This is a genomic window from Dielma fastidiosa, assembly GCF_000313565.1.
Classification (GTDB): Bacteria; Bacillota_I; Bacilli_A; order Erysipelotrichales; family Erysipelotrichaceae; genus Dielma; species Dielma fastidiosa.
This window is the reverse complement of the sequence record NZ_HE578930.1, coordinates 57,672-113,794: the sequence shown is the minus strand read 5'-3', so window position 1 is coordinate 113,794 and position 56,123 is coordinate 57,672. Positions and strand designations below refer to the sequence as shown.

At 39.9% G+C, this 56,123-nt stretch carries 65 protein-coding genes and 2 pseudogenes (1 of these 67 only partly in view); 41 read left to right on the top strand and 26 right to left on the bottom strand.

What is annotated here, in order from left to right; translation table 11 throughout:
• The 9 genes from DAHG_RS15350 to DAHG_RS15310 all read left to right on the top strand — a co-directional run.
• On the top strand, window positions 1-250 hold the end of the coding sequence (locus DAHG_RS15350; protein ID WP_022939232.1) for an MATE family efflux transporter. It extends 1,094 nt beyond the left edge of the window; the window shows 250 of its 1,344 coding nt (coding positions 1,095-1,344); its start codon lies beyond the left edge, outside the window; the stop codon is at window positions 248-250.
• A 91-nt stretch (window positions 251-341) separates the two neighbouring features.
• On the top strand, window positions 342-2,348 hold the full coding sequence (locus tag DAHG_RS15345; RefSeq protein ID WP_022939231.1) for a BglG family transcription antiterminator: 2,007 nt from the start codon (window positions 342-344) through the stop codon (window positions 2,346-2,348).
• Window positions 2,349-2,566: 218 nt separating this feature from the next.
• Window positions 2,567-2,974, top strand: coding sequence for a PTS sugar transporter subunit IIA (locus DAHG_RS15340; RefSeq protein WP_022939230.1), 408 nt, complete (start codon window positions 2,567-2,569; stop codon window positions 2,972-2,974).
• Between the two features lie 14 nt (window positions 2,975-2,988).
• Window positions 2,989-3,483: a PTS system mannose/fructose/N-acetylgalactosamine-transporter subunit IIB gene (locus tag DAHG_RS15335; RefSeq protein ID WP_022939229.1), complete on the top strand. Its 495-nt coding sequence runs from the start codon at window positions 2,989-2,991 to the stop codon at window positions 3,481-3,483.
• Between the two features lie 22 nt (window positions 3,484-3,505).
• Complete coding sequence (locus DAHG_RS15330; protein ID WP_022939228.1) at window positions 3,506-4,303, top strand: PTS mannose/fructose/sorbose/N-acetylgalactosamine transporter subunit IIC; 798 nt, start codon at window positions 3,506-3,508, stop codon at window positions 4,301-4,303.
• Window positions 4,303-5,121 (top strand): PTS system mannose/fructose/sorbose family transporter subunit IID, encoded by an 819-nt coding sequence (locus DAHG_RS15325; protein WP_022939227.1) that lies wholly within the window; start codon window positions 4,303-4,305, stop codon window positions 5,119-5,121. The genes DAHG_RS15330 and DAHG_RS15325 overlap by 1 nt, the downstream gene beginning before the upstream one ends.
• Window positions 5,122-5,186: 65 nt before the next feature.
• The gene (locus DAHG_RS15320) at window positions 5,187-5,987 is read left to right on the top strand and encodes a ChbG/HpnK family deacetylase (protein WP_022939226.1); all 801 of its coding nucleotides are present in this window, start codon (window positions 5,187-5,189) and stop codon (window positions 5,985-5,987) included.
• A 1-nt stretch (window position 5,988) separates the two neighbouring features.
• Entirely contained in the window at window positions 5,989-7,170 is a 1,182-nt protein-coding gene (locus DAHG_RS15315; RefSeq protein WP_022939225.1) for an N-acetylglucosamine-6-phosphate deacetylase, read from the top strand.
• Entirely contained in the window at window positions 7,167-7,922 is a 756-nt protein-coding gene (locus DAHG_RS15310) for an HAD-IIB family hydrolase (protein ID WP_022939224.1), read from the top strand. The genes DAHG_RS15315 and DAHG_RS15310 overlap by 4 nt, the downstream gene beginning before the upstream one ends.
• 12 nt (window positions 7,923-7,934) lie before the next feature.
• On the opposite strand, the gene DAHG_RS15305 is transcribed toward DAHG_RS15310, so the two are convergent.
• The 4 genes from DAHG_RS15305 to DAHG_RS15290 form a co-directional block, all read right to left on the bottom strand.
• On the bottom strand, window positions 7,935-8,537 hold the full coding sequence (locus tag DAHG_RS15305) for a hypothetical protein (protein WP_022939223.1): 603 nt from the start codon (window positions 8,535-8,537) through the stop codon (window positions 7,935-7,937).
• An 18-nt stretch (window positions 8,538-8,555) separates the two neighbouring features.
• Window positions 8,556-9,158, bottom strand: coding sequence for a VanZ family protein (locus DAHG_RS15300; protein ID WP_022939222.1), 603 nt, complete (start codon window positions 9,156-9,158; stop codon window positions 8,556-8,558).
• A gap of 76 nt (window positions 9,159-9,234) precedes the next feature.
• Window positions 9,235-10,143, bottom strand: coding sequence for a carbohydrate kinase family protein (locus DAHG_RS19920; RefSeq protein ID WP_022939221.1), 909 nt, complete (start codon window positions 10,141-10,143; stop codon window positions 9,235-9,237).
• 182 nt (window positions 10,144-10,325) lie between these two features.
• Window positions 10,326-10,874 (bottom strand): GNAT family N-acetyltransferase, encoded by a 549-nt coding sequence (locus tag DAHG_RS15290; protein WP_022939220.1) that lies wholly within the window; start codon window positions 10,872-10,874, stop codon window positions 10,326-10,328.
• A 249-nt stretch (window positions 10,875-11,123) separates the two neighbouring features.
• On the opposite strand from DAHG_RS15290, the gene DAHG_RS15285 reads away from it, so the two are divergent.
• Window positions 11,124-12,497: a sodium-dependent transporter gene (locus tag DAHG_RS15285; RefSeq protein WP_022939219.1), complete on the top strand. Its 1,374-nt coding sequence runs from the start codon at window positions 11,124-11,126 to the stop codon at window positions 12,495-12,497.
• A 36-nt stretch (window positions 12,498-12,533) separates the two neighbouring features.
• Here DAHG_RS15285 and DAHG_RS15280 read toward each other — a convergent pair whose 3' ends face one another.
• Complete coding sequence (locus tag DAHG_RS15280) at window positions 12,534-13,274, bottom strand: DeoR/GlpR family DNA-binding transcription regulator (protein WP_022939218.1); 741 nt, start codon at window positions 13,272-13,274, stop codon at window positions 12,534-12,536.
• Between the two features lie 233 nt (window positions 13,275-13,507).
• On the opposite strand from DAHG_RS15280, the gene DAHG_RS15275 reads away from it, so the two are divergent.
• Genes DAHG_RS15275 through DAHG_RS15255 form a run of 5 tightly spaced genes read left to right on the top strand, consistent with a single transcriptional unit; the run spans window position 13,508 to window position 17,480 of the window.
• Window positions 13,508-14,002, top strand: a complete 495-nt coding sequence (locus DAHG_RS15275) for a PTS system mannose/fructose/N-acetylgalactosamine-transporter subunit IIB (protein ID WP_022939217.1) — start codon at window positions 13,508-13,510, stop codon at window positions 14,000-14,002.
• A gap of 29 nt (window positions 14,003-14,031) precedes the next feature.
• A complete protein-coding gene (locus DAHG_RS15270; protein WP_022939216.1) occupies window positions 14,032-14,799 on the top strand; it encodes a PTS mannose/fructose/sorbose/N-acetylgalactosamine transporter subunit IIC in 768 nt (255 codons plus the stop codon).
• On the top strand, window positions 14,792-15,598 hold the full coding sequence (locus DAHG_RS15265) for a PTS system mannose/fructose/sorbose family transporter subunit IID (RefSeq protein WP_022939215.1): 807 nt from the start codon (window positions 14,792-14,794) through the stop codon (window positions 15,596-15,598). The genes DAHG_RS15270 and DAHG_RS15265 overlap by 8 nt, the downstream gene beginning before the upstream one ends.
• 1 nt (window position 15,599) lies before the next feature.
• The gene (locus tag DAHG_RS15260) at window positions 15,600-16,004 is read left to right on the top strand and encodes a PTS sugar transporter subunit IIA (protein WP_022939214.1); all 405 of its coding nucleotides are present in this window, start codon (window positions 15,600-15,602) and stop codon (window positions 16,002-16,004) included.
• 12 nt (window positions 16,005-16,016) lie between these two features.
• Window positions 16,017-17,480 (top strand): sulfatase, encoded by a 1,464-nt coding sequence (locus tag DAHG_RS15255; protein WP_022939213.1) that lies wholly within the window; start codon window positions 16,017-16,019, stop codon window positions 17,478-17,480.
• Window positions 17,481-17,511: 31 nt separating this feature from the next.
• On the opposite strand, the gene DAHG_RS20990 is transcribed toward DAHG_RS15255, so the two are convergent.
• The 3 genes from DAHG_RS20990 to DAHG_RS15240 all read right to left on the bottom strand — a co-directional run bounded on the left by DAHG_RS20990 (window position 17,512) and on the right by DAHG_RS15240 (window position 19,346).
• The gene (locus tag DAHG_RS20990) at window positions 17,512-17,691 is read right to left on the bottom strand and encodes an HTH domain-containing protein (protein ID WP_261797475.1); all 180 of its coding nucleotides are present in this window, start codon (window positions 17,689-17,691) and stop codon (window positions 17,512-17,514) included.
• A gap of 210 nt (window positions 17,692-17,901) precedes the next feature.
• Entirely contained in the window at window positions 17,902-18,099 is a 198-nt protein-coding gene (locus DAHG_RS15245) for a hypothetical protein (RefSeq protein ID WP_022939211.1), read from the bottom strand.
• Window positions 18,100-18,473: 374 nt separating this feature from the next.
• Complete coding sequence (locus DAHG_RS15240; protein WP_022939210.1) at window positions 18,474-19,346, bottom strand: DMT family transporter; 873 nt, start codon at window positions 19,344-19,346, stop codon at window positions 18,474-18,476.
• A 119-nt stretch (window positions 19,347-19,465) separates the two neighbouring features.
• Here DAHG_RS15240 and DAHG_RS15235 point away from each other — a divergent pair, with 119 nt between their 5' ends.
• From DAHG_RS15235 to DAHG_RS15215, 5 genes are read left to right on the top strand one after another with little or no spacing between them, the layout of a single operon-like run.
• Complete coding sequence (locus tag DAHG_RS15235; RefSeq protein ID WP_022939209.1) at window positions 19,466-19,816, top strand: hypothetical protein; 351 nt, start codon at window positions 19,466-19,468, stop codon at window positions 19,814-19,816.
• Window positions 19,788-20,708, top strand: a complete 921-nt coding sequence (locus DAHG_RS15230) for an ABC transporter ATP-binding protein (protein WP_026881019.1) — start codon at window positions 19,788-19,790, stop codon at window positions 20,706-20,708. The genes DAHG_RS15235 and DAHG_RS15230 overlap by 29 nt, the downstream gene beginning before the upstream one ends.
• Window positions 20,692-21,969, top strand: coding sequence for an ABC transporter permease (locus tag DAHG_RS15225; RefSeq protein WP_022939207.1), 1,278 nt, complete (start codon window positions 20,692-20,694; stop codon window positions 21,967-21,969). The genes DAHG_RS15230 and DAHG_RS15225 overlap by 17 nt, the downstream gene beginning before the upstream one ends.
• Entirely contained in the window at window positions 21,966-22,427 is a 462-nt protein-coding gene (locus tag DAHG_RS15220; RefSeq protein ID WP_022939206.1) for a hypothetical protein, read from the top strand. Before DAHG_RS15225 ends, DAHG_RS15220 begins: the two co-directional genes overlap by 4 nt.
• 41 nt (window positions 22,428-22,468) lie before the next feature.
• A complete protein-coding gene (locus DAHG_RS15215) occupies window positions 22,469-22,795 on the top strand; it encodes a hypothetical protein (RefSeq protein ID WP_022939205.1) in 327 nt (108 codons plus the stop codon).
• Between the two features lie 34 nt (window positions 22,796-22,829).
• On the opposite strand, the gene DAHG_RS15210 is transcribed toward DAHG_RS15215, so the two are convergent.
• Genes DAHG_RS15210 through DAHG_RS15165 form a run of 10 tightly spaced genes read right to left on the bottom strand, consistent with a single transcriptional unit; the run spans window position 22,830 to window position 30,211 of the window.
• The gene (locus DAHG_RS15210; protein WP_022939204.1) at window positions 22,830-23,810 is read right to left on the bottom strand and encodes an NAD(P)-dependent oxidoreductase; all 981 of its coding nucleotides are present in this window, start codon (window positions 23,808-23,810) and stop codon (window positions 22,830-22,832) included.
• Window positions 23,810-24,265 (bottom strand): heme-binding protein, encoded by a 456-nt coding sequence (locus DAHG_RS20670; protein ID WP_022939203.1) that lies wholly within the window; start codon window positions 24,263-24,265, stop codon window positions 23,810-23,812. The genes DAHG_RS15210 and DAHG_RS20670 overlap by 1 nt, the downstream gene beginning before the upstream one ends.
• Window positions 24,258-24,866: a YitT family protein gene (locus DAHG_RS15200; protein ID WP_022939202.1), complete on the bottom strand. Its 609-nt coding sequence runs from the start codon at window positions 24,864-24,866 to the stop codon at window positions 24,258-24,260. Before DAHG_RS15200 ends, DAHG_RS20670 begins: the two co-directional genes overlap by 8 nt.
• A 1-nt stretch (window position 24,867) precedes the next feature.
• Entirely contained in the window at window positions 24,868-26,004 is a 1,137-nt protein-coding gene (locus DAHG_RS19905) for an iron-containing alcohol dehydrogenase (RefSeq protein ID WP_022939201.1), read from the bottom strand.
• A 47-nt stretch (window positions 26,005-26,051) separates the two neighbouring features.
• Window positions 26,052-26,828, bottom strand: a complete 777-nt coding sequence (locus tag DAHG_RS15190; protein WP_161650554.1) for an HAD-IIB family hydrolase — start codon at window positions 26,826-26,828, stop codon at window positions 26,052-26,054.
• Entirely contained in the window at window positions 26,821-27,543 is a 723-nt protein-coding gene (locus tag DAHG_RS15185; protein ID WP_022939199.1) for a ribulose-phosphate 3-epimerase, read from the bottom strand. The genes DAHG_RS15190 and DAHG_RS15185 overlap by 8 nt, the downstream gene beginning before the upstream one ends.
• 12 nt (window positions 27,544-27,555) lie before the next feature.
• On the bottom strand, window positions 27,556-27,876 hold the full coding sequence (locus DAHG_RS15180; protein ID WP_022939198.1) for a PTS fructose transporter subunit IIB: 321 nt from the start codon (window positions 27,874-27,876) through the stop codon (window positions 27,556-27,558).
• A gap of 11 nt (window positions 27,877-27,887) precedes the next feature.
• The gene (locus tag DAHG_RS15175; RefSeq protein WP_022939197.1) at window positions 27,888-29,009 is read right to left on the bottom strand and encodes a PTS fructose transporter subunit IIC; all 1,122 of its coding nucleotides are present in this window, start codon (window positions 29,007-29,009) and stop codon (window positions 27,888-27,890) included.
• 2 nt (window positions 29,010-29,011) lie between these two features.
• Window positions 29,012-29,485, bottom strand: a complete 474-nt coding sequence (locus tag DAHG_RS15170) for a PTS sugar transporter subunit IIA (RefSeq protein WP_022939196.1) — start codon at window positions 29,483-29,485, stop codon at window positions 29,012-29,014.
• Window positions 29,486-29,488: 3 nt separating this feature from the next.
• The gene (locus DAHG_RS15165) at window positions 29,489-30,211 is read right to left on the bottom strand and encodes a ribulose-phosphate 3-epimerase (RefSeq protein ID WP_022939195.1); all 723 of its coding nucleotides are present in this window, start codon (window positions 30,209-30,211) and stop codon (window positions 29,489-29,491) included.
• Window positions 30,212-30,347: 136 nt separating this feature from the next.
• Here DAHG_RS15165 and DAHG_RS15160 point away from each other — a divergent pair, with 136 nt between their 5' ends.
• The 11 genes and pseudogenes from DAHG_RS15160 to DAHG_RS15105 all read left to right on the top strand — a co-directional run bounded on the left by DAHG_RS15160 (window position 30,348) and on the right by DAHG_RS15105 (window position 41,205).
• On the top strand, window positions 30,348-31,901 hold the full coding sequence (locus DAHG_RS15160) for a BglG family transcription antiterminator (RefSeq protein ID WP_022939194.1): 1,554 nt from the start codon (window positions 30,348-30,350) through the stop codon (window positions 31,899-31,901).
• An 85-nt stretch (window positions 31,902-31,986) separates the two neighbouring features.
• Window positions 31,987-32,130, top strand: a complete 144-nt coding sequence (locus DAHG_RS20985; RefSeq protein ID WP_110370619.1) for a helix-turn-helix transcriptional regulator — start codon at window positions 31,987-31,989, stop codon at window positions 32,128-32,130.
• Between the two features lie 394 nt (window positions 32,131-32,524).
• Window positions 32,525-33,020: pseudogene (gene dfrF / locus DAHG_RS15150) on the top strand (trimethoprim-resistant dihydrofolate reductase DfrF).
• Window positions 33,021-33,280: 260 nt separating this feature from the next.
• Window positions 33,281-33,937 (top strand): annotated as a pseudogene (locus tag DAHG_RS19900) (phage head-tail adapter protein).
• 181 nt (window positions 33,938-34,118) lie between these two features.
• Entirely contained in the window at window positions 34,119-34,649 is a 531-nt protein-coding gene (locus DAHG_RS15135) for a dihydrofolate reductase family protein (RefSeq protein WP_002303421.1), read from the top strand.
• Between the two features lie 545 nt (window positions 34,650-35,194).
• Window positions 35,195-35,437, top strand: a complete 243-nt coding sequence (locus DAHG_RS15130; RefSeq protein ID WP_002587847.1) for a DUF3781 domain-containing protein — start codon at window positions 35,195-35,197, stop codon at window positions 35,435-35,437.
• Entirely contained in the window at window positions 35,434-35,904 is a 471-nt protein-coding gene (locus DAHG_RS15125) for a GyrI-like domain-containing protein (RefSeq protein WP_002303261.1), read from the top strand. Before DAHG_RS15130 ends, DAHG_RS15125 begins: the two co-directional genes overlap by 4 nt.
• 127 nt (window positions 35,905-36,031) lie before the next feature.
• Window positions 36,032-37,246, top strand: a complete 1,215-nt coding sequence (locus DAHG_RS15120; protein WP_002323151.1) for an XRE family transcriptional regulator — start codon at window positions 36,032-36,034, stop codon at window positions 37,244-37,246.
• Between the two features lie 988 nt (window positions 37,247-38,234).
• On the top strand, window positions 38,235-38,444 hold the full coding sequence (locus DAHG_RS15115) for a hypothetical protein (protein WP_002303258.1): 210 nt from the start codon (window positions 38,235-38,237) through the stop codon (window positions 38,442-38,444).
• A 111-nt stretch (window positions 38,445-38,555) separates the two neighbouring features.
• Window positions 38,556-40,169, top strand: a complete 1,614-nt coding sequence (locus tag DAHG_RS15110) for a recombinase family protein (RefSeq protein WP_002323152.1) — start codon at window positions 38,556-38,558, stop codon at window positions 40,167-40,169.
• Between the two features lie 58 nt (window positions 40,170-40,227).
• A complete protein-coding gene (locus tag DAHG_RS15105; protein ID WP_022939190.1) occupies window positions 40,228-41,205 on the top strand; it encodes a hypothetical protein in 978 nt (325 codons plus the stop codon).
• 24 nt (window positions 41,206-41,229) lie between these two features.
• Here the strand turns inward: DAHG_RS15105 and DAHG_RS15100 are convergent, their stop codons facing one another.
• Together DAHG_RS15100 and DAHG_RS15095 are read right to left on the bottom strand one after the other, a co-directional pair.
• Complete coding sequence (locus tag DAHG_RS15100) at window positions 41,230-42,489, bottom strand: replication-associated recombination protein A (protein WP_022939189.1); 1,260 nt, start codon at window positions 42,487-42,489, stop codon at window positions 41,230-41,232.
• A 20-nt stretch (window positions 42,490-42,509) separates the two neighbouring features.
• Entirely contained in the window at window positions 42,510-43,058 is a 549-nt protein-coding gene (locus DAHG_RS15095; RefSeq protein WP_022939188.1) for a manganese efflux pump MntP, read from the bottom strand.
• Window positions 43,059-43,124: 66 nt separating this feature from the next.
• Between DAHG_RS15095 and dtd the strand changes: the two genes are divergently transcribed.
• The 7 genes from dtd (at window position 43,125) to DAHG_RS15060 (ending at window position 47,862) form a co-directional block, all read left to right on the top strand.
• On the top strand, window positions 43,125-43,577 hold the full coding sequence (gene dtd / locus DAHG_RS15090) for a D-aminoacyl-tRNA deacylase (protein WP_022939187.1): 453 nt from the start codon (window positions 43,125-43,127) through the stop codon (window positions 43,575-43,577).
• 8 nt (window positions 43,578-43,585) lie between these two features.
• Window positions 43,586-44,452, top strand: a complete 867-nt coding sequence (locus DAHG_RS15085) for a bifunctional 5,10-methylenetetrahydrofolate dehydrogenase/5,10-methenyltetrahydrofolate cyclohydrolase (protein WP_022939186.1) — start codon at window positions 43,586-43,588, stop codon at window positions 44,450-44,452.
• Window positions 44,449-45,411 (top strand): nucleoside hydrolase, encoded by a 963-nt coding sequence (locus tag DAHG_RS15080; RefSeq protein ID WP_022939185.1) that lies wholly within the window; start codon window positions 44,449-44,451, stop codon window positions 45,409-45,411. Before DAHG_RS15085 ends, DAHG_RS15080 begins: the two co-directional genes overlap by 4 nt.
• Window positions 45,396-45,593, top strand: coding sequence for a DUF951 domain-containing protein (locus DAHG_RS15075; RefSeq protein WP_022939184.1), 198 nt, complete (start codon window positions 45,396-45,398; stop codon window positions 45,591-45,593). Before DAHG_RS15080 ends, DAHG_RS15075 begins: the two co-directional genes overlap by 16 nt.
• A gap of 61 nt (window positions 45,594-45,654) precedes the next feature.
• Window positions 45,655-46,758, top strand: coding sequence for a redox-regulated ATPase YchF (gene ychF, locus DAHG_RS15070; RefSeq protein WP_022939183.1), 1,104 nt, complete (start codon window positions 45,655-45,657; stop codon window positions 46,756-46,758).
• 47 nt (window positions 46,759-46,805) lie between these two features.
• Complete coding sequence (locus tag DAHG_RS15065) at window positions 46,806-47,264, top strand: hypothetical protein (protein ID WP_022939182.1); 459 nt, start codon at window positions 46,806-46,808, stop codon at window positions 47,262-47,264.
• 166 nt (window positions 47,265-47,430) lie between these two features.
• Window positions 47,431-47,862, top strand: coding sequence for a Dps family protein (locus DAHG_RS15060; protein ID WP_022939181.1), 432 nt, complete (start codon window positions 47,431-47,433; stop codon window positions 47,860-47,862).
• A gap of 38 nt (window positions 47,863-47,900) precedes the next feature.
• Here the strand turns inward: DAHG_RS15060 and DAHG_RS15055 are convergent, their stop codons facing one another.
• The 5 genes from DAHG_RS15055 to DAHG_RS15035 all read right to left on the bottom strand — a co-directional run bounded on the left by DAHG_RS15055 (window position 47,901) and on the right by DAHG_RS15035 (window position 52,671).
• Window positions 47,901-49,337: a TrkH family potassium uptake protein gene (locus DAHG_RS15055; protein WP_022939180.1), complete on the bottom strand. Its 1,437-nt coding sequence runs from the start codon at window positions 49,335-49,337 to the stop codon at window positions 47,901-47,903.
• An 8-nt stretch (window positions 49,338-49,345) separates the two neighbouring features.
• Entirely contained in the window at window positions 49,346-50,701 is a 1,356-nt protein-coding gene (gene trkA / locus DAHG_RS15050) for a Trk system potassium transporter TrkA (protein ID WP_022939179.1), read from the bottom strand.
• 118 nt (window positions 50,702-50,819) lie between these two features.
• The gene (locus DAHG_RS15045) at window positions 50,820-51,452 is read right to left on the bottom strand and encodes an ABC-2 transporter permease (protein ID WP_022939178.1); all 633 of its coding nucleotides are present in this window, start codon (window positions 51,450-51,452) and stop codon (window positions 50,820-50,822) included.
• On the bottom strand, window positions 51,449-52,294 hold the full coding sequence (locus DAHG_RS15040; RefSeq protein WP_022939177.1) for an ABC transporter ATP-binding protein: 846 nt from the start codon (window positions 52,292-52,294) through the stop codon (window positions 51,449-51,451). Before DAHG_RS15040 ends, DAHG_RS15045 begins: the two co-directional genes overlap by 4 nt.
• Complete coding sequence (locus DAHG_RS15035) at window positions 52,294-52,671, bottom strand: GntR family transcriptional regulator (RefSeq protein WP_022939176.1); 378 nt, start codon at window positions 52,669-52,671, stop codon at window positions 52,294-52,296. The genes DAHG_RS15040 and DAHG_RS15035 overlap by 1 nt, the downstream gene beginning before the upstream one ends.
• A 160-nt stretch (window positions 52,672-52,831) precedes the next feature.
• Here DAHG_RS15035 and DAHG_RS15030 point away from each other — a divergent pair, with 160 nt between their 5' ends.
• The 3 genes from DAHG_RS15030 to DAHG_RS15020 all read left to right on the top strand — a co-directional run bounded on the left by DAHG_RS15030 (window position 52,832) and on the right by DAHG_RS15020 (window position 55,243).
• The gene (locus DAHG_RS15030; RefSeq protein WP_022939175.1) at window positions 52,832-53,155 is read left to right on the top strand and encodes a cyclic-di-AMP receptor; all 324 of its coding nucleotides are present in this window, start codon (window positions 52,832-52,834) and stop codon (window positions 53,153-53,155) included.
• A 43-nt stretch (window positions 53,156-53,198) separates the two neighbouring features.
• Window positions 53,199-54,332: a M20/M25/M40 family metallo-hydrolase gene (locus tag DAHG_RS19895; protein ID WP_022939174.1), complete on the top strand. Its 1,134-nt coding sequence runs from the start codon at window positions 53,199-53,201 to the stop codon at window positions 54,330-54,332.
• Between the two features lie 134 nt (window positions 54,333-54,466).
• Window positions 54,467-55,243, top strand: coding sequence for a sulfite exporter TauE/SafE family protein (locus DAHG_RS15020; RefSeq protein WP_022939173.1), 777 nt, complete (start codon window positions 54,467-54,469; stop codon window positions 55,241-55,243).
• On the opposite strand, the gene DAHG_RS15015 is transcribed toward DAHG_RS15020, so the two are convergent.
• Entirely contained in the window at window positions 55,208-56,029 is an 822-nt protein-coding gene (locus DAHG_RS15015) for a carbohydrate kinase family protein (protein WP_022939172.1), read from the bottom strand. The two genes, DAHG_RS15020 and DAHG_RS15015, sit on opposite strands and share 36 nt — an antisense overlap.
• Window positions 56,030-56,123 lie beyond the last annotated feature (94 nt).

Sequence of the window (56,123 nt, the reverse complement as noted above, 5' to 3'; positions counted from 1 at the left end):
TGGTTATATCTTTCTCGCGGTTTCCAATATCTTATGCGGAGCCCTGCGCGGTGCCGGCGATGCGATTACACCGATGCTGATTCTTACCTTCAGCTATTGTGTAGCCCGTCAAATCTGGATTTTCTTTGCGATGCCGTATTTTCAGAATATAGCGGTAGTATTCTGGGGTTATACATTAACTTGGATTTTGGCGATGGTTTTATGTACCGTGCATTACTTCAAGAGCGGCTGGATGAAGAAATACGCATAAACACGTTCGCAGTGATTTTTGATTGGTAAAAATTTATAATCAGCTTTTTACGTTAATCTATGATAAGATAAAGGGTGAAAGAGGGTTAAATATGAAAATCACAAAAGGCCGCCATTTATCCATATTATTTGCAATCATGAATCATGATGGTGTAGTGACTTCTGATGATCTGGCAGATTTTTCCCTGTCATCAGCAAGAACGGTTAAATCAGATATTGCGGAATTAAATGATGAATTATCGAAAGAGGAAATCGCTCATATCATATCTACACGTTCCAAGGGTTATTATCTTGAGCCCATCGATACAGCTAAATATTTAGCGTTTAAAGAAATGGTGTTAAAGGAATATGGCTTCTTCCGAAATGAGGATATGGAGAAAATAGCCAGAAGAATCATGATGGCGCAGAATCTGCTTTATCATGAATATACGCTGGTCGATGATTTAGCGGATCAGCTTTTCCTTACAAAGTCCGCTATTAAAAATGATCTTGCCTGGGTTACGTCTTTCTTTGCCAGTTATGATGTTGAGTTGGTTTCAACACCTGGGAAGGGATTAAGTCCTAAGGGCAGTGAAGAAAATATCCGTTATTTGATGGTTGAGGTATTCTGCAGTCAGTATCATGATATTTCATTACAGTATGATGTGAAGGAATTTGAACATATGTTCTATGATGACCATCAGTATTATGCTGATCTTCGTCATGCCTTATTGAAAATACTCAGAGAGAGCTGTATGTCTGTGCTGGATGTCAATACTAAGAAAATGGCTACATATCTTTGCCTGATGCAGAATCGGTTAATGAGCGGGCATGGTGTTAAAATTGATTCCAAGACAGCCGCACATATTAAAACTTTATATGAATATAAGATTGCGGAACAAGTGTTTAATACTGAATATATCGTCAATTATAATGAGGATGAAAAATTACAATTTGCGAAGATGCTGATGTGTTATCGGGATATTGATTTGTCCAATAAGGATGATCTGGCGACTATTCCTGTTGATCATATCTCACAGACAAGTGATTACCTGGATAAATTGATTGCATGCATGAAAAATGAATTGGGCGGCAATTTATTTGAATTGGAATTATTTGATGTGTTCCGCACGAGTTTTGAATCACTGCTGATGCCGATTTATCTGCGTTCTTATTATGATTCGAATAAGAAAATGCGTCTGGTTACATATTGTGATGAGCTAGCGGAGGCGGATAAATCACCGCTGGCAATGCAGATGGCGCGTGTCATGCTTACTATTTCCCAGGAAATTCTGAATGATGAAATTGATGCCAGTGTGTTTACACCCATATCGTTATTAATTGATTATATGCTGAAACGGATTAATTATCAGTATACGAAACGCCGTCTGGCGGTGATCTCACAGGCTGGCCGGGCTGTCGCACATGCCCGAGCGGATATGCTGCGCAAATCCTGCGGCAATATGATTGATACCCTGCATATCTACAATCAATATGAAATGCGGCGGATCAATTTCAGCGATTATGACTGCGCTTTAATTGAAACACCTTCAACCTATAATTATTACCCGATTCCTTTTGTCACATTTACTGGTCTGGGAATCGAGGATGAAACGATGAATTTATTTAATGAGGTATTTATTAAGGGTTATTCTACAGAAGTTGTTAAACATATGAGTAATATAACCTCTACTTATCCTAAATTTGACTGTGATGTTTATGTAACATTTATGAAGCTGATGTGCTATAAGCATGCGGTAAATGGCAAGGCAGAGGAAATGTTTGATTCCTTATTCAGCTGCGGTCAAAATCTCAGCTATTATAATAAGTCTTCACAGGTGGCGATGATTTTCTGCCAATATAAGCATACGCAAAAGGAATTTATTGAAATTTATCAGCCGGCTACTAAAATGATTTGGGATAAGCCATATGAAGTTAAATATATTATTGTGGTAAGTCTCAAGCATGATATTAAGATTACTGATTTAAAGCTGGTAAATAAGATTCTTTTCTATTTATATTATCGTGTGAAATACATTCAGATGGCTTTTGAAAGTGTTGATGATGCTTACCGCAGCTGTTTCATTGAAGCTGTTACGAATAAATTCTTATCTAATTAATAAATCGAAAATAGTGCTTGAATGATATAAAGAGTTATTTTTTGAATAAAATTGATCTATAAACCGTGCCTCATTGTGATATGAGGCTTTTCTTTTGCACTAATGAGAGTGAAAAGGGAGGCAGTTTCACTAATGTTCAGCAAAATGTAAACGTTAACATTTTTATAAGTCAATGGTATTCTTTACTCAGCAAATGGAAAACGAAAGGAGCGGGCGCTGTGCTGAAGCTATTCTTATCATCGCATGGTCATCTGGCCAGCGGTATGAAAACCTCATTGGATATCCTGTTAGGAAACAGTGATCAGGTGAGTGTGTTTGATGCTTATGTTGATGAATGTTCGGTTCAGGAAAAACTGGACGCGTTCTATGCATCAGTGAGTGAGAATGATGAAGTTATTTTATTATCGGATATGTATGGGGGCAGTGTTAATCAGGTAATGTTTACTTATCTGCATAAACCCAATACCCGTTTAGTGGCGGGTGTAAATCTGGCTTGTGTCCTTGAGCTTTCTATTCAGGAAAGTGTCAGTGATGAACAGCTTGAAGAAATTGTGGAAAGATCACGGGAAATGCTTCGGGTTGTCAAGGATGACAGTGTAGAAACTACGGAAGAAGATTTCTTTTAAAAGGAGGAAATGAAATGATTAAACTAATTCGTTTAGATGAACGTATGATTCATGGACAGGTAGCGATTAAATGGTCAAGACATACCGGTGTGGATCGTATTATTGTCGCTAATGATGCCGCCGCATCAAATCCTATCGTGCAGAAGTCATTGATGATGGCAGCGCCGCCTACCGCTAAGGTTGCGATTAAGTCGGTTGCTGATGCTATAAAATTACTTTCTGATCCGAAAGCAGCCAATCACTCAATTTTATTGATTGTGGCTTCACCGGAGGATCTGCTGGCAATGGTTAAGAATGTGAAAGATATTCCGTTGATCAATGTCGGCAATTATGGAAGAATCGCGCCAAAGCAGGGTGATGAACAGCGCAAGACTTATGGAAGTAATTTATATGCGTATCCGTCAGAAGTTGAGCTTTTCAAACAGATTCTGGATATGGGAATTGAAACAGTCTATCAGACAACACCAGAAGATATTCCTGAAAAGCTGAATAAAGTTTTAGGGATTTAATGAACTATAAGGAGGAACTATCATGGTCTCATCAGCATTGCAAATATGCCTAGTCTATTATATTGTCTCACTCTTGGACCCATACATTCTCTCATGGCAATGTATTAACCGTCCAATCGTTGTTGCCCCGCTTGCCGGTCTTGTTTTAGGTGATTTCCATACCGGTATTGTTATGGGAGCCGCGCTTGAATCGATCTTCATGGGTATTTCCGCAATCGGCGGTTCAATTCCTGCCGATGCTACAACAGCAAGTATTATTGCAGTTGCTTATACTATTTTAACAGGTTCTACGGCAGAAGCCGGTCTTGCTATCGCATTGCCAATCGGTACCGTAATGGCTTCAATTGCCAATATGTTTACACCTTTATGGGCTTCATTAGCCGCTTATTGGGAAAAGCTTGCCGCAGAATGCAATCCTAAGAAATTTATGATACAGACAATGGCGGTGAATATGATTACCCCATTAATCAATACTGTTATCTTATTCTTTGCGGTAGCATATGGTGTTGAAGGCCTTCAATCATTCCTTGTATCACTTCCGGCATGGGTTATGACTGGCTTAGGTGCTTCTACAAGTATGATGCTGGCGGTTGGATTTGCTATCTTAACATCAATGATCTGGAACAAAGAGGTTGGCTGTTTCTTCTTCTTTGGTTATGTATTAGTTGCTTATCTTGGTATGGGAACATTGCCAATCGCTATTATCGGCGGTGTTATCGCTATTACGATGTTCTTCAGTGAAAAGCGAGTTATTGATTTGAAAAATAGTTTGGCGGCGAATCCAAACACAGTAAGTAATGATGAGGAGGACTTCTTCTAATGGAAAAGAAACAATTATCTCAAGATGAAAAGAAAGTATTAAAATCAATGTTCTTCCGTTCTCATCTTGTATTCTCAACCTTTAATATGGCTAAGATGGAGGCTAATGGTTTCACATGTACTATGGCACCAGCCATTGAATCAATCTATAAAGATGATCCTGAGGGTAAAAAAGAAGCTTACATCCGTCATCAGAACTTCTTCAATACACATGCGGTTCCTTTCTCATTTATCGCAGGCTTAAGCTATGCGATGGAGAAGGAGCATAAAGAAAAGAATTCAATTGATGGTCAGACAATCGAAAGTATCAAGGCTGCCTTGATGGGGCCAACAGCCGGTATGTTTGACAGCTTATTCTTTAACTGTCTGCGTATTATTGCGGCTGGTATCGCTATTGGTCTTTGTTCAGAGGGAAGTATCCTCGGTACTTTGATTTTCATTCTGATTTATGGTGTTTCACAATCAGTCGTTAAATATTTCTTTGTTAACTGGGGCTATGTATTTGGTACATCCTTCATCGATATGGTTTTCTCATCTGGCTTAATGGGTGCTTTATCTAAATCAGCTTCTGTATTAGGTCTTACAATGGTTGGCGCAATGACGGCTTCAATGGTGAATGTACCGCTGAATCTGACATTGAATATCGGTGAAACTTCACTGGTTGTCAATGATGTATTCCAATCAATCTTCCCTGGTTTATTAGGTGTAATCTTATTGTTTGGCTTAGTTACATTAATCAAAAAGGGTGCGCGTCCTACACAGCTGATTCTGGGCATTCTTGCATTTGGTATGATTGGTGCATTTATCGGTATTTTCTAGGATATAAAAATTGAGCTGTGGATAAAAATTCCCAGCTCTTTGCTATTTAAAGTGAGGTGAGGAAAATGAAATTATTATTTCAGGCTGATGATTTCGGCCTATGTGAATCAACGGCCTGCGGTATCCTCAAGGGGATTCGTGAAGGGGTAATCCGAAATACCGGATTGTTTGTGAACATGCCGGCCAGTGAATATTCCGCAAAGCTGATTAAGGATGTAAAGAATGTCTGCCTCGGCATCGATTTCAATCTGGTAGCCGGCAAGCCGGTCAGCGATCCGGCGTTGGTTCCTTCCTTAGTTGACGCGAAGGGTGACTTTATACCGTCTGGTGTACGGATGAAGAAGATGAAATCATTAAGCGATACGATGCGGGCTGATTTTGAGACTGATCCCTATCCGTATGATGAAACGGTGTTGGAGATTGAGAATCAGCTGAAGCGTTTTATTGAATTGGTTGGCCGCAAGCCGGGCTATCTGCATGGGCATTCTTTGATTACAAATAATATTGTCAAAGCAATCCAAGCGATGAGTGAAAAGTATGAGATTCCAGTATCCTTCAACGTCTGGAAGGAAAAGGAACTTTATATGCTGCCTTGTGAGTGGACACCTAAACCCTTTCCGATTGAACAGCAGCTGGCAACAAATGTAGAAGCAAATCTGATGTCTGTACTCCCGCAGGTTTTGGATCATGAGCTGAATGTGTTTGTCTGTCATGCTGGTTTTGCGGAAGAAGAGCTGTTTAAGTATTCTTCCTATACGATAATACGATTGAAAGATCTGGCAGCTGCGACCTCGCCGGATGTGAAGAAGTTTATTGAAATGAATCAGATTGAATTAATTACTTATGATGATTTAAAGGAGAACTAAAATGATTATCAAATGTAAAAGAATTGTGACTGAAGATGGAATTGTTGACGGTTATCTTGAAATTGAAGGTAAGAAAATCAAGCGGATTACCCAGCGTGAGATCGGTCCGGTAGATGTAGATGCTTCACAATATCGGATCATTCCGGGTATTTTTGATACACATAATCATGGTACGATGGGTTATGCGATGATGAGTGCGGTCAGTGATGATGAGGCTAATGTGCGCGGCTATTTAAAAGGCTTAGCGTCACAAGGTGTTACGGCGATTTTGCCGACTGCTGAATTTGAATTATTCCCTGTTATCGCGAAGGTTTCAAAAGAAGATAATGACGGCGCGAAAATCATCGGTATTCATTCAGAAGGCCCTTATCTGAATCGTGTCGGTGAAAAGGCGATTGATACCGGTCATCCAGATATCAGTTTAGATCATCTTCAGGCGATGATTGATGCGGCTGAGGGAACCTTAAAGCTGGTAGGCTTAGCACCTGAGCTTGAAAACGCGGATAAGGCAATTGAGTTTTTGACTGAACGCGGTATCCGGGTAGCATTTACGCACAGCAACTGCGGCTATGATGAAGCGATTGCCGCGTTCCGCAAGGGAATTACCGTGACAACACATACCGCAAATGTAATGAGCGGCATTCATCACCGCCGGATGGGCGGTCTGGGTGCTTGTCTGCTTGATCCTTATGTAAATAATGAGATTATCTGTGATCTGCTTCATGTATCTAAGGAAATGCTGCAGATTATGTTTAAATGCAAGCCGTATGATAAATTTATGATGATTTCTGATAATGTGCCGATGGCCGGGGCGCCGATTGGCCGATATATGATCGATAAAGATCTGGCAGTTAACATTGATGAAAAGGGCTATTGTTTGACAGATACCGGGCGCTTATGCGGTTCAACAAAGCCGGTATTATTCGGCATCCGCAATCTTGTAGAGGAATTAGAGCTGCCGCTGGAAACAGTCAGCAAAATGGCATCACTGAATCCATGCCGGGTATACGGTGTCGGTGATACAAAGGGTTCACTGCGTGTAGGCAAGGATGCTGATTTTGTAATTATCAGTGATGATTATCAGGCTTTACAGACATACAGTGAAGGACGTAAGGTCTATGATCATGAAATTGATACCCATATCTTTAATCAGGCATTTCTTGATGTCATGAGCGCAAAATGAAACTGTTAGCTTCTGATTGGGATGGCACACTGCGCCGTAATTTAAAGGTTGATGCTTGTGATTTAGATGCAATCAAGTTATTTCGTGAACAGCAGCATCGCTTTGGAATCGTGACAGGCCGCAGTGTCGGCATGCTTAAGAATGAACTGGCTCATTATCATGTGTCTTGTGATTTTATGATCGGCACGAACGGCGGGGTAATTACCGACGCTGATTTTTCAATCATCTGGCGTCATGATATTGATTTTGATGCCGCAATGGAGCTGATTGAACTATTGAAAAGCAAACCAACGGTCATGTTTGGCATCAGTGACGGTGATGATTTCGGCAATCTTCAGTCACCGGAGGACGAGGGTGAATCAACGCTGATTGATGTTCAGCCAATTGATCCGCAGCAAATCATTAGCAGAAAGCAGATTAATTCCTTCTATCTGCGTGATGAAACGAAATCAAAAACCGGTATATTGTATAAGGAGCTGAGTGAACGTTTTAAAGGACGGATGGCTTTTCATTACAATGCCGGAACGATTGATGTTTCAGCTGCAGGTGTCAGCAAGCGCACCGGTATCATTGAGCTGATGAAGCTGTTTGGCAGTCATGAGGTTTATGTTATCGGTGATGGTCATAATGATATTGAAATGATTGAAGCATTTCAAGGCTTTAGCGTTGAAGGGGCACCGGATGAAGTAAAGCGCAAGGCAGTTCATTGTTATCATGGACTGGCTGACTGTATTGAAGATCTATTAAAATAAAAACGGCAAGCCTTAGAGGGGCTTGCTGCTTTTGTATAGAATTGGACCTTCTGCTTCAAAATAGATCAGAAGGTAATGTCCGTATGCATCGGTAATTTTCAAAGCTTCCTTATTTTCATTGTCATTAATAATGCTCACCCGTTCAGCCTTGGCACTTGCTGAATCAATTTCAGAGGCAGCCAGTGCTTCATGAATGAACTCAATGTTAGCCTGATAATCATAACGGTAAGCGGTTTGTACCGCTTCAATCTTGGCAAGACTGTCCGCTTCTTTGGCTAGTATGACATAACCAAATTGGTCATCATCAGCAATATAGGTACACATATAATAATTATCAAATTCTTCGTTAACGCTTAAATCACTATTTAATATCGTATATTTTGTGAAGTCTCCATAGATCCAAATGGGGTTTTTAACCGTATCTGCTGTCCAGCCGTTAAGCAGCTCTTTAAAGATTGCTTTCTTCAGCATTTTAAATGCTGAATCATTTTGGGCTGAATAATAAGTCTCAATGAAAGGATCCTGCCTGCTTTGGATTTGAGTAACAACAGTTTTTGATCTCTGACAGCCGCATAAAGCAGTAATGCAGCATATAATAATTATTAGCTTTTTCATATTTTAGCCTTTTGCCGATTAAAATCCATAAAGGATTTTTGCTAAGCCTAATTCATTATAGAGAAAGAATCTGCCGGCAAACATCGCCAGTATGTAAAATAAAGGTTCTAGTCTGGAAAGATTCTGCAGCTTGCCCTTAAGCAGTCTTTCAAGGATCAGCTTGTAAAGCAGATAACCAATCAGAGCGCCTAATGTATTCATAATCAAATCATCCACATCACTGCTGCGTTTATTTAACAATTGACTGCACTCGATCATTAATGAAAACAAAGTACCGGATAGGGTACAAAGTAAGAAATTAGGGCGCTTAAAAAACAGCGGCAGCAGCATTCCAAAGGGAATAAACAAGAGTATATTCTGCAGATAGCCAACCCAATCAATAGTCATCGAGAAGGGTTCAAAATTGATAATATCAGCGGTATGAGACATTTTATAAACTAATAAATCATAAAGTGTGCCGGTATTTGTAAGATGGTAGACAGCAAAAATATAGCACGCGAAAATGAAAGCCATGATAAAATGCTCAAGCTTTTTAGGCTTTTTGCTGAGGAGTGCATAGACGATGAAAAAGGGAAGCATCACGGCTGCTAATTCATATAGATCGATTAATAAATTTTTCATAGTGTCACCTGCCTGTTATGTCTGTAAGTGTACACTATAATTCTGAAAAATTTATGACAAATTCATTTAATATAAATTACATTTCTTGTAAATAAGCTTTAATTTTAGCATAGCTCTGCTCAGAAAGGGCAGGGCCTTTGGTGCTGACTGTTTCAGCCGCTGTATAATTAGCAAAACGAATAGCTTCTGAATCATTCATTCCTAGCTTTTTAGCGCAGATCCATGCTCCGATATGTGAATCACCGGCACCAATCGTATCGATGACATCAGTTTTAAATCCTGCAATCAGTTTTTCATCATCATTATTTTTCAAATAGGCGCCGTCACTTCCGCAAGTTATAATAACGGTATTATGCGTAAGCTGATACAGCTTATCCGCAGCTTCATTTACGGTTTTTGAGCTGGTATAGGCAAGCGCCTCGTCATCGTTGAGATGCAGGATTGGCCGCAGCTGAAACATCGCCTGCAGCCGTTCGGGCTGAATCTTGTCAATGCGGGCACCAGGGGCAAAGATAATTTCAGCATGTGCTGATTCATTCAGATATTGAATTAATGCTTCTCCGGTTTTTTCCTCGATTTCAAGTCCGCAGACATAGATCATATCCCAATCCTCATGCAGATCTTTAAGCCATTCAATGTCAAAGAGATATTCAGCACCGTGATGGGAAATAAATGTGCGTTCTCCCTGTTCATCAACTAAACAGAGGCAGCAGCCATTATCTAAGTCTGGGATGCACACAAAGGGCCGGCGGTTTTGCGCAGCCAGCAGCTGTTTTATGCAGTCCGCAAAAAAGCCTTCACCGCATGGTGAACAATGAATATATGGCAAAGATAAATGATGGGCAATACTTGAAGCATTATAGGAACAGCCGCCTAAGGCAGCATTCATTGCAGATGTGTTAATATCTTCTTTTAAGCTTGGCAGATGGGGAAGTTCAACAACCATATCCAGTACCGTTGAACCGATAAATAATGTTTTTTTCATAACGTTCCCGCCTTTCACAGCTATCATTTTAACACAGATGATAAGTATTAGCGCTCATCTAATCAATAATTGATGAAATCACTGATTTGGCAGGCAAAAAATACCGCCTGCTGATGTGAAATCAGCAAAGCGGTATTACGTCTACAAATTATCTCACTGTCTTATAAAGTGAAGCAGCAATGCTATTGATTCATTGCTTCCCATTCTTCCCTTAAGATACCATAGCTCACTGAATCATAATAGGTCCCAGCGACAATACGTGCTTTTCTGTATCTTGCCTCAAGCTTTAGTCCCAGCTTTTCCGCGAGTTTTACCATCGCTTTATTGCCCGACCAAGTTGTAAGACCGATTCTTACAATTTCATCATGCTCAGCAAATAGTCTGTCTATCCACATTTTAAGGGCTGTAAATCCAATTCCTTGATGCCAGTAATCTTCATTAAAAATAACGATGCCAATTTCCATCCAATTGGTTTCTTTTGACTTCCAGTGCCAAGTAACTTGTCCAATTAGTTCATTAGTATCTGCATTGGCAATCATTAAATTATGGCTTTTATAGGTGCCGGCTGTCAGGTCATTTCTTAATACTTCAATCCTTTGCAGAAGCTCTTCTTCAGTTTCGTGTTCGAAGTAAGGCCCATTAAATTCATGAAATTTTCGTGATGGTTTATTAAGGTCATAATAACTTTCTAAGTCTGATAATATTAAAGGTCTAAGTATAATTTTTGTCATTGTTTCTCCTCTATTTAGTGAGGGTCAAAGTGTGATATCCCTCCAAGTCTGATTATTAGTTATAGCTGCTGTTTTTTTCATTTTGATCATTCCTTTCTTAATATATTTATTATAATGCTAAAGGTCAGAGATTCAATCAATATGAAAATACTTACTTTTGTGTTTATGCCTTTTTATGGCCAATCTTTTTGACAAGGCTTTAAAGATTGGGTACAATCTATATATTACACGAATTAGAAAGAGGATTTTATGGAACATACAAGAGAAAAATTGTCCTCCCGGTTAGGCTTTATCTTCCTTTCAGCGGGATGTGCAATCGGCTTAGGAAACATTTGGCGGTTTCCTTACATAACAGGCAGATATGGCGGCGGCGCTTTTGTGCTGATTTATCTGTTCTTCTTAGTTGTATTAGGTATTCCGGTTGTGGTAATGGAATATTCAATCGGCCGCAGGTCGCAGCTCAGTATCGCGAGAGCTTTTGATGTATTAGAGAAAAAAGGCCAGAAATGGCATTTGTTCAGCTATGCGGCAATGGCGGGGAACTATTTATTAGTCATGTTTTATACGACTATCTCCGGATGGATGCTGGCATATTTTCTTAAAATGGTCAGCGGTTCATTTGCAGGCTTGGATCAGGCGGGTGTGGCAGATACATTCTCAGCGCTTCAGCAGGACCCAATTCAAAGTGTCTTATTTATGGCGGCGATTATTTTAATTGGTATCGTAATTTGTTCATTAGGCTTACAGAATGGCGTAGAAAGAATTACGAAAATTATGATGACCTGTCTTTTAGCTGTAATGCTGCTTTTAGTTGTGCGTTCAGTGACCTTGCCTAATGCATTAGAAGGGCTTAAGTTTTACTTGATTCCTGATTTTGATAAGCTGCGGGAAGCCGGTATTTACAATGCAATCTATGCAGCTATGGGACAGGCGTGTTTTACCTTAAGCGCGGGAATGGGCGGCATGATGATTTTTGGCAGCTATCTTGATAAAAAACGTACTTTAGGCGGAGAAGCGTTAAATGTCATGCTGCTGGATACCTTTGTAGCTATTACCGCAGGTTTAATTATTTTCCCTGCTTGCTTTGCCTATGGTGTACCGGCAGATCAGGGGCCGGGTCTGGTTTTTGTAACCTTGCCTAATATTTTTAATGCAATGCCATTTGGTACCCTGTGGGGCAGTTTATTCTTTATCTTTATGAACTTTGCGGCAATCACAACGATTGTAGCTGTATTTGAAAATATCATGGCTTTCAGTATGGACTTATTTCATTGGACAAGAAAGCGCGCCTGTATCGTTAATTTTGTACTGATTACCCTCTTGTCCATTCCATGCGCGTTAGGCTTTTCAATATTGAGCGGCATTCAGCCATTCGGGGCTGGTTCGGCAATCCTTGATTTGGAAGATTTCCTCGTCAGCAATGTCATCATGCCTTTAGGTGCCGTCTTGATTATCTTGTTCTGTACGACAAAACGCGGCTGGGGCTGGCAGCACTTCATTGAAGAAGCGAATACTGGCAAAGGGTTTCATTTCCCGCAGTGGACAAGATTTTATATCAGTTATATACTGCCATGTGCGGTATTGTTTATCTTCATCATGGGAATCATTGATAAATTTGCATAAAATAACAGCTGACCTACCAAGCGTAAGTCAGCTGTTTTAATCGGCGATCATTAATTCGTAACAAGTAAACTCAGGAAATGCCTTGTCTGTGATTACCTTGAGTGAAGCTGTATCGGCATCCTGAAGGGCAAACATGGATTTTTTGCCGAATTTAGAATTATCTGCTAATACATAGGTTTCTTTCGTACAGCCGAGGATGGCTGTTTTTAATTCGCACTCATTATCATCAGGAGCTAATATGCCAAGCTTTAAATCAATCGCGTTGGCGCCGAGAAAGGCTTTGTCATAGCGAAAGCTTTTTAATAAACGCACGGTTTCTTTACCCATCACCGCGTTAGATCGCATCGACATAAAGCCGCACAGCAGGAAACAATTAATATTCTTTTCTTTAAACTTCTGGGCCTGCAGGATTCCATTGGTAATAACCGTAATTGAGTTATCGGTAATGAAATCAATCATTGACAAGGTGGTTGACCCGCTGTCGATAAAAATCAGTTCATTAGGCTGAATCAGAGAGGCCGCTTTCTGAGCGATCCGTCTTTTTTCTGACAGATTGACATTATGCCGCTCCTTGATTGGGGTTTCTGCAGTAACGGTATCAATGCTGCGGATACCGCCATGGTAGCGCTGAATCAGCTGATTGCTTTCCATGCGTTCAAGATCTCTTCGCAAAGTCGCGGGCGATGCATCAACCGCTGTTTCTATTTCCTGAAAGGATAATTTTTCTTTTCCTTCTAATAAATGAAGGATAATGTCTCTTCGTTGTTGATATTTCATAATTATTCCCCTTTTCATAAGCATTATATCATATAAATAACCAAAGTAAATGATTATTTGATTATGAGAATGCTTAAATAATCAAAAATAGTGTTAATTTAATCATGTAAGCCCTTGTATATGATGTTTTCTGTACTATAATGAAGATGTAACCAGCGAAGCTATGAAGTGCACATTCATAATTCGCATCTGATTACATCAAGAAACCAAACGTTTGGATAAGGAGAAAGAATATGGAAATTGTAATGGCTCGCATTGATAATCGCTTACTTCATGGTATTACCGCTTCACAATGGGCACCGCGCTCACAGGCTCAGCGGCTGATGGTCATCGATGATGAAACAGCTGGCAATGAAATGATGAAAGCCAGTATGAAATTAGCGCGTCCGGCTGGTATGGCATTATCAATTATTGCTTTGGATACAGCAATCACAAATATTAAAAATGGTAAATATGGCAATGAAACGATTTATATAATCACCAAAAAGCTTCAAACCTATCAGCGTTTAATACAGGAAACAGGTGTAAGGATCAAGGCGATCAATATCGGAGCTACCGCTCAAGTAAGCGCTGAAGCGATGAAGGAGAGGACTGTTTTATCTAAATTTGCATCCTTTGATTCAGAGGAAATGCGTATTGCCCAATCACTTTGTGAGCAGGGAGTACATTTATATGTTCAATATTTGGCGGCGGATACACCGCATGATTTCTCTGAATATCTTAAGTAATCAATTAATTAACAGGAGGAACAGGGATTATGGTTTTATCACTATGGCAGAATCTTGCCTTAATCATTCTCGCTTTTATGGTACCGGTCGATAAATATGGCTTTACATTTGGGCTTCGCTGGCCGGTTATTACAGCAATGATTGCCGGTGCTATTGTCGGCGATATGAATACAGCATTAATCATCGGCGGTACTTTGCAGCTGATGTCATTAGGTGTCGCGTCGATCGGTGGATCAAGTGTGCCGGAATATGGTGTAGGCGCTGTCATCGGCGTAGCTATTGGGGTATCTTCAGGCAGTGTTGAAAGCGGTCTGGCAATCGGTATTCCGGTTGCGATGCTGATGGTTCAATTTGATGTGATCGCTAAGATCTCTCAATCCGTAATCGTGCGTCTGTCTCAGGATTTCTGTAATAAGAAAAAGTTTAAAGAAATGAATCTCATTTTAATGTGCGGGCCATTTATTATGGGACTTACTGCCGCGGTGCCGGTAGGAATTGCCTTATTGATTGGCGCTGATGTTGTAAATGCGGTTTTAGCAGCGATGCCGCAGTGGTTTACCGGCGGTTTAAGTATCGCATCTAAAATGCTGCCGGTAGTTGGTGTTGCGCTGCTGCTGAATTACATGCCAGCTAAAAAGTATCTGCCGGCAATCTTGCTTGGCTATTTCTTAGTGGCATTCATGAATATATCAATGCTTGGTGTAGCTATCGTCAGCGCGATTATCGCCATGGTATTTTATGCATATAAGAATGAAAGCAGCAATGCAGTTGTGAATGGAGGACTTGAAGATGAGTAATCAGACACCAGTTTTAACAAAGAAGGATATCCGCAAGGCAGCGATGCGCTGGATTCCGATGGCGGTCAATACATATACTTATCAATATCAGCAGGCTGGCTCAATCGTGTATTCACTTTCACCGGCACTGCGTAAAATATATGCGGATAATGATGATCATTATGTGGCTTCATTAAACAATCATTATAATTATTTTAATACGCATCCTTGGCTTGCGACTTTGATCTTAGGAGCCGCTTTAGGTATTGAGGATAACGGCGGTGTTGATTCATTGGAGGCTGTGCAAAGTTTTAAGGTAGGTATGATGGGGCCGGTAGCTGGCATCGGCGATACATTGATCTGGGTGCTTTATCCGACAATTATTGGTTCAATTGCCGGTTACATGGCGTTAGAGGGCAGTGCAATTGGTGCCATAGCATGGCTGATTCTCAATATTCTCTGTATCTTCTTAAGAGTAAAAATGTTTGAATGGGGATATGAATCAGGTTCCAAGCTGATTACTACATTAGGGGCTAAGCTTTCTCAATTTACAGAGGCAATGTCAGTAATGGGTTTGATTGTTGCCGGTGCTTTGATTCCATCTGTCGTGAAGGTAAGCACGCCGCTGACCTTTACAGCCGGGGAAGTTACCAAGGAAATTCAAGGTGTCTTTGATGCTATTCTGCCGTTTATGCTGCCTGTTTTATGCACCTTTATCGCTTATAAGCTGATCCGTTCAGGAAAGGTCAAGGTTACAGCGCTTATTTTAATCATTGTGGTATTCTCAATGGTCTGCGCAGCCTTTGGATTGTTGGCCTAATATGCGAAGAATTGTATTAGCGTCACATCATCAAATGGCAGATGGACTGAAGGATACTTTACAGTTTCTAAGCGCCATGGAAAATGTATCTGCGATCAGTGCTTATATCGATGAGACATTGATTGAAGATCAGATTGATAAGCTGTTTAATGAATTTGATGAAGAAGATGAAATCTTTATTTTAACGGATATGCTGGGCGGCAGTGTGAATCAGAAATTCTTTGGCAGAATGAATGATCATGTACATGTTATCTGCGGCATGAATCTGCCGTTGGCTTTAACCTTGGCGCTGCAGCCGGAAGGCAGACTGACCGCGGCACAGGTGGCAGATATTGTGGCAGAAGCACGGAATCAGTTAATTTATATGAATACTTATCAGCAGTCAGAAAATGATGACGATGAGTAAAAGGGGGAAATTATGCGTACAATTATGATTCTGCATGATACATTAAGAAGAGATATGCTGTCATGCTACAATCCGGATACGGATGTAAAAACGCCCAATATGGATGCGCTGGCTGCCGATTCAATTGTTTTCAATAAGCATTTTACCGGTTCTATGCCATGTATGCCGGCACGGCGTGATATAATGTGCGGCCGTTTAAATTTCCTTGACCGCAGCTGGGGGCCGATTGAGATATTCGATGAAACATTGCCTAAAACTTTAAGTAATAAAGGTATACGTTCGCATATGATTACTGATCATGCCCACTACTTCAGAATCGGCGGTGAGAACTACTGTCAGCAATTTTCAACGTATGAGTTCTTCCGCGGTCAGGAGAGCGATCCATGGGTTTCCCTGATTGACGATCCTAAGATGCCGAAGGATTTCTTCGGTGAGGTTAAACGTCAGTATGAATGCAACCGCACGAAGCTGAAAGGCGAAGCCGATTATCCAAGTGTGAAATGCTTTAAGGCTGCGATGGATTGGGTAGATGCCAACCAGGACAGTGATGATTTCTTCCTGATGGTAGAAACCTTTGATCCGCATGAGCCTTTTGACGTACCAAGGGAATATCTTGATTTATACCATGATGATTATGATGGTCCGCATTTTGATTTGCCTAAGTATCATAAAATCGATGAAGAAACAGAAGAGGCTATGGAGCATCTGAAACATCGATATAAGGCACTGATTACCATGACGGATAAAAATCTGGGATTATTTATTGATAAGCTCAAAGCGGCAGGTATGTATGAGGATACCATGATTATCTTGACAACTGACCATGGCTATTGTCTTGGTGAGCGTGAATTTATCGGTAAGAATTATATGCCGTACTATAATGAATTATCCAATATACCCTTAATTATTCATTTGCCTAAGCATGAGCATGCGGGTGAACACCGTAATGAAATCACGCAGAATATTGATTTAATGCCAACCATTTTAGAATATCATAAAGTTGATATTCCAGAACGGGTAACAGGTAAATCATTATGGCCGCTGATTAACGAAAAAAGGCCGGTTAAAGAGTATGCACTCTACGGCTGTCATGGATTAAGTGTCAATCTGTTTGATGGCAGATATACTTATTTCAGAGCACCAAGACGTGATGACTGCTGTTTTGAATATACGACTTCACTGACCACGATACGCAATTGGCTGGGAAAAGAGATTGCGGAAAAGATTGAATGCGGACACTTCATGAAAGATGTAGATCTGCCGGTGTATAAAGTTCCGGCAGTCAAGAATGCAATTGTCAGCGATAACCAATATCTGAAACAGGATGCCTTATATGATATTGAAAGTGATCCGCAGCAGCTTCATTCAATTTCTGACGGAATGCTTATTAAAGATATGGAACAGAAATTAAGCAAAGCGATGAGCGAACATTTCGCACCCAATGAACAATGGCTGCGTTTAGGTCTGGATAAATAATATAAACCTCCCGGTTTTGATCTGGGAGGTTTTATTTTGGCTTAGCATCAGATACGTGCCAGCTGCCGTTTTTAGTGGCTCCAACGCGTTGGATTTTGCCTTCAGCTTTTAAACGGGCAAGCAGCCGTTCAATTTGCCGTTTTGTTAGAGCCAGCTGTTCAGCAAGACGGTCAGCTGTTAATTTAGGATTATGCCTCAACAATAGAAGAATTTTTTCTTCATTTGTTCCGACATTTACACCGACATCTTCCTCTGTTTTAAATTCAATAAGCGCGGCTCATATTGTTCAGACATTGCAGTACCTCCATTTAATTATCTGTATAAATTAATTAACATTAAGTATTAGAAATTTTGAAGCAGGCATGCTTAAAAGCGAACTAAGCGGTTCTCTTCTTGAATAGATTTTCAAAAGTGAGTGTTATTATTTCTCTTTGTTATGTTTATAAAAACAGTATAAAGAAAGCAGAAACAAGACGATTGCCATTAATCCTCCGTAATTTAAAGGAAGGCTGTTACTATACATGGTTCCGCCCGTAAGACCATTAGGGGATAAAGATGCAAGGCAAATAACTAAAGCAGCACCTACTAAAGCTATAACTCCACTTAAAAAATACATCATAATCAACTCCTTTTGATGACAAACCTTAAATTAACAATAAGCATAATAACTAATCAATAATACAGTGATGATTTCTAACTTAATTCTCACTTAAATATGTCATTCCGTCAATATATAAATGTCCTATCTCTAAATATTTCGTAAAATAATATTATATGATAATTGCTGAACAGCAAATATTTCGTAAAATAATATTATATGATAATTGCTGAACAGCTAAATGCAAACAATGATGCGGAATAGATTAATAAGATGGCATGTAAGTTCAGTAAGGCATCAGATGAGAATTTTGCCGCCGCTGAACAGTAGACTAGGTTAGGCTTAGAGCAATAAATACGAACCCATTGTTAGAGTTATTACGCAAAAAAAGCGAACTAAGCCGCTTTCTTCTTGAATAAATTTTCAAATATACCTTCCGAGACGAATACCGAAGTCAGCATCAGGCAGCCGCCGATGACAATACGGATGGTCAGCGGTTGGCCAAGTATGACAACACCAGCCAAAGTGCCGACGGTTGATTCCTGTGACAGCAAAATCGTAGCCGTTGATGCCGGTACATGCTGCTGACCCTTCATCTGCAGGAGAACAGCCAATGCACTGCTGAAGATAGCGACAAACAAGACTGAGAACCAGCCGACATGAGGAATTTCGGTCTGTGCAGTGATCGGCATAAAAATAATAGAACAGATTGCCATCATAAATAATTGGATGGCAGTAATGGCAACCGGATCACCAAACTGGGCTGCACGATTAGCAAATATGATTTGAAGAGCAAAGAAAACAGCTCCCAGAATCAGTAATAAATCACCAGGCATGATTGTTAATGCAGAAGTAAGAGAAAGTACGGCAGTACCTACTAATGCAAAGCAGCAACCGATAAAAACCCTGCGTTCAACTTTTTGTTTAAAAATGATAAAAAGCAGTAAAGGAACAAAAATTACATTTAAAGCAGTTAAAAATGCTGAATTGGCAACTGTTGAGCTTTGCTGGCCCAGAGTTTGAAACGCAAAGCCTAAAAAATACATTAAACCCGTAACAGCACCGCTTAATAATAAATCTTTATTCTTCCACCATTTATTTTTTATTGAAAAAGGAAATAAAACCAGACCGCCGATCAAGCCGCGCATAAACAGCAAGGGGAAAGCCTGCCAGCCAGCATCAAGCGCACCTTGGACACCGACAAAGCCCAGTCCCCAGATTACAGCGGTTGATAATAGACAAAGTTTCGCTTTTGTTTGTGTATTCATTATGATCCTCCCAAAACTGTTCCTATTTTCTCATAAATAGCGGTTAATGGAAAGTAAAAAATAAAATTAAATTTAAAGAGAAGAGCTTACAGCGCGTATATAGAACTAGGAGGCGTTGTATGGAGGAGAGTAAGCTTTGGCAGTTTAAACATCAGATTAAAGAAGAGGTTAAAGATTTATTGAATGATGATGAATGCTGGGAAATGATGGCAATGCTTTATTTAATCATGCAGGAGGAATTATTTGTTACCTTATTAAAATACAGCAATTACCAAGGCTCATCCAATGACCTTTTAAGCTTGATTGAACAGGAGGATGAAATGAAGTTAATTATTAAGACAGCGATAATTGAATTTATTAATGATGCCGCCGCTCGTTCATCCATCTGCAAGGCATTGGTACTGCTAAAAGATCAGCTGACACACATACAGGTATTGATTGATGAGAATGAAAAAGATCAGCAAGGCTGAAACACTGCGTTTGGATCATGTCAGTAAGCTTTATGGCGAGAAAAGGGGTGTATGCGATTTATCCTTTACCGCCAAGGCCGGGCATATTATCGGTATTTTGGGTACAAATGGTTCAGGCAAGACTACAACGTTTCGCATGCTGCTTGGCTTGATTGAAAAAAACAGCGGGCATATTTATTATGGCAAACAAGAGCTGGATCATCAGGATAAACGATTATTTGGTTATCTGCCGGAGGAGCGCAGTATGCTTAGAGATTTGAGCGTAAAGGATCAGATTGCCTATCTCGCTCGATTGAAACGGATGGAGCGTTTAGAAATTGAAATGGCTTTGGATCAATGGCTGGCAGAATTGAAAATTGAACAATATCGTTCACAGCGAATCATTGAATTATCAAAGGGCAATCAGCAAAAGGTACAGGTTATTTGTTCGCTGATTCATGATCCGAAGATTTTGATATTTGATGAACCGTTAAACGGACTTGATCTGGATAATGTGATTCTGTTTAAAAATCTGTGTCTGAAATTAAAGCAGCAGGGTAAAACGATTCTGATCTCATCCCATCAGTACAATAACATTGAAGATCTATGCGATGATGTTGTTTATTTATCACAGGGTGATTGTTTATTTAAAGGCAATCTTCAGCAATTAAAACAGCGAAGCGCATTCCGCATCTTTTCACTGTGCAATGACTGTGCAGGCGATTTTATTGATGAGGCAGGTGTCATCAGTGTCAGCAGAGAGGGTAATTGGACAACGCTTAAAGTTGAAAGCCAGCAGGCCGCAGACCGCTTGACACGCAAGTGTCTGCGTAATAAGATTACTGATTTTCGCTGTGAAACAGTGGCTTTGCAGGATTTAATCAGGGAGGCATTAGATGGGCGAGCTGGTTAAATTCTCATTGAAACGCCGGTTTGTGAATACGGCAACGATCTTATTGAATGTGATGCTTTGTCTGGTATTGGGTGCCGCCTTTTTCGCTGATAAGCTGGTTGATTTGATTAATCCTCAGCTTTTTGAGGAACGAGTGATCTATTTATGCAATCTTGATGAGCGGATTGTTGACAGCTTGTTTGAAAGTGAACAGAGCGGTTTGAAATTTATTGTCAGTGAGGAAGATCCTAAGCACTTGATCACAGAAGATAACCGGGCGATGGTGCTGGAGTATCAGCAGGGATACATCCTGCATACACTTTATAAGGCTGACAGTCTGCTGGTTCATTCACTGTCAGCATTGCTTTCACAGACGCATCAGACGCTGGCCTTATTGTCTTTAGTTACAAGCAGTGAAGAATTTGAGAGTATTATGTCACCGATTCTGATTGAGAATCAAGTGCAGAATGAGGGGATTGAAGTTTCAGAAGACCGTCAGAACTTGATTTTTATGGTTATTACTTCAATTTATTTCACAATGCTGAGCTTTTCCACAACGGTTGCGAATGAAGTTATCTATGAAAAATCGACGAAAACATTAGAGCTGATTCTTACATCAGTCAGTGCCAAAGCGCATTTTTTATCGAAGATGGTTGTTGGCTGGCTGGCGATTTTTATCCAGATGCTGTTGGTATGCGGATATCTGCTGCTTTGGTTTATCATCCGCAATAGTTTCGATCAGGGGAATCAGCTGCTGCTGTTCATTGAAAAGGCGGGTCTTTTGAATAACGGCTGTAAAACCTTTGCGGAATTGTTGGGACAGATTCATTTAGAGCCCTCTTTCATTTTAAAGCTGCTCTTTATTCTGGCTTTCTTATATACAGGGATTTTGTTTATTCAAATGATTTTAGTGATTCTGTCCAGCTTTATAGCCAATGTAGAAGAAGCCGGCAACATTCAGGCGCCCTTTTATCTGATTCTGATGGGTGTGTATTATTTTGCTTTATCGGTGAATACTCCTTATCAGATGAGTGAAGGCATTGGCTTTATTTTATCCTTCCTGCCTTTTTTCTCAATGTTATTTATGCCCTGCCGGCTGCTGATTCAAAATGTATCAATGTTTGAGTTAATGCTGTCTTATATGATATCGTTTAGTGCCATATTCTTCGTTGTGAAAAAGGGCAGTGCTGTGTATCAGCGCGGTGTTCTTGATTATTCAAGCAAGGGGGCGCTGGGTGTTATTAAAGGGATCCTTGATCATCCCGGAAAGGAGAAATCATGAATCGAAAAGGAATGAAAACACTGGAATTAGTAAGTTTGATTCTGCTTAGTCTATTGATATTGATGCTGCTTACTGGCTGGCAGTCGATGCCGGATACCGTCGCTTTATTAAAAGATCAGCGGGGACATACAATTTTAAGCGGCAGCCGCTACTTGCTGTTATTTTTCCTAGCTGTTACGCTTTTGATATATGGTTTTACGCAATGGCTGAAAGCCAGTAAATACATTGACCGGCGGCTGGAAGCTTATCCTATGGATTCCTTGACCCGCTACTATAAAAAGGAGCGTATTCTTTATGGTTTGATGACCCTGCGGTGTGAGCTTTTGGTATTGATCGCATTGATTGAATTAAATATTATCGCCCGTGTCAATGTGACACCTTCAGTTCTTTTCATGACTGTTATGCTGGCTGCGACTTTGTTATATGAAAAGTTTAGTTTAAAGAATCTGGTAAAATAAAGGCTAAACATGATAGAATGATAGATAGCTGGAGGGATATTATGAACAAACGTCTGGGCTATCTGATCTATGTTGCGGTTATTTTAGGACTGAATGTTTTTGCTTATGTCACTAAGATTGATTTAAGTATGTTTTGGCTTGGCGGTGTTTTGGTTCTGCTGCTTGTGACTTTACGCAGTGACAGTCAGCGGCCTAAATATAAATTAAATAAATTTCAGGATGAGCTAAGCGATAAAATGGAAGCAAAGGCTCTTGATGAAGTTAAAAATAAGGAACAAAGCAAAAAGCTGAAGCTGACAGGCAAACAATGTCTGTATCTGATTTGGCCGTTGCTGGTCAATTGCGTAGTTGTTTATTTTTGGTTTTAACCATTAAAAAAGCCCGTCGTTTGATGGGCTTTGATTATATAATTTGATTTTTGCATTCACCGGCTTGAAAATCAAGGCAGTTCTGCAAGGCTGTACGGGCCAGTGCTTCTTTAGCATGTACCGTTAAACCAGCAATATGCGGGGTTATGATTACTTTTGGAAACAAGGCGATTAGACGCTTGATTCTTGGATCATCAATTTCAGCGGCTTGTTTACCAAAAAGGTTTTTTTCGTTCTCGATTACATCGCAGGCATAACCGCCAAGCTGGCCGCTTTCAATCGCGTCGGCAATCGCGTCAATGTCAGCTAATTCACCGCGGGCGGTATTGATTAAAATACTGCCCTTTTTCATTTGCTTTAAACGCTCGGCATTGATAAAGTGATAGTTTTGATCCGGAAAATAGGGCAGATGCAGGCATAAAATATCACTGCGGGCAATGACCACATCTAATGAAACATTATTCAGATCAGCTCTTGGATATTTGTCATAAACAATTACATCAGCACCTAAGCCCATAAAGGCTTTGGCAGTTTCAGCACCAATTGCACCGGTGCCGATAACTCCGACTACACTGTCACGGATCTCTGTAAATAAGGTTGGCCGTTTAGGAAAATAGCCGCCTTTGCCTAGATCAGCAATTTCAAATAAATTTCGATTCATTGCCAAGGCTAAGGCTACGGTTAATTCACTGATAGCGTTGGGTGAATAGGCTCGTACATTTGCGACATGAACACCGTATTGTTTAGCTAAATCTATCTGAATGTGATCATAACCGGTTGATTTAGTGATCAGATAATGCACGTTATATTGCTGCATCAAGGAAAAGAATTCATGTCCGCATGGGCGTACCCCTAAATTGTTGGTAATGATGGCAAAAACATCAGTAAGTAGCCCCGCATTTTCTTCATTCAAGTCTTCATGAAGAATAGTTAAATCGAAATGAAATTCCTGATCATTCAGCTTTGTCAGATATTTAATATCACGATCACTTGCATTAATAGATAAAATTTTCATCAATCATTACCTCCTAAAAGTGTTTCTAAACCTTTTAAAATCAGCTGATGATCTTCCTCAGGCTTCAAACCGGAAACAGCGACAGCGCCGATGCAGCCTACCTTTTTCACAAGGATGGGGAAAGCACCAGGAGTTAAGGTCATATCCTGCAGCGAACACCCATATTTACTGGCCAGCAGATTCTCATCTCCCTTACATTTAGTATACATGAATTGGGTTGAATGCGCGAAGTGTAAGACCGTATTCCGCTTACGGCGCAGCCAATTATCCTTATCAGCAGTACAATGATCAGTGCTGAAATGAAAGAGCGTTCTGCCGTTGGCATAAATATCAGCACATAGATCAATTTGATGTGCTTTCGCATACTTATAGAAAAAAGTACCCAGCGCAAAAGCCATGTCAGCTGTAAAGCAGTCAAAAACTGCATTCTCTTCATTTAAACAGCTCTTATCCATTAGTAATTCCTCCTTCAGAAGTATTTTTAGTCATAAATGAAACAATCGTAATAATGATCAGCAATGAACCGCCTGATAAGATTGAAGTCATCAGGTTCTTTGTGAGCAAGCCGCTGAATAGAATGATTGAGCCGTCAATACAGAACATAATCACTCTTAAAGGCACACCTTTCAGTACCTTTTGAATCAATAGACTCAATGTATCGGTGCCGCCGGTTGCGGCTCCTACTTGAAGGCAGTTGCCGATGGCTGTACCGACACAGCATGCCCCTAATACCGCACATACATAAATGTTATCCGTAATATAAGGGATACTTAGATGCGGTACCTGACTGATTAAAAAGGGGGACATTAAGGCAGCAAATAATACTTTAATTCCAAATCCGCGGCCTAAGAAGATCGCGGAACAGATTAAAAGCGGTCCGGTAATCGAAAGCGTAACTAATGAAGTTGGCAGCTGTAGAAAGTTGGAAATAATAATCGCCAGGCCGGTCAGTCCGCCGGGTGCCAGTGAATGCTGGGAGAAAAAGATGTTAACAGCAATGGCAATCAGCAGGGAAGAGGCCGCGATGCGGATAAATTCAATAAGCACTCGTTTCATATCAGTTCAAGATTGACGCTATCAATCGCTGCTCTCTTTCATTCATTTCAAAGCGTGTTTGATTTTCGTAATCATGGCGAATATTTTCTAATGCTTCCGCATCCAGCGAATAATCTTTTAATGAGGTAGGCAGTTTGATTGACGCGAGAAATTGAATCATGATTTCATAAGCATCTTCGCCGTTTTCATTTGCGAAACCGCTGGGTTTCACACAATCAATGATTGTTTTCATCCGTTCGTTATAAGCAATTTTTGCGAAATGCGGGAAAGTAATAGCCAGTGAACAGCCATGATTTACCTTGTAAGCTCGGGAAGAAATAATTTCACCATAGAAATGCGGAGCGTTGCCGCCGCCGTTAGACAGACAGATACCGGCATATAGATCCGCTAAAGCCATTTGTTCACGATATTCAATCTTGTTTTCACTCATTAATTTAGGCAGAACTTCACCGATAATTTTCAGTCCAGTTAATGCCATTTGTTCACACAGCGGTGAAAACTGTCCGTTATAATATGATTCAGCGAGGTGACAGAAGGCATCAAAGCCTGTGGAAGCGGTCAGTGAAGCTGGCAGGCTTAGCGTAAGCTTAGGATCAATAATCGTTTCTTTCGCAAAGAATTCCTGACGGAATACCGTTGTTTTCTTATTGTTCATATCACTAATAACGGCTGCCTGGGTTACGTTGGAGCCTGTTCCGGCGGTAGTAGGTATTGTGATTAAAGGTACAACATTAGATTTGAATGATGGCTGACTCTTAAACTTATAGTTTGAATCGTAAAAGGCTTGCCAGTCAGCATTGCCATCTATTGCGTAATAAGCTATTACTTTAGCGCTGTCAATTACACTGCCGCCGCCTATCGCGGCTATGCAGTCAGGATTAAATTCATGGGCAAGTTGGATGCCTTTTAAAATATCCATTTCCGTAGGATTGGGCCGAACTTGATCAAAGATCTGTACGGTAAAGCCTTGTTTTTTTAATTGTTCCTGTGTATTGTTTGCCAGCTTTTCAAAAGTTGGATTATCTGTCTGCATTACCAGCAAACAGCGTTTTCCATATTGTCCAGCTAATTCACCTAGTTTTTCGAATTCATCGACACCAAAATGAATTTTGGTTGGTTGATTATGTGTAAATTTCATTGTATAACCTCCATTTTTAAGTAAGAAGCTGTCTCAATGAGACAGCTTTATTCAATCCAATTCAAACGTTTAACCGCCTTATAGAAGCCATCATCAGTGATCGATTCAGCGATGAAATCAGCTTTAGCTTTTACACTGTCCTCACTGTTACCCATCGCGATACCGTATACGGCTTCAAACATGGGAATGTCACTAGCGCCGTCACCCACCGCGGCAGCCTGGGATAAATCGATTTCTAATAATTCACAGGCCTTGCGCAGTGCCGCCCCTTTATCACAGCCTTTTGGGGTGATCTCACAAACCTTTGGCAGCTTTACATATGATAAATCAGGGGCTATTTCATTCAGCTCATTGCCTTGCTTTGGATCATCCAGAAAGACTAACAGCTGAATCAAGGCTTCCTGCTCATAAGCCTTGATATCGGGTACCCAGTTATAATTGCGAATAAAGCCCCGTTTAATCGTTTCATCATCATGAGTCAAATAATCGTGTTCATCCGCGTCAACAAAGCGATAGCTTAATTGTTTTTCATTAATATAAGCGAGTAATTGCTTTAATGCTGATGGTTCAATTAATGTAATTTGCCTTTTTCCGCATAAATCGATAATTGAACCAGACAAAAGCAGCAGGCCATTTGCTGACGCAATCAGAGAAGCGGGCAGACAGGCTGCTTCCTGAACTGAACGGGCTGTATTCAAAATAATCTGTACACCATTGTTTTTTAGCTCATGAATTGCGTACATCGTAAGATCAGAAATACTGTGACTCTGTTTGTTGTAAAGTGTGCCGTCGATATCAAGAAACAAAGCTCGCGGTCTATTCAAGGTTAAACTGGCAGGCCGCTTCATCGATGGCCTTGCGCACCTTTTTAACAGCGGCAGCAATACCGTCAGGGTCTTGATATAACGCGGTTGAGAAAATCAATACATCTGGATTACATTCTACAATCGGCGCCAGATTATTGACACGGATACCGCCGTCAACGGCTAATTCACAGGCAGGATTGCATTCATCAATCATTTTGCGTGCATTCTTCACAAGATTTAACGCACTGCGCCGCCATGCCCAAGTCTTTTCACCCGCTGGCGGCTGACCGGCACCATGAATCACAATATGCAGGCGGTCAATATCATAAATAGCTTCATCAACAAAGCATAAGGGTGTATAACAGCCAATCGTCAGACCGATTTTCATATTAAATTCATGACACCAATTAATAATGTAAGCCAAAGGCGCACCAATAAAATTCTCTACCGGCAGGATCAGCATTGTAGCACCGGCTGCCGCGATTTTTTCAATAAATAAGCGATCGCATTCTTGGGCATATAAGTGACATTCTATTTCTTTATCAGTAATACTGCGGACGGCCTTAATAATTAAGTGTCCGCCCACGAGCTGCAAATTTCTTAAATCAAGCATATCAGCCGCATCTGAATGACAAATATCAGCGCCTGCGTCTAATGCTTCTTTCATATTTAAGCATACATTTCCATAATCGAAGCTGCCGGCCATACCGGCGGCAATTTTAATATGTTTCATTGTTCATCCCTTCTATTTCTGCTGCTGAGCATATACTTCTTCAGCCTTATCCATCAATGCCGGAATATTGCGGATTGCCTTATCAATCGGTACTTTAATAATTGGCTTGCCATTAAAACGGTCAGCATTGGCAACCGCAATGGCATGCGCGAAAATGACAACGTCAGCCGCTTGACATACATCTTTAGATAAACGGTCGGTCATATTATAACCTCCCTGCATTTCAGTAAAGCATTCATGGCCGCGCGCCTCAGCTTCTTTCTTTAGTGCGGCAGCTACCATTTTACTATGAGCAACACCTGCCAGACAGGCAGTGACAACAACTAATTTCATAACGTTCCTCCTTATAGAACAGACATCATTTCATCTTCGGCATCTGGATCAAAGTCTTTGCGTTTCCAGAAAGTCTTCAATAGGATGATTAATACACAAGTAACTGTCGTACCAGCAACAATCGAGAGAATATAGGCTGGAATATTGCCGACAAAGAACCAAGACGGCAGACCCATCGCCGGTACAGATAATGTTTGGCCAAAGAAACCGCCGATCGTTGAAGCTGTTACAACACCACAGAAGCTGGCAATGGTACAGCGGATAATATCGTTTAATACAATTGGCAATGCTAATTCAGTATAACCGCCGATAAAAGTCAGCAGGATTCCTGATTTTGAATATTCACGTTCACTCTTTGTAAATAAGCGAGGCTTGATCATACTGGCAATCATCAGACCTAAAGGCGGCACCATGATCGCGGAAATGCGGGCACCATAGAAAGTCGTAATTCCTTCAGAGAAGGCAGCACCGGCAATAGTAGAAGCAATTTTAGATATCGGGCCGCCGTAATCAATACCATCAAGCACACCCATGATAGCACCCAATACAGCACCCTGTGAAGAATCAAGATTAGACAGACCTGCGGCAGCCCATGAAGTAAATGCTGAAATCGGGCCAGTCAATACAGCCAGCAGGAATACACCAACAATCAGACAGGCAATTACCGGCGCAAACATTGACCAAATCTGTTGGAACATTTTACTTGGACGAATTGCTTTCACAAGGAATAAGGTCAGATAACCAACCATAAAGCCAGAAATCAATGCGCCTAAATAACCGGAACCATTTGAATTTGCAATGTAGGAGCAGACAAAGCCAGGCGCCAGACCCGGTTTATCGGCAATCGAGTAGGCAATATAAGCACCAAAGAATGGTACGAAGAAATTCATACCCACACTTCCTAAGGTTGTACACATATTGAAGAACTCAACATCAGGGAAGACCCGAATCAAAATACCAAGAGCTTTGAGAATACCACCCAACATGATAAAGGGCAGCATGTAGGAAATACCGGTTCTCATATGTGAGAACGGATCTTTAAACATATCTTTCAGACTTTCTTTTTGGGTTTCATTAGAACCGCCGACTTCAACTTCAAAATCCAGGTCTAAATCATTATTATTTACAGCCATTTTTAATTCTCCTTTTCTATCCCGTTTAATAGATTAATAAATTCATCGGCAGATTTCAGATCAGCCAGCGCTGCTCGGAAATCATCCTCAATGGTAAGTGTCGCAATCTTTGAAAGAATTGCCATATGCTCATTATTTTCACCCGTGTGATTATCACCGCTGACTGCAATCAGGAAAAGATAACGCACAGGTGTTTCACCATCACCGTCCCAGTCAAAACACTGCTTATTTTTTAAGAAGCATAATGAAGAAGAAAGTACGGTGCTGGTAATACCGTGCGGGATGGCAATTTCCATGGTACAATAAGTAGAACATAAATCCTCACGTTCACGGACTGCCTGTTTAAAATCATCAATATTTTTAATTTTGCCTGCCTGTGCCAAACGCTCACACAATGCATCGATACATTCCTCCTTGGAATTAAACTCCGTATCGATCATGACAAGCTTTTCATTAGTTACATCAGTTAATTTCATAATTTACTCCAATCCATAACGCTTAACGGCATCATCAATCGCTACTCGGCACTTTCTTACGCCGGCGCTGATTCCTTCAGGATCTTCATAAAGCGCCGTTGAGAAGATTAATACATCTGGGTTACAGGCCACAATCGGATCAAGATTATGCGGCCGGATACCGCCATCAACCGCTAATTCACAAGCGGGGTTGCATTCATCGATCATTTTGCGAGCCTTTTTCACAAGCTGCAGAGCACTGCGGCGCCAAGCCCAAGTAGTTTCACCCGCAGGCGGAGTTCCAGCTCCGTGAATCACGATATGCAGACGATCAATATCATAGATGGCTTCATCCACAAAACACAGCGGTGTATAACAGCCAATGGTTAACCCAACCTTCATATTGAATTCATGACACCAGTTAATAATATAGGCAAGCGGTGCTCCAAGAAAATTCTCCGCCGGTATAATCAGCATCGTACAGCCGGCATTGGCAATTTTTTCAATAAAGAGCCGGTCACATTCCTTTGCATATAAATGACATTCTATTTCTTTATCGGTAATACTGCGAACTGCTTTGATAATCAGATGTCCCCCAATCAGCTGTTGATTTTTTAAATCAATCATGTCAGCGGCATCCGCGTGACAGATATCGGCTCCGGCATCTAATGCTTCTTTCATATTGCGGTTAACGTAACCAAAATCGAAAGAGTCAGCCATTCCGGCTGCAATTTTAATGTGTTTCATACCAACCCTCCATTTGTAATAGCGCTATCTACATTTTTAATTTACAATGACTGAAAACGCTTTACAAGGAAATATATGTACAAAACCTTGCACTAGCTCAAGTGAAATTGTAGACTTAAAGAAAGAGAGGGATCTTATGGAACAGCTGTTAACGTTAAAAATATTTAAAATCTTATGTGAAAGCAATGAATATATTACATCTCAAGCCCTTGCGGATAAGTTAATGATATCGAGCCGCAGTGTTAAAACTTATATGGGGCAAGTAAAACGCATTTGTGAAGAAAAGCAGTGCGAGCTTTTATGTGTTCGGGGTAAGGGATATTTTATTAATGAAGTAGCTGAGAAAAAACTATCGATTGGATCAATGATTATCTATGAAGAAAAAGAAGAGCCTTCCAAGGATGAAAAGCTCTATTTTCTGTTATATTTGCTGATGGTCAAACAAAGTGAACTGTATATTTCTGATTTAGAAGTTTACTTTCATATTTCCCGTTCTTCGATTAAACCAATTATTGAAGCTGCGAAAGCTTGGCTGAATGTATATCACATCGATCTGTTAGTATCACGCAAAAACGGACTGAAGATTTATTATGGGGAGAAACGGCTCCGGCTGGCAATTGCGCATCTGATTGCGGAGTCAATGAATGCTGCGGATGATCAATGTCCGCTGGATCTTACCCAAATCCTTAAAGCGTATACTGATCGTATCCCTTTTGATGATGTGAAACAATTCATCACGCAAATTGTTAAGCAATATGATTTATTTATATCTAAGTATGATCGGAATTTCTTGAGAATCTTCATTTTAGTGGCAATTGTGCGGATCAGTGAAAGTCATTTTGTAACGATGACTGAGAATAAACTGAAATTAATTAATACAGCTGAAATGAAGCCATATCTTAATTATATGAACACGCTGGCTGAGGATTTATTCAAAATCACATTGCCGCAGGATGAGCGAATCTATCTTTTTGTTCTTCTGCTATCGGTAGCAACTACAAATCATGAACATGTTGATAAAATTACCGTGCCATTATTAAAGATGCCTGAATCTTGCATCGATGAAGTGACGCACTGTCTGAAACAGCACTTTGCTTTAAATGAAAGTTCTCTAAATGAATTCAAGAATGATTATAATTCATTGATCATGCGGGAAGCAATCTACAATGTCCGTGATAATAACCCGACACGCGATGATTATTACGCCCTCTCACATTTGAACTTTTATGTCATTAAAGAAGTTGCCAAGGAAATTTTAGCTGTTTCAATGAATTACTATAAGATTACTTATACAAACCGTTTTATCCATAATCTGACTTATATCATTGATTACTGTATTGAAAAGAACAAAGTCAGTCTGCGTACAGTCGTAATTCATGACTGCAATAGTTTTGAATATAAAACGCTATTTTCTATCTTGCTGAAAAAGATACCCTGCATCAGTATCTTGAAAATCATTCCTTATCAAGTTGAGGGCAATGATGATTTGCGTGATTATGATTTGATTCTCACGACGGTGCCGATGCAAACAACCAGTGATCATTTGCTGACAATCTCCAAGCTACCAAGGGAAAAGGAACTGGCGTTTATCAATGGCAGGATTTTAGAAATTTATGAACGGGAGAATTTCAAACGGATCGTCAAAGATTTTAAGAAATATACAGGCAAGCCATTTAACTTTGAAAGCTGATTCTGTAATTGATTGATAAATTCTTTTATTTATAGAGCGAAAGACTAGGCTTTTTCAGTTACAATGAAGGTAGAAGGAGGGATCAATGATGGAGAAGCTGAACGAACGTTTACTCTATTTGCGTAAAAATGCCAACCTGACTCAGCAGCAGCTGGCGGATAAGCTGCATATTTCAAATAAAACAATCAGTCAATGGGAAACTGGTGTTTCCCAAACAAAAAGATATTAAGAAACAGCCCATGTTTACCTGCTTGCAAACAAAAGAATATTGCTACTAGACTAAGAGATACTACATAAGTGTGTTGGTATCTCTTTTTTGTTGCCGTGAAACAGCAGACTATTTCATTTCTGCTTGATTACCTTAAAACTTATTAGTCTATGGTTTGTCAAGGGCTTGTTGCGTGAGAAATGCTGAATATCACCCTTTACAAAACATAGGCTGATAAGTAACTTTTCAAAAGCAGAAAAGAAATGGCAATGCTTATAACAATATGATATAATGCAGATGAAGACAAAAAAGGAATTTGTCGAGCTGGTTAGTTCGAGATAATTTTGAGTTTGTTAAGATGTGGTGCACTTGATGGAATCACAGGTACGACATCATATTATGGAGGATGAAATAGATGATAGGTTTGATTGTTGCGAGGTCAAAGAATAATGTTATAGGCAAGAATGGTAATATACCATGGAAAATAAAGGGAGAACAAAAGCAATTTAGAGAGTTAACAACGGGTAATGTGGTTATTATGGGGCGAAAGTCTTATGAAGAAATCGGTCATCCGTTGCCTAATAGAATGAATATTGTTGTTTCCACCACAACAGAGTATCAAGGAGATAATTTAGTTTCAGTTAAATCATTAGAAGATGCATTATTATTGGCTAAAGGACGAGATGTATACATATCTGGTGGATATGGACTATTTAAGGAAGCTTTGCAAATAGTAGATAAAATGTATATCACAGAAGTAGATTTAAATATTGAAGATGGAGATACATTCTTTCCAGAATTTGATATCAATGATTTTGAAGTTTTGATAGGGGAAACACTTGGTGAGGAAGTGAAATATACGAGAACATTTTATGTAAGGAAAAAATGAATTGAGTAAATTTTGGATTTAGGGTGTTTTCATAAATATATTGCTTTTTATGCATATATAAATTGTTGTAAGACAAATTCCAGTTGAACCAAATCGCTGCGCGATGGCCTGCCAAGGCTGTGGCGCAGCGATTTGGTTCAATTGGTAAAAATCGGTGTGCAGTCCAGAGGAATGGGCAGATACATTCTAAATGTAGTCTGCTTTTTCCTCTGTCCTGACGCCGATTGTTTACGAAATAATTTGTATGGGGCGATAAAATCAGAATTTGAGAGAGTATTGAATATGAATAAGGAATGGTCTGAACTTAATAAAACAATGCAGGCACAAATAAAAAAGAAAGATACTTATAAGAGGGGTATTGATACTTTACTTACTTTACGAAGTCAGTTAATACAAACCTTAGTATCTTTCAAAGAAGAATTATGCTGAGAAGATTTTAACTCAATCCCCTTCATAAACGCTGATGGTTATCATAGTAAGACGATTGCTTATTCTATTTGGCATATTTTCCGCATTGAAGATATAGTTGTGCATACAGTGATAAATGAAGATGAACAAGTATTTTTTGCAGGCAATTATCAAGAGCGTATCAATTCACCTATCATTACAACAGGAAATGAACTCATGAAACAGCAGATTGCAGACTTTTCAAAACAGCTTAATCTGGAAGAATTATATTTATATATTTTCGAAGTATGGGAAAGCACTGAGAAAATGCTTGAACGGTTATCTTATGATGAATTGAAAAGAAAAATACCGAAAGAAAGAAAAGGATACTTAGAATCGTTGAATGTAGTAAACGACAATGAAAAAGCAATTTGGCTGATTGATTATTGGTGTAATAAAGATATTTGTGGACTAATTCAAATGCCGTTTTCAAGACATTGGATTATGCACACAGAAGCCTGTTTGCGTATAAAGAACAAGATACATTCATAGGCAAAAATTTCAGTTTGTAGAACTAAGGAAATTGGAATTTAAGGAGGAATAAAGTATGGTTAGTGATTTTATAAGAGCAGCATTTCCATGGATTTTAATGGGTTTATTTGTAGCAATCAGTTGTTCCCTTATGAGTAAAAAAGAGAAATAAATTCCTGTTTGTATTTATAAAAGAGAAAAAATGAGAAAAGTAGTTTTATTTATTGCCATGAGCCTTGACGGATATATTGCGGACGGTAATGGTGGAGTAGCTTGGCTAAATGGTCATGGAAATGACAATGAAAACATCGACACTTATACAGAATTTACCAAAGATATAGATACTGTCTTAATGGGGTGGAATACTTCTCATCAGGTTGTTACTGAACTTTCTCCGCAAGAATGGGTATATAATAAATTTACAACTTATGTATTAACACATAAAGAGTGCAATTCTTCCCAACAAATTCATTTTACAAGTGAAAATCCTGTTTTATTATTGGAACGGCTAAAACAAGAAGCAGGAAAGGATATTTGGATTTGTGGCGGAGCAAATCTTGTTCAGCAGTTGGTAAGCAAAAATATGATTGATAAATATTACATTTCTGTTATTCCTACTCTGTTAGGAAATGGGGTTCGTCTTTTGGGCAACATAGACAGGGAAATAAAGTTAAGGCTTTGTAAAACACAGACTTATAACGGAATAACCGATTTGATTTATATGCGTAGATAACTAGAGAGAAACAGAAAAGCTGTTAAACCGACGGAGCGATCCGACCACGTTGGCGGGAAAATCCTTAAGATTTTTCCGCCATGCTTGCAAGGGGGCGGTTCGCTTCGGCGGTTCGGCGAGCTTGCGAGCCGTTCAAAGCCCCCGTTATCTAACAAGGGGGGCACAAAAAACAAGAAACACTATACACTAACAAGCGGAAAACGCTGTATTTATAAGGCAAAACCCCATTTTTACAGTAGTGATATAAATTGTACCTATATCACTATGAAAATTGAATAGTAAATATGAGAAAGACAGTTGATTTCAAAAAATAAGAAATTGATTGTCGTTTTCTTTTGCAGAAATTTAAGTGCAGGCAATTATGGTAGTTGTCGTAATTGCTGTCAGCTCAGTGTTTATCACTGATGGTGTGAAAGATTTACGGTTGGAGATGTTCAATAAGATTATTGGTGCTTAATTATTTTTATTGTAGTGCTGATATGAGAATGTTATAATTGGGGTATAAAACATACAAATAAATTTGCTGAAAAATGAGGTATCAAAATATGGAAAATGAATTACTGGAAAACTTAGGAAGACTTCACACAACTGAACTTGGCGTTATTAGAATTAAAAAGAACTTATCTTTGAATGTAGAAAATGTAATTGAATGGTGCAAAGAAAAAATTAGCCTTTCTAATGCGGAAATCACAAGAAAAGGAAAAAACTGGTATATAACGATTGATAATTGTATTATAACGGTAAATGCGTACAGTTATACCGTTATCACTTCTCACAAGGTAAAATGATAAATTTTTCTATAAAGGAATTAAACGCATTTGCAGTTATTGGGCAGGAAGTAGAACTGACTAATTATCAAAAAAAGAATATTCAGATTAGTACACAGTTTTGGAGAAAGTTTAACAGTAGTTTGAAAAAAGCGTATCTTTCACAATCAGGAAATTGGGTAAAATATGCTTTTATGGAAAGAAGAAATGGAAAACTTTATTATTTCTGTTCTATTCCCCAAAGAACCATTACCCCAGAGGGCTTTCTGTATAAAGAAATACCGTCTTATAAATATTTGGTTGTGGAGCATATTGGTGCTATGGATAAAATATATGAAACTTATGGCAAGATTTATGAAGAAATTATTCCTAGTACATCGTATATTCCTATAAAAGATATTATCCTACACTTTGAAAAATACGATTATCGTTTTCATTGGAATAGTGATAATTCAGTTATTGAAATTTGGATACCTATTCAAGATTAGAAGCAATTTTATATCCATACACACAAAGCAGTTAGTCTTAGGATTGACTGCTTTTTCTATACAGATTTTTAATGACAGGCAATTATCAATTATGGTAGTTGCCTTTTTTGATTGGAGGAATTGAAGAATGAATGATAAAAACTTTATTGAAGAACTAAGACAAAAGCGTGAGGAATACGGAGTAACACAAACAAGGCTTGCTGTTGCCTGTGGTATCAGCCGTGAATATTACAACCGCATTGAAAAAGGAAAACAGCCATTGAATGACGAATTAAGAGAAATCATAGAAAAACAGATTGAGCGTTTCAATCCGCAAGAACCACTATTCTTATTGATTGATTACTTTCGTGTCCGCTTTCCTACTACGGACGCATTGGCGATTATCCGTGATGTATTACAACTGAAATCTAATTACATGCTTTATGAAGATTATGGAAAATACGGATATGAAAGCAAATATGTACTTGGCGACATCAATATCATGTGTTCCATGCAGGAGCATTTAGGTGTTTTATTGGAACTGAAAGGCAAAGGCTGTCGGCAAATGGAATGTTATCTACTGGCACAGGAACGCTCATGGTATGACTTCATGCTGGATTGTATGACGGCTGGTGGTGTGATGAAACGGCTTGATTTGGCTATCAATGATAAAGCAGGAATATTGGATATTCCAAAGTTAAAGGAAAAATACAAGGCTGGCGAATGTATCTCCTACTTCCGTATGCAGAAAGATTACAGCGGTACAGAAAAATGCGGTAGCGATTTACCAAAGAATACAGGAGAAACCTTATATCTCGGTTCAACAAGTAGCGAATTATATATGTGTGCTTATCAGAAAAATTATGAGCAGTATGTCAAGAATGGCACAGAAATTGAAGATACGGAGATTAAGAACCGTTTTGAAATACGCATGAAGAACGAACGAGCCTATTATGCGGTTGTAGATTTACTGACCTATCGGGACGCTGAACGCACCGCTTTTTCTATCATCAATCATTATGTCCGCTTTGTTGACAGAGAGGACGACAAGCCAAAAAGTCAATGGATAACAAATGATGATTGGGCATGGTTTGTAGGGGAAAACAGAGAGCCGATACGCTTAACCACAAAGCCAGAGCCTTACACTTTACAAAAAGCGTTGCATTGGCTACAAAGACAAGTCGCACCAACCATAAAAATGGTACAGGCATTAGACAGAGAAAATCGTACAACGATACTGAAAGATATGATTGAGCAGGCAGAACTAAAAGACAAGCATAAACATTTATTACAATTAGAGAAATCAACCATAGAAGAACGTATAGATACCGCTGTTCCACAAGAGAATGACGGTATTTTTTAATGTAATTGAAAAATTTCAGATTTAGTCAGCAAAGAGCTGTTTTCATTCCCTATGTGAAGTGAAAGAAGAAAAATAAATTTTTTATTAAATCTGCAACAAAATGGCTACTTGCGTACAGATATGGTGCGAGAAAAGGAAATCTAAACTTTTTTTGAAAATAGGTCATTAAATCGGGGCTTGCTGTCCCTATATGAAGTGAAAGAAGAAAAAAGTTTTGAAAAAATGACGGAAATTCGTGATTAGTGGACAGTCTTCTGTGAAAAGAGGAAAAACATCATCATTTTGTATTCAAACAGGCATTAGCAGTTGAGTGTTGATGTGAAAAGATGAAAATACTTTGTTCTCAACTTAACAATTTAAGGTTTCCGTTCCCTATATGGTGCAAAGAAAATATTTCATTCTATTGTTGGCAGTAACGGTATGGTTTGGGTAGTTAGGGTGTGAAAAGGAAAATATTCTTTTTTCATCATCAACTTAGCAAAATGACATTTTCTATCCCTATATGGTGCATGAAAAGAAGTTAAAATTTTTCCATTTAAACTTAGCAAATGGACGTTTGCTGTACAGATAGTAGTGAAAAAGGAGAAAATCAACCGTTGATTGCCAAAATGAACCGTTCCATTTGTACTAATAATGGAAAAAGTTTTGGATTTTGGTTACGTTTCTCCTCTTTTCCAACGCGATATATAGGAAAGACGATTTTTTTCTTTCAATCGTTCTTTGACAACTGAATAAAGTAATTCAATACGTTTGACAGACAGCTAGCCGTTGAAACAAATACGCCACGACCTTTCCCCTGCAAGAGCGAGCGAAAACCTATTTGTGTTCTTGTAAAAGATTTGTCCTCTTTTATCGCCATGACCTGTACTGTCAGATAATGATACTCCCGTACAGCCACAGCTTGAGCATTAAGAGCGTCGCACGCAATGGGTACGGCTACATAAGAACTATGCAGAGGTGGAACTCCTGTGGGCTATGACAAAAGCCGTTGAATTGCTTAGAAAGATTTTACAGAAAGGGGGTATGTGTTATTGATAATGCTGTAAAAACAATTCAAAAGAAAAATGGCAAGTGTGGCATTGGCAACAGAGGAAAGACAAAGATTGTAGTAAAAGAGCATTTTTCCGAAAAGGGCAAAACAATGGAAGAACTTCTAACTGATGTCATGCTGGAAAAAGCAAAGCAGACAATCGCATAAAATCGGTGCAGTTGTAAGAAATAGATTGAATGACAAAAAGTACCCGTGTTATACTTTACTTGCAAGCAGGTATTGTAAACACGGGTTAGTTATAAAGGAGGATAACTGACAATGAAACAACAGATTTACAATACTGCACTTTATCTTAGGTTAAGCCGAGATGATGAATTACAGGGCGAAAGTTCCAGCATTACCACACAGAGAAGTATGTTGCGTTTATATGCAAAAGAACATCATTTGAATGTCATTGATGAATATATTGATGACGGCTGGTCGGGAACAAATTTTGACAGACCGAGTTTTCAAAGAATGATTGAGGATATAGAGGCAGGAAAAATCAACTGTGTTGTAACGAAAGACCTTTCCCGTCTTGGCAGAAATTATATTATGACAGGACAATATACAGAATTGTATTTCCCTAGTCATAATGTCCGCTACATAGCGATTGATGACGGTGTAGACAGCGAAAAAGGCGAAAGTGAGATTGCACCATTTAAGAACATCATCAATGAATGGGTGGCAAGAGATACAAGCCGTAAAGTCAAATCAGCATTTAAGACAAAGTTTGCGGAGGGGGCTCATTACGGTGCTTATGCTCCGTTAGGATATAAGAAACACCCTGACATCAAAGGAAAACTGTTGGTTGATGATGAAACAAAATGGATTATTGAAAAAATCTTTTCCCTAGCCTATCAAGGTTACGGAAGTGCAAAAATCACAAAGCAGTTAAGAGCAGAAAAAGTTCCGACAGCGTCATGGCTAAATTTTACAAGATACGGTACTTTTGCACATATCTTTGAGGGAAAACCCGAAAGTAAGCGTTATGAGTGGACGATTGCTCATGTCAAGGCGATATTGAAAAGTGAGGTTTATATCGGAAACAGTGTTCACAATATGCAGTCTACGGTATCGTTCAAGAGCAAAAAGAAAGTGCGTAAGCCCGAAAGTGAATGGTTTCGAGTAGAAAACACTCACGAGCCGATTATTGACAAGGAAGTGTTCTATCGTGTGCAGGAGCAGATAAAATCAAGACGCAGACAGACAAAGGAAAAGGCAACGCCGATTTTTGCAGGGCTTGTCAAGTGTGCGGATTGTGGTTGGTCTATGAGATTTGGAACGAATAAGACAAATAAAACGCCTTACAGTTATTATGCTTGCAGTTACTACGGGCAGTTTGGCAAAGGTAATTGTTCTATGCACTACATTCGTTATGATGTGCTGTATCAAGCCGTATTGGAACGCTTGCAGTATTGGGCTAAGGCAGTACAGCAGGACGAAGAAAAGGTATTGAACAAGATACAGAAAGCTGGCAATGCAGAGAGAATACGGGAAAAGAAGAAAAAGGCAAGTACATTGAAGAAAGCCGAGAACAGACAAAATGAGATTGACCGTTTATTTGCGAAAATGTATGAAGATAGAGCCTGTGAGAAGATAACAGAGCGAAATTTTGTGATGTTGTCCAGCAAGTACCAAAAAGAACAGATAGAACTGGAACAGCAGATAACAAGCCTAAGAGAAGAACTAAGTAAAATGGAACAGGATATGATAGGTGCTGAAAAGTGGATTGAGTTAATCAAGGAATATTCCGTACCAAAGGAACTGACAGCACCATTATTAAATGCCATGATAGAAAAAATCCTCATACATGAAGCAACAACGAATGAGGATAACGAAAGAATACAGGAAATTGAGATATATTACCGATTTATTGGAAAAGTTGAGTAATCAACAAGAGTAATATTTTTAACTAAGGGAAACCGGCAGAACATTGCCGGATATTGTAATGCTGGTAAGACTTGCTGAAATATATGATATGAAGCTTGATGAACTGCTGAATCAAAAGAATCAAAACGCAATCCCAAATGAAATAATGACGAAGACGCTATTAATGGGAAATTATAAGGATTACTTGCTGTTTGCTTATTGTCTGCTTATTGGCGGAACACTGCTGTTTTATGGCATTTATTTCTATCTTCATCATTTCTCCATACCCTATGCGATAAAATTAATTTTCGATTTATTTGCCTTGGTTATAGCTCTGCGGATTTATCAGCGCTCACAAGCCTATCAGATCAGCCGTAAACAGGCATCAACTGGTTTATTTAATGTATGTTCTCTATGGGTGATAACACAGCTGTTAGTCATGCCGTGCGCCAATTTACTGCTTCAAAAGCTGACAGCTCATGACACGGTTTCCTATGTATATCTAACATTCAGCGATTATATACGATGGCTGCCGATTCTAGTTACGATCAGTATGTTTGTTTTACTGTTAATGAATACTGTGCAAATCAGTATAAGCAAACAAACGATCAAGCATTCGATGACCCAACTGCTTATCATCTTTACAGTAATACTTGGCGGCAGTTTTGGACTGTATCGGGCAGCAGTTAATCACGTAGATACGATTACATTTGACACTCAGCAAAGCTATGATACTTTTAAAGATCAATATCAATGGCTGCTTTATGTCTATGATTTAGATATTGCCTATTCAAATGATTTAAAGGTCATTGACCCAACCGGTTTAGATAAGGCAATTGAATCAATCGATCGTTTGATTGAATACCGCGGCATAATTGGCTTTAATGATGAAGCGCGAAGCGTGTATAAAAAAGATCCGGTGACTAAAAGCCAACAGGGACAGCCTCTGATTTCGACAATATTGCTGCTGCTTGACGGCTTGAGTATCGTTTGGTTTTATAAAATCAAACGCAGGGATTCTGAATTGGAAAGTGAACAGGCTATAGGCGTAAAGTAAAAAGATGGCTGTACTGTGCCATCTTTATTTTTTCTTTAATAGATCCAGCCGATTCGAACGCGGCTGCTTTTTCAGCTTTTCATAATTATTTGCCAGTGTTTGTTCATAGGTACCAGATAACTGTGGATGATAAAACTGCATACCGGCAATTTTATCCGGCAGATATTGTATTCTATTCCAAAGATCTGGCCGATCATAAGGATATTTTTTATCAGCTGCCAAATTTACCGGTGTGAATTTCAGGTAATCAGGGACTGGCAATGGCTGCCGCTCTAATTCAGACATTACCTGATCGATAGCGGCTTCTGCCGATTTAGATTTTGGTGATAAGCATAAATCGATAATAGCGACACTCAACGGTATCCTTCCTTCAGGGAAACCCACTCGCTTAGCGGCATCAATGGCGTTAATCACTCTTGCTACCGCCGCGGGATTGCCTAATCCGATATCCTCATAAGCAATCACCAATAACCGCCGCTCAATCGAATCCATGTCACCAGCCATAATTAACCGGCCAAGATAATAGAGAGCAGCATCAACATCACTGCCGCGGATCGCCTTTTGAAAGGCGCTGACAGCATCGTAATGGCCATCGTCTCCCTTATCGAAACCCATGTTGGGGAATTGGCTGTATTGTCCAACTAAAGCTTCATTAATCTCGCCGGTTTCACACGCCAGCGCGCAGATTTCAAGAATATTCAGCGCATAGCGGATATCGCCATTGGCATGACGGGCAATAATTGTTAATGCCGGATCAGTGATAGTAACGGAGTCATTAAGCCCTTTAGGTGAATGAATGGCATTCATCAAAGCGGCGCTGATATCCTCTGCGGTATTTGATTTTATCTCAAAAAGATGGGTGCGTGAGCGGATTGCCGGATTGATTGCAAATAATGGATTGGAAGTCGTAGCGCCAATCAGCGTGATCAATCCATTTTCAACATGCGGCAGCAGCAGATCCTGTTTATCTTTGTTTAAGCGATGAACCTCATCGATAATAACAACCAGACCCGGTGAGAATTTAGCTTCATTGAAAATAATTTCCAGCTCTTTCTTATTACCGGTAACGGCATTAAATAATCGATAAGGCAGCTGTAATTCATTGGCGAGCACCATCGCCAGCGTTGTTTTGCCGCAGCCCGGCGGCCCATAAAAAATCATTGAAAAAAGACGCTTCTGTTCAATGCAGCGTCGAATTACTCCATTTTTACCTAAAAGATGCTGCTGACCGACAATTTCATCAATGGTTGTTGGCCGCATGCGAAAAGCTAAAGGTTCGTTCATTAGGATCACCTGAACTTATTTTACCCCAAACTGCTGATTTGGTCGATAATAATTTTTATACCGATAAAAATCAGCAATAAACCGCCAAACATCGTTGCCTTATTCTTTAAGATTTTATTCAATTTCTTCCCTAATATAGCACCTGCGAAGCAGAGGCAGAAGGTAACGGCCATTATATAGAGGATAGCAATGATAATGTCAACTTCTAAAAAGGCAAGACTTAAACCGGCAGCCATCGCGTCAAGACTGGTGGCAACGGCAAGCACAAGAATATTTTTAATATCCAGACAGTCATCGGGTTCCTCATGGCTGCGGATCATTTGGATGCCTAAAAAGGTTAAAATTAAGAATGAGAGCAAGTGGGATACAGCTGTCAGTCTTTCATCAAAAATACAGCCAAACATAAAGCCTAAAAAGGGCATCAAGCCTTGAAAGAATGCGAAAAAGAACGCAATTTTAAACGCGTTAGGCAATAAGTATCGCCGGATAACCATGCCCTTGGCAATTGATACCGCAAAGGCATCCATCGCTAAAGCCAGACCCAGTAATAATAAATCAAAAGAAGACATAGGTTCACCCTTTCAAACTGTTGGTTAAATCATGTATAATAGAACTGAACTTAAGGAGGACATAAGATGCGGGTACTTCTGCAGAGAGTTACGCATGCCAGCTGTACGGTTGATCATCAATGCAATGGTCAGATAGAAAAGGGTTATTTGGCATTAGTTGGCATAACTCATGAAGATAATATAGATATCATTGAGAAAATGGCTTTGAAAGTCATCAATTTACGGGTGTTCAGCGATGCGGATGATAAGATGAATTTATCTTTAAAGGATATAGGCGGCAGTGTGCTGTCTGTCTCACAGTTCACATTATATGCAGACTGCCGTAAGGGAAGACGTCCGGGATTTGAAAAAAGCGCCAAGCCGGATCAGGCACAGCCGCTTTATGAAGCATTTAATGAGGCGCTGCGGCATGAAGGAATTAATGTCGCAATTGGTATATTTGGTGCTGATATGAAAATTGAACTATTAAATGATGGTCCAGTTACCATTATGCTGGACAGTGATGAAGTTATCAGGTAGGAGGCAGCATGGAAGAAAAATTAATTTATGGCAAACCAATTGCCGATCGTACTAATATGGAAACTAAAGCTTTTATCGATGAAATGAAAAAGCAGGGAAAACGGTGTCCAAAGGTAAATGTTGTATTGGCCAATGATTCACCGGCTTCACTTTCCTATATTTCAGGGTTTGAAAAATTGTGCGCCAGTGTCGGTATGGCATATACCTTAACCGTTTTAAAGGAAAGTGTTTCGCAGCAGGAGCTGAATGATGTGCTGGATACGATCAGCCATGATGATGAAACCGATGGTATTTTATTACAGATGCCGCTGCCTAAGCAGATTAATGCCGATGAAGCGATTCTGCATATTGATCCTAACAAGGATTTGGATGGATTTCATCCGATGAATGTGGGTAAGCTATGGATGAATCAGCCGGCATTTGTACCATGTACCGCTGAAAGTGTAATGGCCTTTATTGAGGCGAGCGGCATTGATTTAAAGGGCAAGCATGTGGTTGTATTGGGCCGCAGCAATGTGGTTGGCAAACCAGTGGCAGAATTATGTCTGGCCGCGCATGCGACGGTAACGATCTGTCATTCCAGAACTGCGGATATTGAGAAAGAAGCCTCAAGGGCTGATGTGCTGATTGCGGCAATCGGCAAGGCGCGTTTAATCAAATCAGATTGGATCAAACCCGGTGCGGTAGTTATCGATGTAGGTGTCAATCGTGATGAAAATGGTAAATTATGCGGCGATGTTGATTTTGATGATGTAATTGATAAGGTAGGTAAAATCTCACCTGTACCGAAGGGTGTCGGTGTAGTAACCAATGCGATGCTGCTGCATAGTGCAATTACCGCTTATAAAATGAAAGAGATGGGGAAAAACATATGAAACTGATTTTAGATTTAGATACTGGCATTGATGATGCAATGGCAATAGCTTATGCCTGTGCGCATCCTGATGCGGAATTGATTGGGATAACGACAACCTTCGGGAATGTGAAAGTTGAGGATGCAACCCGCAATTCATTAACCATTCTTGATTATTTGGGTCATCCTGAGATTGAGGTGTTTGAAGGAGCGGCCGCGCCAATCGGTTCAGACAGCTATACACCAGAAGGCGGCAGTGTAGTTTTTCATGGTGTAAACGGTCTGGGTGAAGTAGATTTTAAGTTTTCTAAGCGGGTTAAGAGTGAAAAAACAGCGGTAGAATTCATCAGTGAGGCGATTGAAATATACGGTCAAGAGCTGACATTAGTGCCTACCGGTCCGCTGACAAATCTGGCGGAGCTGCTGAGCAAACGCAAAGATTTAATTGGCAAGTTTAGGGTTGTGCTGATGGGCGGCGCATTAACGGTACCCGGCAACACGAATCTATTTGCGGAAGCGAATATCTACGCAGACCCACAGGCAGCTAAGCAAGCTTTTGAAAGCTCACAGCCAATCACGATGGTCGGGCTTGATGTTACCTTGAAAACACTGCTGACTAAAGCTGATACCGCACAATTCAGAAAATTGAGCCAAGCAGGCAGCCTGTTTGCGGATATGATTGATTACTATATCGATGCCTATTTGAAATATGATAACCTGAACGGCTGTGCTCTGCATGATCCTTTGGCGGTCGGCATAGCGATTGAACCAACGCTGGCTAAGGTGCATCAAATGCATTTAACGGTTGAAACTGAAGGCCCATCAGCAGGCAGAACGATTGGCAATCATCAAAAAGTAAATGCTCCTGATCCAAATGTAAAGGTATGTTTGGATGTAGATGCGAAAGCATATATGATAACCTTTATGGAATTACTGTCATCGGCACTGACAAAAGGAGAGGACTCATGGAATACGATTTAAACGATATTGTTGAGATGAAAAAAGAACACCCGTGTCATAAAAGCAAGCAATGGAAGATTATCCGCATGGGTGCCGATATCCGAATTAAATGCTTAGGATGTGGGACTAGTATCCTTTTCCCACGCTCAGAATTTGAGAAAAAGCTGAAAAAAGTTGTCGAACATGCGAAAGACAGCGAATGATAGCTTGTATCTGCGCATAAAAAAATGTAAACTATAATGGTAATTGAGAGAGGATGATTTTATGCCGTTAACAGCGGGGATTGTTGGTCTTCCAAATGTCGGAAAATCAACATTGTTTAATGCGATTACTAAAAGTCAGGTAGAAGCGGCCAATTATCCGTTTGCGACAATCCAGCCAAATGTCGGTGTGGTTGAAGTACCGGATGCGAGAATTGATCGCTTAGTAGAATTATTTAAACCTAAAAAAACGATTTATACAACATTTGAATTCACGGATATTGCCGGTTTGGTAAAAGGCGCGAGCAAGGGTGAAGGACTAGGCAATCAGTTCCTGTCCAATATCCGTCTATGTGATGCGATCTGTCACGTTGTCCGCTGCTTTGAGGATGCTGACATCACTCATGTTGAGGGCAGCGTTGATCCAATCCGTGATATTGAAATCATTAATCTGGAATTGGTAATGGCCGATCTGCAGACGGTCGAAAACCGTATTGGCAAAATAGAACGTAAGGCGACAATGGCTAAAGAAAAAGATGCGATTGTAGAATATAATATCTTAAAAAAGATAAAAGAAGTCTTACTGGAAGGCAAGCCTGCCCGCAGTCTTGATCTGGATAAGGATGAAACATTGCTGGTTAAGAATTTCGCGTTGCTGACGTTGAAGCCGATGATCTATGTAGCTAATATGTCTGAAGAAGAAATCGGTGATCCTGAGAATAATGAAAATTATCAAAAGGTGAAAGCTTACGCGGAAGCTGAAAATAATTTGGTTATTCCTATCAGTGCCAAGATTGAGGAAGAATTATCTGAAATGGATAAGGAAGATAAGGATATGTTCCTTCAGGATCTGGGGATCAGTGAGAGCGGCTTGGATAAGGTTATCAAGGCGGCTTATAACATTCTTGGTTTATGCACCTTCCTGACGGCCGGTGAAGACGAATGCCGTGCGTGGACTTTCCATAAGGGAATGACTGCTCCGGAATGTGCCGGTGTGATCCATACGGATTTTCAGCGTGGTTTTATTAAGGCTGAAGTATACAGCTTTGAGGATATTGACAAGTATGGCAGTGAACAGGCTGTTAAAGAGGCTGGCAGGCTGCGTATTGAAGGTAAGGAATATATCGCTCAGGATGGCGATGTAATGCATTTCAGATTTAATGTATAAAAAAGTTAGAAAGCAAGCGTGTCTTGCTTTTTTTCGAGGAGACAGCTATGCGTAATTTTATCGAAGCATTAACGAGTGAAAGTAAAAACCCGGCACTGCCGGAAACATTGAATTATTTTGGCAAGCTGATCGGCAGCTGGCAAATTGATTATGTAGAATGTGATAATTCCCGTGCAATCAAGGGTGAATGGCATTTCACATGGGCACTTGAGGGCATGGCTGTACAGGATGTAATCATTCTGCCGGGTTATGAATACGGTACATCACTGCGGATTTATAATCCCAATACATGCGCTTGGGATGTTGCCTATGGCTACACTGGCAAAATATTCCGGCTTGAAGCAAAAAAACAAGAGGATATGATTGTACTCACCAATATTGATGATGAAAATAGAAAGTGGATTTTCACGGATATCGATGATCATCAATTTCACTGGCTGAATGTTACCGTAAAAGAAAATGAATGGCATATCAATGCGAAAATAGACGGACAGAGGGTTCGATAAGCAATCTTTAATTCCACTTCTGAAGTCTGCTGATGATGTTTCTTATAAATAAAATAAAACGATTAAATTTATGAGCAAATGAATTGTCAGCTTGATGATTATGGTGTTTAATATAGACATAAAGTTAAACAAGGTTAACTTTAACCATAGAGGAGGAACTAAATATATGGAAAACAAATTAAATAAATTATTAGCAGACTTAGTCGTTGAATATCATAAGCTACAGAATTTTCACTGGTATGTGAAAGGTAAAGATTTCTTTGCCGCTCATGCTAAGCTGGAAGAATTCTATGACTATATCAACGAGGCAGTTGATGAGGTTGCTGAAAATATTCTGATGGTTGGCGGCAGCCCTAAGGCAAGCCTGAAGGCTTACTTGGAACTCGCAGAAATCAAAGAGGCAGATGAAGATCACAAGAAGGTTAAAGATATTTATAAAGATGTGCTTGCTGATTTCAGTTATCTGCTGGCGAGTGTAAAGGATATTAAAGCCGCTGCCGATGAAGAAAGCAATTATCTGATTTCTTCATTGATGGATGAATACATCAAACAATTCAGTAAATCTATTTGGATGATTCGTCAAGTCGTTGAAGATTAAATAATAAAAAGCATTGTTCTTAGTTTGAACAATGCTTTTTATTTACGCCATGAGCTAGGTACGATCAGCAGCAGCAATGGGAATAATTCAAGCCTGCCTGCCAGCATATCAAAAATCATGACTAGCTTGGACAGGGCATTGAAATCGCCGAAATGGCCGGTAGGTCCTACTAACTGAAGACCGGGACCGACATTGTTTAAGGTAGCGGCTACGGCTGTAAAATTAGTGATTAAATCAAAATTATTCAGACAGATCAGAATCAGCGAGACGATAAAGATCAGCATGTAGGCCGCAAAATATGTATTGATTGAACGCAGGACACCGTGTTCGACGGGTTTGCCTTCAAAGCGTATAACTTTTATGCTGCGCGGATGAATGATTTGTTGGATTTCTTTTTTCATCGTTTTAAATAGGATGAGAAACCGCGACACTTTAATACCGCCGCCGGTACTTCCCGCACAGGCGCCAATAAACATCAAGGCTACCAGCAGCCCCTTGGAAAATTCAGGCCACTGGTCAAAATTAGTGGTGGAAAAACCGGTGGTTGTAATGATGGAGGCTACCTGAAAGGCAACATGTTTAAGTGCCTGTGCAAAGGTTTCAAACATCGGCCGCACATTCCAGACAATCAATGCGGTTACCGCGGCAATGATGCCTAAATAATAACGCGCCTCTTCGCTCTTTAACGCCTGTTTCGGCTTTTTAAAAAGCAATAGGAAATAGACATTAAAATTAATTCCAAATAAAATCATGAAAAGGGTTGTGATTACCTGCACATTGGATGAAAAGCTTGCCAAACTGTCTGCTTTATGACCAAAGCCGCCGGTACCGGCAGTGCCAAAGCTGATAATCAAGGAATCAAATAGCGGCAGTCCGTTAAGCATTAACAGGCAGATCTGCAGCAGTGTCAGAAAAATATAGATACCGTACAAAATTATTGCGGTTGACTGAATTTTAGGTACAAGCTTACTTACCGAAGGACCGGGACTCTCCGCCCGCATCAGATTCAGATTATAAGCGCCTGATAATGGCAGAATCGCGAGAATGAAGACTAACACACCCATGCCGCCGATCCAGTGTGTAAAGCTGCGCCAAAACAAGCTCGTCTGTGACAGCAGTTCGACATTCGGCAGAATACTGGCGCCGGTTGTAGTAAAACCAGACACGGTTTCAAATAAAGCGTCCACAAAATTGGAAATTTCACCGCTGATTATGAATGGTAAAGCTCCGAACAAACTAAGAACGATCCAGCTTAAGGCAACGGTAAGAAAGCCTTCACGCGTATAAAGCTTTAAGCTTTTTGGCTTTTTTAGAATCAATAAGCCGCCGCATAAAAAACAGATTAAAGAAACAATCAGATAAGCCAAACCAACTTGCTCATGATAAATGACACCGACAATACAAGGAAGTAATAAAAAGCAACCCTCAAAGCAGACGACACTGCCGAGTATGTAACGTATAATTTTATAATTCATAAAGAACCCTAACGCAGAATATCACAGATATCTTTTAAACCGCTGTTCGTCGTAACAACGATCACCTGATCGCCAACCATGATCATATCCTGACCGCGCGGAGTGATTGTTTTTCCCTTGCGGATGATTGAACAAATCAGCAGATTGCTTTTCAGTGATAATTTATCAAAGGTTTTGCCGATGATTGGGGAATCTTTCTTGATATTGAAAGCGAGGGCTTCCACCTTGTCATTGACAATTCGGTACAATGTTTCGATATTGCTGCCCATTGAATTCTGCATCGCTCTTACATACTGCAGGATATATTCAGCAGTGATATTTTTAGGACATATGATACTGCCGAGGTTTAGATGGGCAATGATTTCTGTAAAGGAAATTCGGTTGATCTTTGTCACGATTTTTGCTTTAGAGCATGAAGCAACATAAAGTGATAATAAAATGTTTTCCTCATCAACATCAGTTAATGAGACAAAACATTCCGCGTACTCGATGCCTTCTTCCTGCAGCAGTGTTTCATTCGTACCGTCACCTTGAATGATAACGGCATCAGGCAATAAGATACTCAGTTCTTCACAGCGTGCTCTGTCCCGCTCAACAATTTTCACATGCAGGCCAAGCCCTAATAGCTGTTTAGCTAAATGATAAGCGATTTTACCGCCGCCAACAATCATACAATGCTTAATGCTTGTCGTTTTAATGCCGATTTTCTTAAAAAAGTTATAGGTCTGTTTGGGTGAAGCGACAAAAGAAATCGTATCTAATTCCTGTAATACAAAATTACCATCGGGAATGATTACCGCATCCTCACGTTCAACCGCACAGATTAATACATCACAGCGCAGCTTTTCCACCAGCTCAAAAATATGCAGCTGATGCAGTACACTATCTTTAGGAATCTGTATTTTAAGCAATTCGACCCGGCCACGGGCAAAGGTGTCAATTTCAATTGCCGAAGGAAAAAGCACTAGTCTGCCGATTTCTCTGGCTGCCGCCATTTCAGGATTAATAATCATTGAAATGCCTAATTCATTACGCAAAAAGGCAGTTTCATTATCATAGATTGGATTGCGGACACGCGCAATTGTTTTACAGTTTCCAGCCTTTTTGGCGATCAGACAGGAAAGCAGATTGATTTCATCTGAATCAGTAACCGCGATAAATAAATCCGCGTCTTCAATGCCGGCTTCACTTTGTACACTATAACTGATGCCATTGCCGACAATACCGATCACATCATAGGAAGAAGATGCTTTTTCTAAAGCAGTACGGTTAACATCGATCAATGTAATATCATGGCCTTCTCGATTAAGCTGTTCAGCTAATGTGGAACCCACTTTTCCACAGCCTGCGATGATTGTTTTCATATCCTACCTCTTGTATGCATTTTATCTGATTGAACTATAACACAATTCAGGCTGAAACTTCAAGCCGGGCCAAGCTAATCCGGATGAAATAAAAACAAACCGGACATGCCCGGCTTGTTTAAAATTCTTTATGCTGGTAAATCTTGGCTGCCATCAGATAAGAGAGCAGCAGAGCAGCAATGCCCAGTATCGGCATGATCGTACAAAACAGCATGATCGTACTTTCTGATATGACAGGCATTGGAACATTACTTTGAGTGATAAGGGCTGTGAAAATACTAGGCAGAATAAAGATGAGAATCAAAGCGATTCTGGCCTTATCAGGGCCAAACTTATAATTCAATACCAGAATCAGTGAGATCAGAATCATGATAAGTCCAAAAAGCACACTGTATGAAGGTATGAGCAGATAGACTTCACTGAAATTCTGCATAATAACCGCTGTAAATAAATAGCTTAACAATGAGGCTGCGAAAAACAGTAATGATAAAATAATCGTTACAAAATAGCGGGCAATAACAATTTCACTGCGTTTCATCGGCATGGTACATGCATAACAATCCCAATTAGATAATTTATCATAGGAGAAAGTCACATAGGCTGCCATGATTGAAATTGGCATTACCATCATCGCACCGCTTAACGGTGATCCGCTGCTTAAACCTAAAAACAGAAATAAAGCAAAAATTAATAAGAGTGATTTACCATAGCTTTTTAAAGTTATGAGATCCTTCAGTATTAATCCCTTCATGCCAGCTCATCTCCTTTCACATAGAAAACCATTAAATCATCAATCGATATCGGATCACAAACCGCTTCCGGATATGCCTGATGAATTTCTTGACGATTATCAATCAGATATTCACAGCCAAAGGTATTCCGCATTAGACGCAGCTTATGAGCATCTTTTAAGATTTCTTCATTTTGGGTTTTTAATACACCATAATTATCCTTTAATTCATCCTTATCCTTTTCAAAAAGAATTTTTCCCTTATGGATAAAGATAATGCGGTCAGCAATCTTCTCAAGATCACTGGTAATGTGTGAAGAAAAGAATATTGAATGATCTTCATCTTGTATAAAATCAAGAAAAATATCGAGAATATCATTGCGGCTGATCGGATCAAGTCCACTGGTTGCCTCATCAAGAATCAAAAGCTTAGGGTGATGCGCAAGGGCGGCTGCGATGCTGACCTTCATCTTCATCCCCTTTGATAATTGCTTCATAGCTTGGTTGATCGGCAGCTCCCAATCGGTACAATATTGATAAAACAGCTGTGAATCCCAATGCTTATAAGTATTTTTTAGAATAAGATCGATATCTTTGGCACTTAAACCCTCATAAAAGAAGTTCTGATCAAAGACAACACCTATTTCTTCTTTTATTTCATTGCTGATGGGTTTGCCAAACAATTTAATTTCTCCCTGATTAATCATGATACAGTTTAAGATACTTTTAATCGTAGTCGTTTTGCCGGCACCATTTTCACCTATAAAGCCGACAATGCAGCCAGCTGGTACAGTAAAGCTGACATTGCTTAGCTGAAATTGTTCATATTTTTTATTTATATGATTTACTTCAATGTGGTTCATTATGAAACCTCCTCGTAGCATAAATCTAATATTTCAATTAATTCCTGTTTGCTGATATTGGCGGTTTGGGCAGTATTTACAGCCTTTTGCATCATTTCTTCAATTTGGCGGTATAGCTCTTCACGAACTATTTCTTTATTTTTGAGTGAAACAAAGCTGCCGCGGCCTGCCTGTGTTGTTATAAAACCGCTTTTTTCTAATTCTTCATAAGCTCTTTTTGTCGTTATGACACTGATTCTAAGTTCTTTCGCAAGAAAGCGAATGGAAGGTAATGCTTCACCTTCTTTTAATTCATTGTTTAAGATAGCCGTTTTGATCTGTGCACAAATCTGTTCATAAATCGGCTTCTCACTTGAATTGCTGATATATATTTGCATCGATTCAACCTCACTGTTCATATATGACATATACAGTATATACACGCATACACAGTTTTGTCAAGTTCTCTTAAGTGACAAATCATTCATTTGTATTTGAGATATGAACGTGTTAAAATAATCATAAGATAAAGAGTACTCAAAGAAGGAGGAAGAATCTATGAAATTAATTATTGCTATCATGTCAAATGATGACAGCCCAGCTGTTTCATCTGCATTAACCAAAGAGAATTATTCGGTAACTCGTTTAGCGACAACCGGCGGTTTCCTGCGCGCAGGCAATACAACGCTGTTGGTCGGCTGTGAAGATGACCGAGTGGATCACGCTATTGAAGTAATCGGTGAGTATAGCCGCCGCCGTACAGAAATCGTACCTTCTACCGCGTCTTATGATATCGGCCGTTATGCTTCTTTCCCTGTTGAAGTGCAGGTTGGCGGCGCTACGATCTTCGTCGTTGATGTAGAAAAATTTATTAAGTTATAGTATCAGAGAAGCCGGCATACGGCTTTTCTTTTGGAGGAAAATCATGTTAAGTGAAAATTGTTTAGCATTTATTGAGCAGCATGAAAATGACTTGCTGCAGCTGATTGAAACATTATGCGGCATCTGTGCCCCAAGCAATCAAGAGCATCAAAGAACCGTGTTTGTTGAGCAATGGCTTAAAAAGCAGGGCTGTGAACATGTAAAGGTGGATGAAGCGGGTAATGTTTTATACTTTTATCAATGTAAAGAACATGAACGCTGGATGCTTGGCGTGGCTCATATGGATACCGTGTTCCCTGACTTAGAACCAATGCCGTTTTCGATTGAAGGCAATCTGATGAAATGTCCGGGCGTTGGCGATGATACGGCTAATTTAGCGGTGCTGATGATGTGCGCGAAATATCTTGCTGAATATAAACCGGCAATGAAACAGGGACTGCTGCTGGCGGCTGATACCGGTGAAGAAGGGTTAGGGAATTTAAAGGGCTGCAAACAGATACTGAAGGATTATGGCAATCGGATCGATCAGGTATTGGCGCTTGACGGCACGTATGAAGAAGCGGTAAACAAAGCCGTTGGCTCACTGCGTTATAAGGTAAAGGTTAAAACCGAGGGCGGCCATTCGTATGGCTGTTTCGGCAACCGCAATGCCATTCATCAGCTCGCCTCTTTAATCAATGTTCTCTATGCTTATAAAGTGCCAACAACCAGCAAAACAACGTATAATGTCGGCAGTATCAGCGGCGGCACAAGTATCAATACAATCGCGCAAAGTGCGGAAATGCTGTTTGAAATTCGCTCAGACTGCCAAGCGGATATGGCGGCATGTGATGCATATTTTCATTGCGCTGTAAAAACACTGGCGGCCAACGGCGCTGAGATTAAGGTGCAGCTGCTGGGGGAAAGACCATGTATGGGTGATGTAGACAAGGAAAAGCAGCAGGCACTTGAAGCATGGGCAAAGACTTTAATACAAAGCTATACAAATAAAGAAATCAATTTTCAAAGCGGCTCCACCGACTGCAACATCCCATTTTCAATGGGCATACCTTCCATCTGCTTTGGCGCTTATTTGGGTGATGGTGCCCATACCCGTGAAGAAGCAATTGAAATCGACTCGTTGAAAATTGGCTTTAAGCTTGGTATGGAAGCCTTATTAAAGGAAATTAAGCAATAAATTATCATTTCAGCTGATCATTGTATGAAATTATGTGCAATTTTAACATACTTACTGAGAAATCACTTAAACGGCGTTGGAACTGTTTTATTTCTGGAGTATAATTAATGTTGCTATAAGGAGGAAAAAGCGCAATGATCGGTATTATTTACGCAATTGTAATTTTTATCGCAACCTTTTTGGGCGCCTGTGCCGGCCTGGGCGGCGGCGTTATTATAAAACCTGTATTGGATTTTATTGGTGCACATGATCTTGCTACAATATCATTTTTATCGGCATCCGCAGTCTTTACGATGTCGGTGTATTCAACCTTTAAACAAATCAGAAATAAAGTAAAATTTGATTTTATCATGATCCTGCTGATTTCCGTTGGTGCGATTGTCGGCGGCAATGTTGGTTCAACATTATTCAACAGCATGCTTTCCATTATGGATGAGGGACTGCTGAAAGCCATTCAGGCGATTTTGCTGGCTGGACTGCTAATCATTGTGCTGGTTAATATGAATGGTAATTTTAAGACGTATCATATTAAGAATAAGCTGGTCATGCTGATCATCGGCTTAGTCCTAGGAACACTTTCTTCTTTCCTCGGTATTGGCGGCGGCCCGATCAATGTTGCGGTTTTTGTCTTCTTCTTTTCAATTGAAATGAAAACGGCGACCGTCTATTCTATCGCGACGATCTTATTTTCACAGGCATCAAAATTATTTACGATTGCGACGACCAGCGGTTTCGCCATCTTTGATTTAAGTTTGTTATTCTACACTTTACCGGCAGCTGTATTGGGCGGTATCGTCGGAACCTTTGTCAATAAAAAATCGGATGAAAAAATCATCCGAAATATCTTTAATGTCACAGTTGCATTATTAGTTGTTTTAAATATCTACAATGCTGTTACGGCTCTGCTGTAACAGTTTTAATTTGCTGATTGATGGGGAGACAACCTCGGGATGACAGAATTTCTCAGCCGCTGTCCGCTGTCCGAAGCTGACACATTCATCAAAAGGCAGATCACTTAAATATGCACTCATGAAGCCAGCCGCAAAGGTATCGCCGCAGCCAAGGGAATATCCCGGCTGATCCGTACATGCCGGCTGTTTTTTTATGCCGGAATAATCATAGATTACACCGTCTTTATCACAGGTAATTATGACCCACGAAAAGCGCTTTTTTAACTGTAATATCGCGGTTTCTAAATCAGGGTTCAGCTTTGCGGCTTCCTCACGGTTAATGATTAAGCCATGCATGAAATTGTTACCAGAAGGGATTGAACCTGAGAAAATGACCTTGTTTGGCATCGGCAAGAGCTTTTCATTGTCGGTCAGCACATAGGGCTGAGGTATCTGCAGCGGTGACTGAAATAGAAAGGTTGGTGAAATAGTTGATAGCTTCATGTGCTGATGGCGGTCAGAAAGAAAGGCAAAGAGCGGTGAAGGGGCGTCGACGACTGTTTCATGTAATGTAATATACTTACTATTTAGTGTATTATGGATCAATTGGGCAAAATCATCATTACCGAGAATAGTATAAAAATGAACAGGAAAATCAAGCAGTGCGCAGTTTCTTGCTGTGTTGCACATGCTGCCGCCGACCGATACCGACATGCTTCCTTTGTTGCATTGGTTAAACTTCAGCGCTTCTTTAGCGGTAAATACTTGATCGATCATTGATGTGCCGATGATTGCTAATTCTTTCATTGGATGACCTCTTTTCTTATTTAAAGGATAACATATTTTATTGAAAATTGAATCGGGATTTTTTCATTTCTTACATTTCAGCTTGCCATTGTAT

Excerpts from the sequence above, each read along its gene's own strand:
- DAHG_RS15235 (WP_022939209.1), top strand. The coding sequence starts at position 19,466 with ATGGAGGAGAGTAAGCTTTGGCAGTTTAAACATCAGATTAAAGAAGAG.
- DAHG_RS15255 (WP_022939213.1), top strand. The coding sequence starts at position 16,017 with ATGCGTACAATTATGATTCTGCATGATACATTAAGAAGAGATATGCTG.
- DAHG_RS15160 (WP_022939194.1), top strand. The coding sequence starts at position 30,348 with ATGGAACAGCTGTTAACGTTAAAAATATTTAAAATCTTATGTGAAAGC.
- DAHG_RS15165 (WP_022939195.1), bottom strand. The coding sequence starts at position 30,211 with ATGAAACACATTAAAATTGCAGCCGGAATGGCTGACTCTTTCGATTTT.
- DAHG_RS15080 (WP_022939185.1), top strand. The coding sequence starts at position 44,449 with ATGAAACTGATTTTAGATTTAGATACTGGCATTGATGATGCAATGGCA.
- ychF (WP_022939183.1), top strand. The coding sequence starts at position 45,655 with ATGCCGTTAACAGCGGGGATTGTTGGTCTTCCAAATGTCGGAAAATCA.
- DAHG_RS15265 (WP_022939215.1), top strand. The coding sequence starts at position 14,792 with ATGAGTAATCAGACACCAGTTTTAACAAAGAAGGATATCCGCAAGGCA.
- dtd (WP_022939187.1), top strand. The coding sequence starts at position 43,125 with ATGCGGGTACTTCTGCAGAGAGTTACGCATGCCAGCTGTACGGTTGAT.
- DAHG_RS15135 (WP_002303421.1), top strand. The coding sequence starts at position 34,119 with ATGAGAAAAGTAGTTTTATTTATTGCCATGAGCCTTGACGGATATATT.
- DAHG_RS15230 (WP_026881019.1), top strand. The coding sequence starts at position 19,788 with ATGAGAATGAAAAAGATCAGCAAGGCTGAAACACTGCGTTTGGATCAT.
- DAHG_RS15065 (WP_022939182.1), top strand. The coding sequence starts at position 46,806 with ATGCGTAATTTTATCGAAGCATTAACGAGTGAAAGTAAAAACCCGGCA.
- DAHG_RS15260 (WP_022939214.1), top strand. The coding sequence starts at position 15,600 with ATGCGAAGAATTGTATTAGCGTCACATCATCAAATGGCAGATGGACTG.
- DAHG_RS15100 (WP_022939189.1), bottom strand. The coding sequence starts at position 42,489 with ATGAACGAACCTTTAGCTTTTCGCATGCGGCCAACAACCATTGATGAA.
- DAHG_RS15300 (WP_022939222.1), bottom strand. The coding sequence starts at position 9,158 with ATGAAAAATTTATTAATCGATCTATATGAATTAGCAGCCGTGATGCTT.
- DAHG_RS15220 (WP_022939206.1), top strand. The coding sequence starts at position 21,966 with ATGAATCGAAAAGGAATGAAAACACTGGAATTAGTAAGTTTGATTCTG.
- DAHG_RS20670 (WP_022939203.1), bottom strand. The coding sequence starts at position 24,265 with ATGGATAAGAGCTGTTTAAATGAAGAGAATGCAGTTTTTGACTGCTTT.
- DAHG_RS15015 (WP_022939172.1), bottom strand. The coding sequence starts at position 56,029 with ATGAAAGAATTAGCAATCATCGGCACATCAATGATCGATCAAGTATTT.
- DAHG_RS15170 (WP_022939196.1), bottom strand. The coding sequence starts at position 29,485 with ATGAAATTAACTGATGTAACTAATGAAAAGCTTGTCATGATCGATACG.
- DAHG_RS15055 (WP_022939180.1), bottom strand. The coding sequence starts at position 49,337 with ATGAATTATAAAATTATACGTTACATACTCGGCAGTGTCGTCTGCTTT.
- DAHG_RS15225 (WP_022939207.1), top strand. The coding sequence starts at position 20,692 with ATGGGCGAGCTGGTTAAATTCTCATTGAAACGCCGGTTTGTGAATACG.
- DAHG_RS15200 (WP_022939202.1), bottom strand. The coding sequence starts at position 24,866 with ATGAAACGAGTGCTTATTGAATTTATCCGCATCGCGGCCTCTTCCCTG.
- DAHG_RS15320 (WP_022939226.1), top strand. The coding sequence starts at position 5,187 with ATGAAATTATTATTTCAGGCTGATGATTTCGGCCTATGTGAATCAACG.
- DAHG_RS15315 (WP_022939225.1), top strand. The coding sequence starts at position 5,989 with ATGATTATCAAATGTAAAAGAATTGTGACTGAAGATGGAATTGTTGAC.
- DAHG_RS15075 (WP_022939184.1), top strand. The coding sequence starts at position 45,396 with ATGGAATACGATTTAAACGATATTGTTGAGATGAAAAAAGAACACCCG.
- DAHG_RS15110 (WP_002323152.1), top strand. The coding sequence starts at position 38,556 with ATGAAACAACAGATTTACAATACTGCACTTTATCTTAGGTTAAGCCGA.
- DAHG_RS15325 (WP_022939227.1), top strand. The coding sequence starts at position 4,303 with ATGGAAAAGAAACAATTATCTCAAGATGAAAAGAAAGTATTAAAATCA.
- DAHG_RS15060 (WP_022939181.1), top strand. The coding sequence starts at position 47,431 with ATGGAAAACAAATTAAATAAATTATTAGCAGACTTAGTCGTTGAATAT.
- DAHG_RS15105 (WP_022939190.1), top strand. The coding sequence starts at position 40,228 with ATGCTGGTAAGACTTGCTGAAATATATGATATGAAGCTTGATGAACTG.
- DAHG_RS19895 (WP_022939174.1), top strand. The coding sequence starts at position 53,199 with ATGTTAAGTGAAAATTGTTTAGCATTTATTGAGCAGCATGAAAATGAC.
- DAHG_RS15020 (WP_022939173.1), top strand. The coding sequence starts at position 54,467 with ATGATCGGTATTATTTACGCAATTGTAATTTTTATCGCAACCTTTTTG.
- DAHG_RS15280 (WP_022939218.1), bottom strand. The coding sequence starts at position 13,274 with ATGAAATATCAACAACGAAGAGACATTATCCTTCATTTATTAGAAGGA.
- DAHG_RS15045 (WP_022939178.1), bottom strand. The coding sequence starts at position 51,452 with ATGAAGGGATTAATACTGAAGGATCTCATAACTTTAAAAAGCTATGGT.
- DAHG_RS20985 (WP_110370619.1), top strand. The coding sequence starts at position 31,987 with ATGATGGAGAAGCTGAACGAACGTTTACTCTATTTGCGTAAAAATGCC.
- DAHG_RS15125 (WP_002303261.1), top strand. The coding sequence starts at position 35,434 with ATGATAAATTTTTCTATAAAGGAATTAAACGCATTTGCAGTTATTGGG.
- DAHG_RS15175 (WP_022939197.1), bottom strand. The coding sequence starts at position 29,009 with ATGGCTGTAAATAATAATGATTTAGACCTGGATTTTGAAGTTGAAGTC.
- DAHG_RS15095 (WP_022939188.1), bottom strand. The coding sequence starts at position 43,058 with ATGTCTTCTTTTGATTTATTATTACTGGGTCTGGCTTTAGCGATGGAT.
- DAHG_RS15040 (WP_022939177.1), bottom strand. The coding sequence starts at position 52,294 with ATGAACCACATTGAAGTAAATCATATAAATAAAAAATATGAACAATTT.
- DAHG_RS15345 (WP_022939231.1), top strand. The coding sequence starts at position 342 with ATGAAAATCACAAAAGGCCGCCATTTATCCATATTATTTGCAATCATG.
- DAHG_RS19920 (WP_022939221.1), bottom strand. The coding sequence starts at position 10,143 with ATGAAAAAAACATTATTTATCGGTTCAACGGTACTGGATATGGTTGTT.
- trkA (WP_022939179.1), bottom strand. The coding sequence starts at position 50,701 with ATGAAAACAATCATCGCAGGCTGTGGAAAAGTGGGTTCCACATTAGCT.
- DAHG_RS15330 (WP_022939228.1), top strand. The coding sequence starts at position 3,506 with ATGGTCTCATCAGCATTGCAAATATGCCTAGTCTATTATATTGTCTCA.
- DAHG_RS15085 (WP_022939186.1), top strand. The coding sequence starts at position 43,586 with ATGGAAGAAAAATTAATTTATGGCAAACCAATTGCCGATCGTACTAAT.
- DAHG_RS15180 (WP_022939198.1), bottom strand. The coding sequence starts at position 27,876 with ATGAAATTAGTTGTTGTCACTGCCTGTCTGGCAGGTGTTGCTCATAGT.
- DAHG_RS15120 (WP_002323151.1), top strand. The coding sequence starts at position 36,032 with ATGAATGATAAAAACTTTATTGAAGAACTAAGACAAAAGCGTGAGGAA.
- DAHG_RS15335 (WP_022939229.1), top strand. The coding sequence starts at position 2,989 with ATGATTAAACTAATTCGTTTAGATGAACGTATGATTCATGGACAGGTA.
- DAHG_RS15305 (WP_022939223.1), bottom strand. The coding sequence starts at position 8,537 with ATGAAAAAGCTAATAATTATTATATGCTGCATTACTGCTTTATGCGGC.
- DAHG_RS15310 (WP_022939224.1), top strand. The coding sequence starts at position 7,167 with ATGAAACTGTTAGCTTCTGATTGGGATGGCACACTGCGCCGTAATTTA.
- DAHG_RS15240 (WP_022939210.1), bottom strand. The coding sequence starts at position 19,346 with ATGAATACACAAACAAAAGCGAAACTTTGTCTATTATCAACCGCTGTA.
- DAHG_RS15270 (WP_022939216.1), top strand. The coding sequence starts at position 14,032 with ATGGTTTTATCACTATGGCAGAATCTTGCCTTAATCATTCTCGCTTTT.
- DAHG_RS15210 (WP_022939204.1), bottom strand. The coding sequence starts at position 23,810 with ATGAAAATTTTATCTATTAATGCAAGTGATCGTGATATTAAATATCTG.
- DAHG_RS15185 (WP_022939199.1), bottom strand. The coding sequence starts at position 27,543 with ATGAAACATATTAAAATTGCCGCCGGTATGGCCGGCAGCTTCGATTAT.
- DAHG_RS15290 (WP_022939220.1), bottom strand. The coding sequence starts at position 10,874 with ATGACAAAAATTATACTTAGACCTTTAATATTATCAGACTTAGAAAGT.
- DAHG_RS15285 (WP_022939219.1), top strand. The coding sequence starts at position 11,124 with ATGGAACATACAAGAGAAAAATTGTCCTCCCGGTTAGGCTTTATCTTC.
- DAHG_RS15030 (WP_022939175.1), top strand. The coding sequence starts at position 52,832 with ATGAAATTAATTATTGCTATCATGTCAAATGATGACAGCCCAGCTGTT.
- DAHG_RS19905 (WP_022939201.1), bottom strand. The coding sequence starts at position 26,004 with ATGAAATTTACACATAATCAACCAACCAAAATTCATTTTGGTGTCGAT.
- DAHG_RS15245 (WP_022939211.1), bottom strand. The coding sequence starts at position 18,099 with ATGATGTATTTTTTAAGTGGAGTTATAGCTTTAGTAGGTGCTGCTTTA.
- DAHG_RS15035 (WP_022939176.1), bottom strand. The coding sequence starts at position 52,671 with ATGCAAATATATATCAGCAATTCAAGTGAGAAGCCGATTTATGAACAG.
- DAHG_RS15215 (WP_022939205.1), top strand. The coding sequence starts at position 22,469 with ATGAACAAACGTCTGGGCTATCTGATCTATGTTGCGGTTATTTTAGGA.
- DAHG_RS15275 (WP_022939217.1), top strand. The coding sequence starts at position 13,508 with ATGGAAATTGTAATGGCTCGCATTGATAATCGCTTACTTCATGGTATT.
- DAHG_RS15130 (WP_002587847.1), top strand. The coding sequence starts at position 35,195 with ATGGAAAATGAATTACTGGAAAACTTAGGAAGACTTCACACAACTGAA.